Origin of the sequence: Pseudomonas sp. IT-P44 (assembly GCF_949768225.1) — a bacterium.
Taxonomy (GTDB): domain Bacteria; phylum Pseudomonadota; class Gammaproteobacteria; order Pseudomonadales; family Pseudomonadaceae; genus Aquipseudomonas; species Aquipseudomonas migulae.
The window spans coordinates 1-54,613 of sequence record NZ_CATKQM010000004.1 but is presented as its reverse complement, the minus strand read 5'-3'; the positions used below and the strand labels follow the sequence as shown (position 1 = coordinate 54,613).

The window sequence follows — 54,613 nt, the reverse complement described above, 5'->3', positions numbered from 1 at the left end:
CACCGCCCGGTGAAGACATCATCGGCCAGGTGCAAGTGATCAAGGCCAAGTACGAAGACACCTTCGCCGACCTTGGCACCACCTACGATCTGGGCTACTCGGAAATGGTCGCGGCCAACCCTGGCGTCGATCCATGGTTGCCGGGTGCCGGCACCGAGATCGTGCTGCCGACGCGCTTCATCCTGCCGCCAGGCCCACGTGAAGGCATCGTCATCAACCTGGCTGAATACCGCCTCTACTACTTCCCGAAAGGCCGGAACGTGGTCTACACCTTCCCGCTGGGTATCGGTCGTGAGGGCTGGGGTTCGCCGATTGCCCACACCAGCATCGTTGCGAAGACGCCGAACCCGACCTGGACCCCTCCAGCGTCGATCAAGGCCGAACACGCCGCTGACGGTGATCCGCTGCCGAACGTCGTGCCGGCCGGCCCGGACAACCCGCTGGGCCCGTTCAAGTTCACCCTGGGCACGCCGGGCTACCTGATCCACGGTTCGAACAAGAAGTTCGGCATCGGCATGCGCACCAGCCACGGCTGCTTCCGCATGTTCAACAACAACGTGCTGCAAATGGCAGGCATGGTGCCGGTCGGCACGTCAGTGCGCATTCTCAACGACCCCTACAAGTTCGGTGTAAGTGGCGGCAAGGTTTATCTGGAAGCGCACACGCCGCTGGACGACAAGGGCAACCCGTCGGTCGTCGACAAGCACACGGCTGTGATCAACGCGATGCTCAAGCGCGAAGACATCACCAACAACCTGCGCATGAACTGGGATGTGGTGCGTGATGTGGTTGCCGCTGAAGATGGCCTGCCGGTGGAGATCGCCGTGCCGAATACTTCTGCGCCGATGGTGACGAGTGCACCGATCGATCCGTTGCAGTAAGGCTTGAACAGAACCCGCCGGCGCTGAGAGCGTCGGCGGGTTTTTTATTGCCTGGACAAACGCCGGGCAATAAAAAAGCCGACCCAAAAAATGGGTCGGCTTGATAACAACCCCGAAGGATTATTACTTGCGGCTAGCTTTTTCCAGCATGCGCAGAGCACGCTCGTTAGCTTCGTCAGCAGTCTGTTGTGCTTTTTGAGCAGCAGCCAGAGCTTCATCAGCTTTACGGTAAGCTTCGTCTGCACGAGCCTGGGAGCGAGCAGCTGCGTCTTCAGTAGCGGTCAGACGTGCTTCGGTTTCTTTCGATACGCTGCTGCAACCGGTAGCCAGAACTGCGGCCAGAGCCAGAGCAGAGAATTTCAGAACGTTGTTCATCGTGTTCCCCTTCAAGGACTTTCAATTAAATTAGCTGTCTCCTCAGAGTGAGGAAATAGCCGGCGTACATACTACCCATTACTTGTCGTAAGTAAACTGACGTAAAGCAAGAAGCAAAAAAAATTGTAGGCGTTGATTCTTTTTCGAGCAACTTTTACTTGCGATTGATTAAAAAATATCCAGCTGCAAGGCCCGAGCTGAGCGAGTTGGCACGAAAAAGTTCCCGGAGGCAGGACTGTTTTTCCCATCTTGGCTAAAGTCTGTCTAGATGGATTCGTCTACACTTTTGTTCGGAATTTGCGCGGCACCTCTCAAACTCTTTCGCCTAGTTGAGGTGACTTAATAGAGGGACGCTCGTCTTAAGTCTCAACATCCGGCAATGTTCAGGCTATCGACCCGCAGAGCGCTTCGGTCGAGCCGTCCCTGCGTAACCCGGAGCAGCACCCGCCCAACCCCGCGTGATGACGAGCGCACCTTGAGCATTTCTGCCAATGGTGCCTACTATTTGATACGTGCTCGGTTGCGCGAGATCGGTGCAGCTCTTCTCGGTGTCCATTCAGGCACGGGGGTGGCGTAGATGTTCCTTCGCCGGAAAAACATCGGTAAGGTAGGGGTCAGAATTCAAGACCCGCAGAGGAGTTGTGATGAGCGAGGCGTTGTCCATCAACCATGACCAGGCAGGTCATCAGTTCGAGACCAATGTGGACGGTCATCGTGCCTACCTGACCTATATGGATCTGGGGAAACAGACTCTGGATATCTATCGCACCTTCGTGCCCAATGCATTGCGTGGTCGCGGCATTGCGGCAGCCTTGACCGAGAAGGCGCTGGAGTACGCCGAGGAAATGGGCTACACCGTGATTCCATCGTGTTCCTACGTGGAGCGCTACATGGAGCGCCACCAGCGGCATGCGGCCAAGCTGAGCCAGTAAAACGAACGCATAAAAAAACGCCGGGTTAAGCCCGGCGTTTTTGTGTGCGCTGAACAGTGATCAGGTGCGATCACGTTTAGGCAGCACATCCTTGAGCTTGGCGTGCATGCTGCGCAAGGTGTTTTCGGTGGCGGACCAGTCGATGCAGGCATCGGTGATCGACACGCCGTATTGCAGGTCGGCGAGGTCTTTCGGGATCGCCTGGCAGCCCCAGTTCAGATGACTTTCGACCATCAGGCCGATGATCGACCGGTTGCCTTCGAGGATCTGGTTGGCGACGTTCTCCATCACCAGCGGTTGCAGGGCCGGGTCCTTGTTGGAGTTGGCGTGGCTGCAGTCGACCATGATGTTCGGCTTGATCTTCGCTTTGTTCAGCGCTTGTTCGCACAGTGCGACGCTGACCGAATCGTAGTTCGGCTTGCCGTTGCCGCCGCGCAGCACCACGTGACCGTAGGCATTGCCCTTGGTGGTAACGATCGACACGCCACCTTCCTGGTTGATCCCCAGGAAACGATGCGGGCTGGAAACCGATTGCAGGGCGTTGATCGCCACGGTCAGGCCGCCGTCGGTGCCGTTCTTGAAGCCGACCGCCGAGGACAGGCCGGAAGCCATCTCACGGTGAGTCTGGGATTCGGTGGTGCGCGCGCCGATGGCCGACCAGCTGATCAGGTCCTGCAAATATTGCGGAGAGATCGGGTCAAGGGCTTCGGTCGCGGTCGGCAGGCCCATTTCGGCCAGGTCCAGCAGCAACTGACGACCAATGTGCAGACCGTCCTGAATCTTGAAGGAGTCGTCCAGGTACGGGTCGTTGATCAAGCCTTTCCAGCCGACAGTGGTGCGTGGCTTCTCGAAATACACGCGCATGACCAGATACAGCGTATCGGACACTTCCGCGGCCAGCACTTTCAGGCGCTCGGCGTATTCGTGGGCAGCCTTGATGTCGTGGATCGAGCACGGCCCGATGACGACAAACAGGCGGTGGTCGGTGCCATCAAGAATGTTGCGAATGACTTCGCGACCCTTGGTGACGGTGCGCAGGGCAGCGTCGCTCAGAGGGATATCACGCTTGAGCTGGTCAGGAGTGATCAGCGTCTCGTTGGAGGCGACGTTTAGGTCGTTGATCGGTAAATCAGCCATCGTTTACTCGTCAGGTCACGGGTGCCGGCCGCCAGCGAACCCGCGCGGCGGAGCACAGCAAATTAAGCGCGTCGGGGAGCGGAACCTTAGCGCGTTACACCGTGGCTCGACAATGGGCAGACAGCGGTTTAAGGGCCATTCGCAACGAATTGATGACGTCCCTTAATCCAGCACCGCCTGCGCAAATGCCTTGCGAACCGTGTCGTGGGAGAACTCGTCGGCGTGCTGCTGGACCCATTCGAGGGCCAGCGCCTGGGTTTCCTGCAGGTCGTCGTGGGCGTCATGCAGGCGACAGTAACGCTCGATCTGACACACCTGTTCGCCCATTCGGGCGCTGAACATCATCTGCTCGTCAACAAAGGCAATGCCTACCAGGTAGCCGCGCTTGCGTCGCAAGCACCAGGCCACGTAGCCCAGAAAACGCATATCGGGGTTCAAGGTCGGCATGCGTACTTCCAGCGCGGTACCGTGACGCCAGGCGCGGTGGTAATTGCAAGCCATGCCCCCGAGGCTGATAGTGTGCAGCTGTTGCCGTGAAATACACTCAGGTTTTAGCAACGTTAATTCGACGGGTACATCGTCAGGATGAGGAATAAAACGTCCCATGAGCACGGACTCCATGTGTCGGCCATCTGACATTGTTTCCCCCAGTATAGTGGTCGAATTGGCACTGACCGATTTCGACGCCGACCAACGGTTGCTGGCGATGAGCGGCGTTTCGCTGGTTGTTTTTACCAGCGTCGGCTGCGCCAGTTGCCGTTTTGCCCGAGAGCAATTGCCCAGGCTCGATCTGGATGTCGATCGCTTGTGCTGGATTGATGCCGGGGACAACGGCGGGGTGGTCGAGCGTTATCAGGTCTTTCATTTGCCGGCGCTGTTTGTGGTGCGCGACGGTGAGTTCTTCGGGGCACTAAGATCACGCCTGACCGCTACCGAGCTGAATGAAGCCGTAGGTCAGGCGTTGACGAGAACAGCAGAGGAGTTGCCATGACGGCTGCAGTTGTCAAACCGACCATCGGTATTATCGGAACCGGTGCAATCGGCGGGTTTTACGGGGTCATGCTGGCGCGTGCCGGTTTCGATGTGCATTTTCTGCTGCGCAGCGAGTTTTCGGCGGTGGCCGAGCACGGACTTCACATCGACAGTGCACCGCACGGCGCGCTGACGTTGAATCCGGTTCAGGCCTATTCGTCGGCCGAAGACATGCCGCCCTGCGACTGGTTGCTGGTGGGCGCGAAGACCACCAGCAATGCCGGTCTGGCGCCGGCGATCATTCAAGCCGCAGCGCCGAATGCCAAGGTACTGCTGCTGCAAAACGGCCTGGACGTCGAAGACAGTCTGCGGGCATTGCTTCCCGATACGCTGCACCTGCTCGGCGGGCTTTGTCTGATCTGCGTGCATCGCACCGGCCCGGGCGCGATCACCCATCAGGCCCTCGGCGCTGTGAACGTCGGCTACCACAGTGGCCCCGCTGGCGATGAGCAGGCGCGCATGGCGATTGTCGAGGAGGGCGCCGGATTGTTCCGCAGCGCCGGCATCGATTCCCAGGCCATGGCGAACCTGCAACAGGCGCGCTGGCAAAAACTGGTCTGGAATATTCCTTACAACGGCCTCTCGGTTCTGCTTGGGGCGGGCACCACAGCGTTGATGGCCGACGCCGACAGCCGCGAGCTGATCAAGGCCTTGATGGCCGAAGTGGTCCGGGGCGCGAAGGCCTGTGGTCACGACATGCCGGCCGGTTATGCCGATTATCTGTTCATGATGACCGAGAAAATGCCGGACTACTGGCCGAGCATGCACCACGACTTTTTGCACAAGCGACCGCTGGAACTGGCGGCCATTTACGCCCGGCCACTGGCGGTGGCCAAGGCTGCCGGGTGCGAATTGCCGCGAATCGACGCGTTGTATCGCAGTTTGAGTTTTATCGATCGACGCAACACCTGAGTCGATCAACCCGAGGGGGAAGGGCATGGCAAAGACGATTGACGACAAACTGGTACTGGCGATTTCTTCGCGTGCGCTGTTCGACCTGAGCGAAAGCCACAAGGTTTATCTGTCGAGCGGCGTCGAGGCCTATCGGCAATATCAGATCGAACACGAAGACGAAATCCTCGAGCCCGGCGACGCATTCCCTCTCGTTGAAAAACTCCTGAACCTGAACGCCAGCCTCGGCCGCGCCAGGGTCGAGGTGATCCTGGTGTCGCGCAACAGTGCCGACACCGGGCTGCGGGTGTTCAACTCTATCCACCATTACGGGCTGGCGATTTCGCGCGCGGCATTTGTCGGCGGGCGCAGCCCGTATCCGTACCTCAAGGCGTTTGGCTGCGACCTGTTCCTGTCGACCCATGCCGAAGACGTGCGCAGTGCGCTGGATGCCGGGTTCGCGGCGGCGACCATTCTGTCGGGCGGCGCCAGCCGTGCGGCCAGCGATGAATTGCGGATTGCCTTCGACGGTGACGCCGTGCTGTTTTCCGACGAATCGGAGCGGGTTTATCAGGCGGGCGGCCTTGAAGCGTTCCAGGCCAGCGAACGCGAAAGTGCCCGCGAGCCCTTGCGCGGTGGGCCGTTCAAGGGCTTTCTCGCGGCGCTCAATCTGTTGCAGCGCGAGTTCCCGGAGGACGCCTGTCCGATCCGTACCGCGCTGGTCACCGCGCGTTCCGCACCGGCTCATGAACGGGTGATTCGGACCCTGCGCGAGTGGGATATTCGCCTGGACGAATCGCTGTTTCTGGGTGGCCTGACCAAGTCCGCTTTCCTTGAAGCCTTTGCCGCTGACGTGTTTTTCGACGATCAGGCCGGTCATTGCGAGTTGGCTCGCGAGGTGGTCGCTACCGGCCATGTGCCGCATGGCATAAGCAATGAGCAAAAGGTTTAAGCCCGCCGTTCAACGCGTTACGCGGGACGTCGCACTCGCCAAGGCACTGCTAAGCTGAATCAATCTCCGCCATGTTGGCACTCGAGGAGGTCATATGATTCGTTCGATGCTCTATGCCACTGACCTCGGCCTGTACGCCCCTTTGGTGATGCAGCATGCCCTGGAGCTGGCTCGAACATTCAATGCCGACCTGTATGTGGTGCACGCGGTTGAACCCATGGGGCTGTTTGCCGAATCGGTGCTTCAGAGTTACCTCGATGAGCAGGCGCTGAACGAGTTTCACAGTCAGGGCCTGAACACCGTGATCGCCAATATCGAGCAGCGCGTGCTCGACAGTTTTCGTGAAGAACTGGGGGATGAAGGGGAGCAGGATCTGGAGCGGATACAAGCGGTGCGGGTGCTTCAGGGTGATCCGTCGCAGGTGATTCTCGAACAGGCGCAGAAACTCTCCGTGGATTTGTTGATCGTAGGTAGTCATAGCCATGGTGCTGGCGCGGAAACGCCTTTGGGGCGGACCGCAGCGCGGGTGTTGCAGTTGGCTCGGGTCCCGGTCTATCTGGTGCCGCTGGTGGAACGCCGTCGCCAAGGGGACCGCTAGTCCACGAATAGTGGCAGTTTGATAAAAAAGTTCTAGATTTATTCTTCAAACCATTAATATAGTTATATACCGTCGCTGATGCCCGTGGCGTCTACCTGCTTTGAGGGATTCATATGAAGCTTCAACAATTGCGCTACATCTGGGAAGTGGCGCACCACGACCTCAACGTTTCCGCTACAGCCCAAAGCCTTTACACCTCGCAACCGGGCATCAGCAAGCAGATCCGTCTGCTGGAAGACGAATTGGGCGTCGAGGTTTTTGCTCGCAGCGGCAAGCACCTGACCCGCGTCACCCCGGCCGGCGAGCGCATCATCACCACCGCCGGCGAGATCCTGCGCAAGGTTGAAAGCATCAAGCAGATCGCCCAGGAATTCTCCAACGAGAAGAAAGGCACCCTGTCGATCGCCACCACGCACACCCAGGCGCGTTATGCGTTGCCGCCGGTGATCAGCAATTTCATCAAACAATACCCGGACGTTGCGCTGCACATGCACCAGGGTTCGCCGATGCAGATCGCCGAAATGGCCGCTGACGGCACCGTCGATTTCGCCATCGCGACTGAAGCGCTGGAGCTGTTCGGTGATCTGGTGATGATGCCGTGCTACCGCTGGAACCGCTGCGTGGTCGTGCCTCAGGGCCACCCGTTGACCAAGCTGTCGAAGCTGACTCTCGAAGCGCTGGCCGAATACCCGATCGTGACTTACGTGTTCGGTTTCACCGGCCGTTCGAAACTCGACGAAGCCTTCAGCCATCGCGGCCTGACGCCGAAAGTGGTGTTCACCGCCGCCGACGCCGACGTGATCAAGACTTACGTTCGCCTGGGGTTGGGCGTGGGCATCGTGGCAAAAATGGCGGTCGATACCAAGCTCGATAATGACCTGGTGGTGCTCGATGCCAGCGAATTGTTCGAATCCAGCATCACCAAAATCGGTTTCCGTCGCGGCACCTTCCTTCGTGGCTTCATGTGCGACTTCATCGAGAAGTTCGCCCCGCACCTGACCCGCGAAGTCATGGCCAAAGCCATTCAGTGCCACAACAAGCAGGAACTGGAAGAGCTGTTCGACGGCGTCGAACTGCCGGTTCATTGATCTCCCGCTAAACCACCTCGGTAACAGAAAACTGTTGCCGAGCACCCGCCACCAGAATCTCCACCTCGTCCCCTTCGAACTTGCCCAGCAGGCTTTTGCCCAGCGGCGAGCGAGGGGTGATGACGGTAATCCATTGCCCCACCAAGTCGACCTTCAAACCTGCCGCGTCGGGCGCCAGGAACAGCCATTGCTCACGTCCCTTTTCGTCTTCGAGACCGAGCAGGGCGCCGACTTCGATGCCGCGCTGGTCGTCATAAGGCCGCAGCGTCAGGTTCTGGCACAGCGTCAGTGATTGCCTGATTTCCTCCACGCGCTTTGCCTGCCCGGCCGCCAGATATGACGCCTCCAGACCCAGGGTGTCGTACTTGTTTTCGGCGATGTTTTCTTCGTGGGTCGCCGTTTCGTAAGCGGTTTGCGCGGCACGCTCGGCAATGTCGAGATCGATCCGCAGCTTGTCGATAATCAGTTGGTGGACGGTTTGCTTATTCATGATCAATCGCAGAATTGCAGGACATTGGCGCGGCTTTTTTCGCTTGGTGCGGTGCGGTCCTGTTGCAGCCAGAACTGGCAATTGGGGTTCGACAGATTGCGGTTGCTGCTGCGCGCCTGATCCAGCCGTTGTGCCTGTTCGTTATTGCGCAGGTTCTCTTCGTACTGCTGGAACATCGGGCTCTGCGGCGGAATGTCCGGCACCGGTTGCACCACTACCGGCGGCTTGGCCAATTGCTCCACCGCTTGTGCGACGGGCGCCAGTTGCTCGCTGAACAACAGGCGCGAGGCGAGCCAGCAGGTCAGTGCGATCGCGAGGAAACCCAGCCACAATCCGAGGGCGATACTGCCCGTCAGTTGCAGGGCATTAAGCTGGATCGGCAAGCGGCGGCGCGGATTGGGACGGTAGGGCATGACTGCCTCCTGGCGGTTGGTCGCGGGCGAGTGGCGATTGTCGCATGAAGATTAATCGCCGTCGGCTCTTCTGCACGGGGTAATTTATGCGGACAATCGGCGCCTTTGCCAACGGGAGCCTGGAATGCCTGAAATGCCTCAAATGAAAAACCGCAGGCGCTGGGATATTTTTTGCACCGTGGTCGATAACTTTGGCGACATCGGTGTGACCTGGCGCCTGGCCCGCCAATTGGTGGCCGAACATGCGATGGACGTGCGTTTGTGGGTCGATGATTTGCGGGCCTTCGAGCGTTTGTGCCCAGCCATTGATCTCAATCTTCCACAGCAGTGGCAGGAGGGGGTCGAGGTGCGTCAGTGGACGGCCGACTGGCAGCCGACTGACGCGGCTGATGTGGTGATCGCCGCGTTCGCCTGCCAGTTGCCGAGTGCTTACATGGAGGCCATGGCGGCGCGGGAGAAGCCGCCGCTGTGGTTGAACCTCGACTACCTGAGCGCAGAAGACTGGGTCGTTGGCTGCCACGGCTTGCCGTCGGTGAAGTACAAAAACGTGCAGAAATTCTTTTTCTTTCCGGGGTTCCAAAAGGGCACCGGTGGCTTGCTGCGTGAAAGCGGATTGCTGGAACGGCGTCGGCAATTTCAGCAAGACCCCGAGGCTCAGCGCGCATTCCTGCAAGGTTTAGGGATTGATCGGGCGCAAGGCGCGCAGCTGATTTCGCTGTTCGCCTACGAAAATGCCGGCCTGGCCAGTTGGCTGGATGTCCTGGCCGCCGATCCAGTGCCCACGCATCTGCTGGTGCCCGAAGGGCGGATTCTCGGTGATGTTGAACGTTGGCTCGGTGTCGAGGGTTTGGCGGCGGGCGCGGTGCATGTGCGCGAGTCATTGACCGTGCAAGTGCTGCCGTTCGTCCGACAGGATCAATACGATCACCTGCTTTGGTGCTGCGATTTCAACGCCGTGCGCGGCGAAGATTCGTTTGTCCGCGCGCAATGGGCAGGGCGGCCGCTGCTCTGGCACATCTATCGGCAGGACGAAGACATTCACCTGGACAAGCTCGAAGCCTTCCTCACGCTCTACACAAAAGGCCTGTCTGCACCTGCCCGCGAGGCGATCAGCGGTCTTTGGCAAGAGTGGAATGCCGGGCATGATATGTCCGACCATTGGGCTACGACCCGTAAACACTGGCCAGAACTGCAAAAACACGCCGAGGCGTGGTGTCTGGAACAGGCTTTGCAGGCTGATCTTGCCGCAGCGCTGGTACAGTTTTATGTAAATTGGATATGATACGCGGCCTAGATTTTTGTAAATCCCATCCAAATTCGGATATTCGCAATGAAAACTGGTAAAGAACTGAAACCCGGTACCGTGATCCGTCTCGAAAACGATCCATGGTTGGTTCAGAAAGCTGAATTCACCAAATCCGGTCGTAACAGCGCGATCATGAAGACCAAGCTGAAAAACCTGCTGACCGGTTACAAGACCGAGATCGTTTACAGCGCTGACGACAAACTGGACGACGTAATCCTCGACCGCAAAGAAGCGACCCTGTCCTTCATCAGCGGCGACACCTACACGTTCATGGACACCACCGACTACACCATGTACGAACTGAACGCTGAAGACATCGAAGCCGTTCTGCCTTTCGTTGAAGAAGGCATGACCGATGTTTGCGAAGCGATCTTCTTCGAAGAGCGTCTGGTTTCCGTAGAACTGCCGACCACTATCGTGCGTCAGGTTGACTACACCGAAGGTTCCGCTCGCGGCGACACTTCCGGCAAGGTAATGAAGCCTGCCAAACTGAAGAACGGTACCGAGCTGTCGGTTGCTGACTTCATCGAAATCGGCGACATGATCGAGATCGATACCCGCGAAGGCGGTTCCTACAAAGGCCGTGCTAAATAAGCACTGCTTCAGGAATGAAAAAGCCCGACCATTGAGTCGGGCTTTTTTGTGCCTGCAAACTACACACCAGCCCCTGTAGGAGCGAGGCTTGCCCGCGAAGGCGTCTTTTCTGACACACCGCTTTCGCGGGCAAGCCTCGCTCCTACAGGGTGAGTGGTGTTACTTCTTCAGGTGTTGCTTCAGTTCTTCGGACGCTTGCAGCATCGCCGAACGCACCGCCGGCACCTGGCTCACTACGTTCAGCAAACCATAATCGTGAATCATGCCGTTGTAACGCACCGCCGTGACCGGCACACCGGCCTCATCCAGTTTGCGCGCATAGGCTTCACCCTCATCGCGCAGCACATCAGCCCCGGCCGTCTGCACCAGCGCAGGTGGCAAGCCCTTGAGTTGTGCGGTGGTCGCCCGCAGCGGTGAAGCGTAGATCTCGTTACGTTGCTTGGCGTCGGTGGTGTAGTTGTCCCAGAACCACTTCATCATGTTTTTGGTGAGGAAGTGCCCTTCGGCAAACTGGTTGTAAGACGCCGTTTCAAAGCTGGCGTCGGTCACCGGCCACAACAGCACCTGGAACTTGATCGCCGGGGTGCCTTTGTCTTTGGCCATCAGCGCAACCACGGCCGCCATGTTGCCGCCGACACTGTTACCGGCCACGGCCAGTCGCTTGCCATCGACGTTGATCTCTTTGCCGTGCTCGGCCACCCATTTAGTGGCCGCGTAAGCCTGGTTGATCGCCACCGGGTAATGCGCTTCCGGTGATGGGGTGTAGTTGACGAACACCGCCGCCGCCCCCGAGCCCGTGACCAGATCCCGAACCAGCCGCCCGTGGGTCGGGAAGTCCCCCAGCACCCAGCCGCCGCCGTGGAAGAACATGAACACCGGCAGCTCGCCTTTGACCCCGGCCGGCCGGACGATGGTCAGGCTGAGCGGTTGGCCGTCGACTTGAATGGTCTTCTGGCTGACGTCTGCTTTTGGCAGCGTCAGTTTCACCCCGGCTTGCGCGCCGACCAAAATGGCCCGGGCATCTTTCGGTGAAAGCTGTTCCATCGGTTTGCCGGTGCCGGCATTCAGGACATCGAGGAACGCCTGGGTGTTGTGTTCAACCCCCTCGCCCGCGAATGCGCTGTGGATGGACAGGGCGAGAAGGGTACCGGTCAAGACTTTGCTGAAAGTGTTCATGTTGGTTTCCTGTTCGGTCTTGGAGTCGACGGTTAGACGGTTACGTGCAGGCGCACTTCGACGTTGCCGCGGGTGGCGTTGGAGTACGGGCAGACCTGGTGGGCCGCGTCGACCAGGGTTTGCGCATCGGCTTGTTCAAGACCCGGCAGGCTGATGTGCAGGTCGATGTCCAGACCGAAGCCGCCAGGAATCTGGCCGATGCCGACGTGGGCAGTGATCGAGGCGTCGGCCGGGATGCTGCGTTTGGTCTGGCTGGCAACGAATTTCAGCGCGCCGATGAAGCAGGCCGAGTAACCGGCAGCGAACAGTTGTTCCGGGTTGGTGGCCGCGCCGCCAGCACCGCCGAGTTCTTTCGGAGTGGCGAGTTTGACGTCGAGGATGTTGTCGCTGGAAACCGCACGACCGTCACGGCCGCCAGTGGAGGTTGCGATTGCGGTGTAGAGAGTTTGCATGATGTAGGCCTCGTTTCAGGTTTTGGTGATTTGCGCTAAATGTTTGCGCGCTAAGTAAGTGCGAGATGAATGTATCGCGCTAATATTTAGCGAGCAAGATAAATTTTTAAAAAAGTTTTCCTGAAAGCATGCGCAGGGTATGCATTCGGCGGGGAGAGGCTTGATGTAGAGGCTTTGGTGTGGGAGTGACAGGCAGAAATTTTTTTATGGCGTCGAGGATGCTTTCGCGGGCAAGCCTCGCTCCTACAGGTCATGTGCGGTCTGTAGGAGCGAGGCTTGCCCGCGAAGAACGATAACGCGATCTATCAGGTGATCGCCTAAAGGCTGTCCTGCAGATTGCTGCGCAGCACTTGCAGCTCCGCTTGCAGTTTTTGCAACCGCTCAAGCGTCATGCCGCTGGCGCCGAGGATGCACTGGGGCACGCCGCGCGCCTTGTCCCGCAACGCGCGGCCCTGTTCAGTCAGCTCGACAATCACCACTCGCTCGTCCTCGCGGCTGCGAGTGCGGCTGAGCAAGCCTTCGACTTCCAGGCGCTTGAGCAACGGGGTCAGCGAGCCGGGATCGGTCAGCAAGCGCGTGCTGATTTCGCCTACGGTCAAACCGTCCCGTTCCCACAACACCATCATCGCCAGGTACTGCGGATAGGTCAGGCCCAGCGCTTGCAGCAGCGGCTTGTAGACCTTGGTCATCAGCAGTGAAGTGGAATGCAGGGCGAAGCAGGCCTGGTTGTCCAGCAGCAGGTCGTCGCAGTTATCCGTGGTGTCGCGTTCGGTGTTCATCTCAAAGCCTTGATCAGTGATCTTCATGAATCTAGCGGGCGAATCTTTAATGCGCCAGATAATTTTGACCTAGTGCCGGTCCAGATTGGTTCGCAGCGCCAGATCCCATGGCGGGACAGGGCTGAAGCGGACTTTCAGGTACTCCAGCAATAAACGACTCCTCGGGTTGGGTTGCTGCTCCAGGCGCAACGCATAGATGCCGGTGGTTTCCGGCGGTGGCAGGCCGTGTTCACAGAACAGCGGCAGCAGTTCGCCGCGCAACAGGTATTCGCTGGTCAGCCAGGTCGGCAAGTGCGCGATACCGAGCCCGGCCAGCGCACCGCAGACCAGCGCCTCGGCATTGTTGGCGCTCATGCGGATGCGCCCGGGACGATGCAAATGCATTTCTGCGTTTTGCTCGAAACGCCAGGCAAATGGCGGCGCCAGGCCATCCCAGTCGAGGCCGTCGTGATCACTCAACTGCGCCGGATCGGTCGGCACGCCACGGCGTTGCAGGTACGCAGGGCTGGCGCAGGCGATGCGCACCATGCTCGCCAGTGGTGTGGCCACCAGTCGGGTATCGGCCATTTGCCCGGCACGCAGCACCAGATCGACCTTGCCCAGGTTCAAACCCTGCATGTCGACAAAACTGTCGATCAAGTGCAGTTGCACGTCGAGGCCGGGGTAGAGCATCAGAAAATCAGCGATCACCGGTGCCAGATGCCGTCGGCCGAACGCGGCGGGCGCGTCGATCCGGATCAAGCCTTCCGGCGCACTGCTCAGGGACACCGCCTCGGCGCGGGCCAGTTGCAATTCCGCCACGATCCGCCGCGCACGCTCGGCAAACGCCACGCCGGCCGGGGTCGCGCGGACGGCATGGGTGCTGCGAATGAACAACTGGCTGCCGACCGCGCTTTCCAGGCTATCGATGCGCCGCGCCACAGCCGAAGGGGTCAGTGGATGACGGCGAGAGGCAGCGGAAAAGCTGCCGGTTTCCAGCACGTCGAGGAACAGGCCGAGTTGTTCGGTCAATTGATTAGGGTTCATGGCGTATCAATGCCTATGCGAAGTTGGCACAGCCATTGTGCGTTGCTGTGCGTTTCCCCGCCAGCGCCGACTGCGTAGGATGAATGGCCTGAGATAAAAGGAAATCGGCCGTGATCGAGTTTTTGATGTACCTGGTATTTGGCGCAGCCCTGGGAACCCTCGGCGGCTTGTTTGGCATCGGCGGCGGTCTGATCGCGATTCCGTTGCTCGGCGTGTTGTTCGGTCTCGATCAGCAAATTGCCCAGGGCACCGCGCTGGTGATGGTCGTCCCTAACGTGATGCTGGCGCTATGGCGTTATCACCAGCGCAACAAAATCGAAATGCGTCACGCGCTGCCGCTGGCCTCGATGGGGTTTTGCTTTGCCTGGGCCGGCTCCATCTGGGCGGTGGGCATTGATGCGCAAACCATGCGCATCGGATTTGTCGCCTTCCTGATCGCGCTGTCGGCCTACAACCTGTTGCGAATGTTCTACGCCAATGCGCCGGCTTCTTCGCAGATGAATTACGCCTGGCCATGGCTGGGTGTGCTCGGCGCGGCGTCCGGAACCATGGGCGGATTGTTTGGCGTGGGCGGGGCGGTGGTGGCAACACCGGTGCTGACCAGCCTGTTCGGCACCAGCCAGGTGGTGGCCCAAGGGTTGTCGCTGGCACTGGCATTGCCCAGCACGGGCGTCACGCTGGTCACCTATGCCGTGCATCATCAAGTGGACTGGATGATCGGCGTGCCGTTGGCCGTGGGTGGACTGCTGAGCATCAGCTGGGGCGTGAAGATCGCCCACGCCATGCCGGAGCGCCTCCTGCGCGGGTTGTTCTGCGGCTTCCTGGTGCTGTGCGCGGTGATGCTCGCGTTTAAAGTTTGAAGCCGTCGACGATGTGCTCGGCCAGGCATTCGGTAATCGGTGACGGATTGTGCAGGTTGCGCACCAGCATGATGCTGGCTTCAGGCAGCAAGGGCAGATCTTCGGCGTCACCGAGAATGCGCATGTCCGGGGTGATCAGGCTTTCCAGTTGTGCGGTGACGGCCAGGCCGGCGCTGACCACCGCCATGATCGCCGACAGGCTTGAGCTGTTGTAGGCAACGCGATAATCGCGGCCCATCGCGTCCAGCGCATTGCAGGCCCACAGCCTGCAGAAACAATCACTGTTGAACATCGCCAGCGGCAACGGTGTCTGCTCGTGGGCGCTGTAGCATTGTGCCTCGGCCCAGACGAAACGTTCCTTGCGCAGCAACTGACCGATCTCGTTGCCCGGCTCGCGGGTGACGATGGATAAATCCAGATCCTGGCGTAGCAGCAATTGTTTTGATGATTCGCAGTGCACCTCGATCTGGATCAGCGGATATGACTGGGCGAATCGCCGCAGAATCCCCGGCAGAAAACGCATCACGTAATCGTCCGGCGTGCCGATCCGCACCGTGCCGACCATGTGCGGTTCGCGCAGGGTGTTGAACACTTCGCTGTGCAACTTGAGGATGCGCCGGGCGTAACCCAGCAGCACCTGGCCTTCAGCGGTCAGCCGCACCTGGCGGCCGTCGCGCTGGAACAGTTGGCGTTGCAACACGTCCTCTTCCAGCCGCTTCATTTGCATGCTGACGGCGGATTGCGTGCGGTTGACCAGCTCCCCTGCGCGGGTGAAACCGCCCTGATCGGCGATGGCCACAAAGGTGCGCAGCACTTCGGTGTCGATACTTGGGAAGGCGGACATACATCAATCTCCGAGATGTATTGCATAAGAAACATTCGTTGGATTGATCTTAGCTCCGGCGTGACACTTGAGCCATCCCAAACGGAGGGCAACAAGATGAAAGGTCAAAAAGGTTATGTCGAGGTAGAGAAACATTCCATCCACGTCGTCTCGGATTTACTGCACAAGATCAGTCGCTGGTACGAATTGCACCGTGAACGCGAGTTGTTGGCGGGCATGAGCGACGAAGCGTTGAAGGACATCGGGCTCAGTCGTGCAGATGTCGAGCACGAAACCGTCCGCCCATTCTGGGATGACCCGATGCACAAATGAGTAAGCCACAACTACACAAACCGTCTCCCGGTGAGGTAGGTTGCGAGCAGACAAGGAGATGCTCATGCCCGCAACGCTGTCCTTTTCCATCAAACAGGCTCGACGCCTGGCGCTGGCCGCCCAAGGATTCAACGGGCGCCAGCCGCCAGCGGCGATCAAAGCGGTGCAGCTCAATCGCCTGATCGAGCGGCTGGGCATCTTGCAGATCGATTCGGTCAATGCGTTGGTGCGTTCGCACTACCTTCCCTTGTTTTCCCGCCTCGGCAATTACTCATCCGACTTGCTCGACCAGGCTGCCTGGAGTTCGGGCCGGCGACGTACGCTGTTCGAATACTGGGGTCATGAGGCCTCGTTGCTGCCGCTGTCGATGTACCCGTTGATGCGCTGGCGCATGCAGCGCGCGAGTCGTGGCGAAGATATCTATCAGCAACTGGCACGTTTCGGGCGTGAGCAACAGGACACTGTCCGGCGGGTGCTGGCCTCGGTTGAAGAGCTCGGCGCACTGGGCGCCGGCAGCCTTTCGACCCGTCAGGAGCGGGCAGGGCCGTGGTGGGACTGGAGCGCGGAAAAGCATGCGCTGGAATGGTTGTTCGCCGCCGGGGAAGTGACCGTGGCCGGGCGGCGTGGATTCGAGCGGCTCTACGATTTGCCGGAGCGGGTGATTCCTTCGGCGATTCTGCAGCAGCCGTTGCTCGCGGAGGACGAGGCCCAGCGCGGGCTGTTGTTGCACGCCGCGAATGCCTTGGGTGTGGCGACGGAAAAGGACCTGCGCGATTACTTCCGGCTCAGCCCGGGTGATGCGCGTCCGCGCCTTGCGGAACTGGTGGAAGCCGGGGAGCTGCTGACCTGTGAAGTCCAGGGTTGGCGGCAACCGGGCTTTTGTTTGCCAGAGCCGAAAGTGCCGCGCAAGGTTGAGGCCAGTGCCTTGCTGTCACCGTTTGATTCGCTGATCTGGGAGCGCAGTCGTACCGAGCGTTTGTTCGATTTTCGCTATCGGCTGGAGATTTATACGCCGCCGGACAAGCGGGTCTACGGCTATTACGTGTTGCCGTTTTTATACAACGAGCGGATTGCTGCGCGGGTGGATTTGCGTGCGGAGCGGGCGTTGGGGCGGTTGGCGGTGCATGCCGTGCATGAGGAAGAGCCGGGGCTGGATGAGGAAGGGATGCTGGCGTTGGCGGTGAATTTGCGGCGGATGGCGGATTGGTTGGGGTTGGAGCGGGTGCAGTTGAATTGCTCGCGGGCGAGTGCGGGGCGGTTGCGGGTGGCATTGGCTCAGATTGAGGGTGACTGAGCTGACGCCTTCGCGAGCAAGTCGGATCGCCGCACCGCTCGCTCCTACAGGGGTTCGCGATCCCTTGTAGGAGCGAAGCTTGCCCGCGAAGGCAGCGACACGGTTTACCGACGGACTTGTTTCAGGGTTTCGGCAATAAGGAACGCCAACTCCAGCGACTGATCCGCATTCATCCGCGGGTCGCAATGGGTGTGATACCGATCCGACAACCCGTCCTCGGTGATCGGTCGCGCACCACCAATGCACTCGGTGACATTCTGCCCGGTCATCTCGATGTGAATGCCGCCGGCATAGGTGCCTTCCGCTTCGTGCACCTGGAAGAACTGCTTCACCTCGCCAAGAATCTGCGCAAAGTCGCGGGTCTTGTAGCCGCTGCTGGCCTTGATGGTGTTGCCGTGCATCGGATCGGAACTCCAAAGCACCTGCTTGCCTTCACGCTGCACAGCGCGGATCAGTTGCGGCAAATGATCGCCAACCTTGTTCGCGCCCATCCGTGCGATCAGGTTCAAGCGACCTGGATCGTTGTCCGGGTTGAGCACGTCGATCAGGCGAATCAAGTCTTCCGGGTTCATGCTCGGACCAACCTTGACCCCGATCGGGTTGTTCACCCCGCGCAGGAATTCGACGTGAGCGCCGTCGAGCTGACGGGTGCGGTCGCCGATCCACAACATGTGCGCCGAGCAATCGTAGTAGTCGTTTGTCAGGCTGTCGCGACGCACGAAGGCTTCTTCGTAGTTCAGCAGCAGCGCTTCGTGGGCGGTGAAGAAACTGGTTTCGCGCAGTTGTGGCGAGCTGTCCATGCCGCAGGCGCGCATGAACGCCAGGGTTTCATCGATGCGGTCGGCGAGGTGGCTGTATTTTTCCGCCAGCGCCGAGTTGGCGATGAAGTCCAGGTTCCACTTGTGCACCTGATGCAGGTCGGCAAAGCCGCCTTGGGCGAAGGCGCGCAGCAGGTTCAGGGTCGCGGTGGACTGGTGATAGGACTGGAGCAGACGCTCCGGGTCCGGCACACGGCTTTTTTCGTCGAAGCCGATGCCGTTGACGATGTCGCCACGGTAGGCGGGCAGGGTCACGCCGTCGATGGTTTCGTCGTTGGCCGAACGCGGTTTGGCGAACTGACCGGCCATGCGCCCGACCTTGACCACCGGGCAGCCCGCGGCGAAGGTCATGACGATCGCCATTTGCAGCAGCACTTTAAAGGTGTCGCGGATTTTCGCGGCAGAGAACTCGGCGAAGCTTTCGGCGCAATCGCCGCCCTGCAACAGAAATGCGCGGCCCTGGGTCACTTCGGCAAACTGACGTCGCAACTCCCGGGCTTCACCGGCAAACACCAGCGGCGGATAACTCGCCAGGGTTTGCTCGACGTGCAGCAAATGCGCCGCGTCGGGGTAGTGGGGTTGTTGCTGGATCGGCAGGGCGCGCCAGCTGTCAGGGCTCCAGGGTTGGCTCATCACGGTCTCGGTTGTTTTACGCTCGGACGTTCATGTTATCAGCAAATTAGTGCGTGACCTGTTCCCGTCGCTTCGCGGACAATCGCGCTTTTGCCGCCTGATGTTGCGGTGCATTGCGTTGCCGGGCCCGGTGACGATCTGGAGACGAAATGACTGAGGAGCGCGTCGAGCATCTGCTCGCCGAGGTACAGGACGAGTTCGGCGTGATTCGCGTGCTGGAAGTGGCCGATTACCGTTTTCTCGAGTTCGGTGATGCCATCGAACAGAGCTGCGTGTTCACCGCCGACCCGAGCTGGCTCGAATACGATTACACCCGTGCCATGCTGATCGGCGCGTTGTGCCACGAGCAGCCGGAAAGCGCGCTGTTCCTCGGCCTCGGTGCCGGCACGCTGACCCAGGCATGCCTGAAGTTCTTGCCGCTGGAAGATGTCGAAGCCATCGAGCTGCGGCCCGACGTGCCGCGCCTGGCCATCGAATACCTGGGGCTGGATGACGACCCGCGGCTGTACATCCGCGTCGGCGATGCGCTGGAACTGCTCGATACCGCCGAGCCGGCCGACCTGATTTTCGTCGACCTTTATACCGATGTCGGGCCGGGCGTCGGGCATCTGGCCTGGAGCTTTCTGGAAAACTGTCAGAAACGCCTGAATCCGGGCGGCTGGCTGGTGATCAACCAGTGGGCCACCGATGATGGCAAGCCGTTGGGCGCGGCGCTGTTGCGTGGGCTCTATCACCGGCATTACTGGGAGCTGCCGGTGAAGGAGGGCAATGTGATTCTGATTGTGCCGTCGGAGCTGGATCAGGAACTGGACATGGATGGGTTGGTTGCGCGGGCCGAAGGGCTGGCGCCACGGTTGGGGTATTCGTTGCAGTCGTTGATCAAGGCGATTCGCCCGGCGACATGATTTGTTGTTCTTTAGGGCCTCTTCGCGGGCAAGCCTCGCTCCTACAAGGGTGCGCATTTCCTTGTAGGAGCGAGGCTTGCCCGCGAAGGCAATATCCGCCTCGCCACAAACCTCAAACCCCTTTGAAAATGCCGGGCCGCTTCTCAACCATCGACCGCACGCCTTCCTTCGCATCCTCACTCGCCAACAACTTCTTCACCAGCGGCGGCAACCCCAGCGCCGCGGCTGTTTCGCCCTCATAACGCGCCTGTCGCGCCGACATCAACGTCGCCTGTACCCCCAGCGGCGCCTGCCGGGCAATCCGCTCCGCCAGCCCGATCGCCCGGGGCAGCAAATCCTCGCTGGCCATGACTTCCTGCACCAACCCCAGATGCAACGCGTCATGCGCATCGAATTCATCCCCGGTCAGCAACCAGCGCATCGCATTGCCCCAACCGGCGACTTGATGCAGGCGCAATGTGGCCCCGCCGAACGGGAAAATCCCGCGCTGCACTTCTTTCTGGGCAAACCGGGTGTTACTGGCGCAGAGGTTGATGTCGGCGGCGAGCATCAACTCAATGCCGATGGTCAGGCAATAACCTTGCGCGGCGACGATCACTGGTTTGCTGACTCGCGGACCCGCGAACACGCCCCACGGATCGCAACCGCCGGGCGGTGCCTGCCAGCCCTCGGCCAGGGCCGAACTGGCGCTGACCAGGTCAAGCCCGGCGGTGAAATGCTCGCCATGGCCGAACACCACCGCCACCCGCGCTTCGCTGTCAGCCTCGAACTCACCGTAGGCCAGGCTGAGTGCGTTGAGCAGGTCGAGGTCGAAGGCATTGCGCTTGGCCACCCGATCCAGGCCGATCAACAGGACATGGCCGCGCCTTTCGCAGGTCACACGGCTGGTAACAGGTTGATTCATCGAACAATTCCTCGGATGGGAAGGGGTTTGAAGGGGGAGGCGAGGCCGCAGGTCCGAGTCACAACGGTGAACCGTTTTAGCGCCATCCCCAGCAGGGCCGGGCCTTTGAAAAATAGACCGTCGCACGATTATCCGCAAAGCCTGTGACACAACGGTGTATCCGTCAGTTTTCCGACAAATAATGCTCCCTTTTTGGGCGAATTCCGGTATAGTGCGCGCCGGCCTTTAACCGGGCCGCGTTTAGGTAGCGCAATTCCCCGAAGTCAGCTTCGGCTGCACGTCCGCACAGCGGACTCTCCCTTGACGAATCTTTTTCATTCATTCGTTTTCGCAAATCCCCGCCGACAAAGCAGCCAGGGCGACTCTTGAGTCTTACACGGCATGCGCAGCTTTGGAGCATGGGTCTTTGCGGATGCACTTAGAGGCAGACCCATGACCCAGGAAACCGGCGGCTTCGCCGCTTTTAATCTTAATCCGAATATCCTTGCAGCCGTCATTGCGACTGGCTACGAAGAGCCTTCGGCTATTCAGCAGCAATCGATCCCGATCATCATGGCGGGCCAGGACATGATTGGTCAGGCGCAAACCGGTACGGGTAAAACCGCTGCGTTCGCCCTGCCTATCCTGCACTGCATCGATCCTGCCAAGCGCGAGCCGCAAGCCCTGATCCTGGCGCCAACCCGTGAGTTGGCGCTGCAAGTAGCAACCGCTTTCGAAACCTACGCCAAGCAAATGCCAGGCGTTACCGTTGTGGCCGTTTACGGCGGCGCCCCTATGGGTCCACAACTGAAAGCAATCCGTAATGGCGCACAGATCGTTGTCGCCACTCCGGGCCGTCTGTGCGACCACCTGCGTCGCGACGAAAAAGTCCTGTCGACCGTGAACCACCTGGTTCTCGACGAAGCCGACGAAATGCTCAAACTGGGTTTCATGGACGACCTCGAAGTCATCTTCAAGGCGCTGCCTCCAACCCGTCAGACCGTATTGTTCTCGGCTACCCTGCCGCAGTCGATCCGTGCCATTGCCGAACGCCACCTGCGCGATCCGCAACACGTGAAGATCCAGACCAAGACTCAGACCGTTACCGCGATCGAACAGGCTCACCTGTTGGTTCACGCTGACCAGAAGACCTCGGCTGTATTGAGCCTGCTGGAAGTCGAAGACTTCGACGCCCTGATCATGTTCGTGCGCACCAAGCAAGCGACCCTGGACCTGGCCAGCGCCCTGGAAGCCAAAGGCTACAAAGCCGCTGCGCTGAACGGTGACATTGCCCAGAACCAGCGTGAGCGCGTGATCGACTCCCTCAAGGATGGCCGTCTGGACATCGTTGTGGCGACCGACGTTGCCGCTCGTGGCCTGGACGTTCCGCGCATCACTCACGTGTTCAACGTTGACATGCCGTACGATCCGGAATCCTACGTTCACCGTATCGGCCGTACTGGCCGTGCCGGTCGCGAAGGTCGTGCACTGCTGCTGGTGACTCCGCGTGAGCGCCGCATGCTGCAAGTGATCGAGCGTGTAACCGGTCAGAAAGTTGCTGAAGTTCGCCTGCCGGACGCTCAGGCTGTTCTCGATGCCCGCATCAAGAAACTGACCAACAGCCTGTCGCCGCTGGTTGGCGATGCCGAATCGACTCACGGTGATCTGCTGGATCGCCTGACTGCCGATATCGGTTGCACGCCGCGTGCACTGGCTGCTGCCCTGCTGCGCAAGGCGACCAACGCTCAGGCGCTGACCCTGGCTGCAATCGAGAAAGAACGTCCACTGGTGCCGAACAACGCACCGCGTGGCGATCGTCCAGAGCGCACCGGTGATCGTCCGGACCGTGGTGATCGTGAGCGTCGTGCTCCGGTTCCATTGGCCGAAGGCCGTGCCCGTTGCCGTACCGCGCTGGGTGCGCGTGACGGTATCGCGGCGAAAAACCTGCTGGGCGCCATCCTCAACGAAGGTGGTCTGGCGCGTGAAGCGATCGGTCGCATCCAGGTGCGTGACAGCTTCAGCCTCGTCGAGCTGCCGGAAGATGGTCTGGAGCGTCTGCTGACCAAGCTGAAGGACACTCGCGTTGCCGGTAAGCAGTTGAAGCTGCGTCGCTATCGCGAAGATTGATCCGCCCCCGGGCTGATTGATCGAACATAAAAAATCCCCGACTGGTTCGGGGATTTTTTTTGCCTGCGATTTGTTAAATATCGCCGATTTCACGTTTAGCTGCGATTCCTGTAGGAGCCGGCTTGCTGGCGATAAACGCACAGGCACTGCGTACATTCAGACCGCACACGTAATCGTTCACGCCCATCGCCAGCAAGCCGGCTCCTACAGGGGGCTGGGTTTAATCTGTTGCTGGCCCGCCACCCGCCGTGACCACTTGCACACTCATGCGCGGAGTCGCCAGATCGAGCCCGGCTTCATCCAGGTGTCGTTTCAAGGACAGGTTGAACGCCCGGGAAACTTCCCACTGCTTGATCGGCGCGGTCTTGAAGCGGGCCCGCAGAATCGCGTTGCCTGACTCGAAACTCTCGACCCCTTGAATCTCCAGCGGCGACCAGATGTTGCGTCGTTGCAATGGATCGGCGCGCATCTTCTGGCCGACGTCGCGCATCAGTTTGATCGCGTTATCGATGTCCATGTTCGAGGGGATCGCCACGCGAAAGATCGCGTAGCCGAACTCTCGCGAGTAGTTCTTGATGCTTTTGATTTCACTGAACGGGATGGTGTGGACGATGCCGTCGATGTCCCGCAGGCGCACGGTACGAATGGTCAGGCCCTCGACAGTGCCGAGGTGGCCGCCAACATCCACGTAGTCGTCGATGGCCAGGGAGTCCTCGATGATGATGAACAGCCCGGTGATCAGGTCCGCGACCAACGATTGTGCGCCGAAACCGATGGCCAGGCCGATCACGCCGGCACCGGCCAGCAGTGGCGTGACGTTCATGCCCATGTTCGCCAGGGCGACGATCAGTGCAACGATGAATATCGCCACGAACAGCACGTTGCGGATCAGCGGCATCATCGTCTGCGCACGCGCGTTGGCCTGGCCTTTGCGCGAGCGGGTGAGGGCGTGGTGCACCGCCGTGTCGCTGAGGATCCAGATCAGCCAGGCAAAAATCAGTGTGCCGCCGAGGCTGAACAGTTTGACGCTGACTTCATGGCCTTCGCCTTCGGTGAACGCAATCAGCGACATGCCCCAGACCCGCAGGCCAAGTTCGATGAACGCTAGCCACACCAGCAAGTGGGCGAGGGTATAGAAGAAGCTTTTCAGGCGTTCGGAATACAGTGCATGACGCTTCACGCCCCGTTGCGGTTTCAGTGCATGCCGGCGTACCAGCCCGTTGATGACCATGCACAACACCAGCAGCACGGTGCAGATCAGCGACTGACGCAACGCGGTGCTGGTGTCGCCGGCGGAAACGAACGTGGCGAACAGCGAAATCGCCACCAGCACCAGCGCTGGCATGTACCAGAAAGTGCCGAGAATTTCGATGGTGTCGCTGAGCGCGCGGCGGGTCAGGCGCCGGGACAACGGTTGGTTGCGGATCAAGTGGGCGATGGGGCGTCGGAAGCGCAGGATGAACAGCCCGGTAGACAGCGCGGCCAGCACGTTGGCGATGGTGGCGGCGGTGTGCGCCAAATGGCTGCCGAGGCTGGCGACCAGTCGCGGGTCGTTCAAGGCTTCGCCGAACGCGGCAAAACTGCCGATCAGCCACAGCGGCCGAAAGGCCTGATGCCGCAGGATGTACAAGGCGCGGTGGCGGTGTGGCCCGTCGAGCAAGGAAAAGGCGATCACGCAGATCGCCGAAAAACACGTGCCGACCACCAGCGCATAGGCCAGCACCATCGCCAGGCTTTTGCCCAATGACGAGGGCAGGGCGTAGGTCATGTAGACGGTCATCACCAGGGCGATCAGCCAAGGCCCGAGTTTGCGCAGGGCAAAGCGCAACATGTCGAGGGCCTTGGGGTGCTGTGGTAATTCTTCGGTCAGGCCGAAGCGCATCCGTACCCGGTGACCGAGCCAGATAAGCGCGGCGGCCAGCAGGCTCCAGACCATCAGAATCATGGCGAAGCCAAAGATGATCGGCAGCCATTCATTGGCCGGCAACACCAACCCCGCCAGTTCTTCCTTGGCCAGATCAAACTCGTCGGACCAGCGTGTGAGCGGGCTGTCAGCGCCGGAGAATTGTTTTTCAAAATTGGCCAGCGTGCCGCCAATCAGGCCCAACACGCCTTCTTCAGCAGCCGGTTGGGCTTTTTTGGTGGCGTCGCGCAGCTTCTTCAAGTCGGCCAGCAATTTGCTGCGTTGCTGATCGTTCTCCAGTGACTTGATGACTTCGTCGAGGGATTGCCCGAGGGGTTCTTGCGCCTCGGGCTGGGTTTTCGCCGAGCTGTTGAGCAGGCTCGGTAAACCGACGGCCTGGGCCGGCATGATCGGCAGCAGCGCCATCAGGCAGACGAGGAAAAGGCTGGGCAGGGCAAAAAGACGAGCGAACACTAGGCGGTCAACCTTGAAAAGAGCAGGTCGACCGAGTGTACGAGCCCGCCAAAATCAATGCGAGCCGAGGGCGAGGATTTATTCGTTGAGTTTGGCGAGGATTTTGAAGACCACGGTAGCGAGGATGGTCAGCATGCCTATCCACATCGCGAACACGCCGGCATTCTTGTCGCGGAAGTTGAAGCCGATGGCCAGCAGGATCATCCCGGCAAGAATCGGGATCAGCATGGCGTGAAATGAAGACATCGAGATCATGAGCGACTGCCTTGTCGAAGGGGATATTTAAAGTCTAGCGGTTTTAACACATGTAGGAGCCGGCTTGCTGGCGATAGGATCAGCGCGGTGCGTCAGTTGCACCGCGTCGCCTGGATCGCCAGCAAGCCGGCTCCTACAAGGTTTTACGGGAGCTCTTGGCTGGCGTAGAACGCGCTCAGCACTTTCACCAGGTGCGCCAGATCATGACTGCCGCACAGCTCCCGGATCGAGTGCATGGCGAATGTCGGCAGGCCGATGTCCACGGTACGCACGCCCAGGTGGCTGGCGGTGATCGGGCCGATGGTCGAGCCGCAGCCCATGTCGCTGCGCACCACGAAGCTTTGCACCGGCACTTCTTCGGCCATGCACAGATGGCGGAAGAACCCGGCGGTTTCGCTGTTGGTGGCGTAACGCTGGTTGCTGTTGACCTTGATCACCGGGCCGGCGTTGAGTTTCGGGCCGTGGTTGGCGTCGTGCTTGTCGGCGTAGTTGGGGTGTACGCCGTGGGCATTGTCGGCCGAGACCAGCAGGGATTTCTGAATGGTGCGTACGAATTCATCACCTTCGGGCAACAAACGACGCAGCGTCTGCTCCAGCATCGGGCCGTCAGCGCCACAGGCCGAGCAGGAGCCGACTTCCTCGTGGTCATTGGCGACCAGTACGCAGGTTTCGTCGGTTTCAGCCGTCAGCAACGCTTGCAGGCCGGCGTAGCAGGACAGCAGGTTGTCGAGGCGCGCACCGGCGATGAAGTCGCCATGCAGGCCGATGACCGCAGCGCTCTGGGTATCGTAGAAGCTCAACTCGTAGTCGAGCACCACGTCGGCGTTCAGGCCATGCTCAAGAGCAAGTTGATTGGTGAGCACGGCGCGGAAGTCCACGCGCTCGTCACCGGCGAACTGCGCGAGGATCGGCGGCAATTCGGTCTGGGCGTTGATCGCCCAACCCATGTTGGCTTCACGATTGAGGTGAATGGCCAGGTTGGGAATGATCGCGATCGGTGTCTTGAAGTCGATCAACTGGCTCTCGACCTTGCCGTCGCGGCGGAAGGTCACGCGGCCCGCCAGGGACAGATCGCGGTCGAACCACGGAGCCAGCAGTGCACCGCCATACACTTCGACGCCCAACTGCCAGAAACCCTGGCGTTGCAGTTCCGGCTGGGGTTTGACTCGCAGGCACGGGCTGTCGGTATGGGCGCCGACCAGGCGGATACCGCCATGCAGGGGGGAGTGACGGCCCATTTTGACGGCGACAATCGAAGAGTCGTTACGGGTGACGTAGTAGCGGCCGTTGGCTTCGGTGGTCCAGGGCTCGCGTTCGTCGAGACGCTGATAACCCGCCGCTTCCAGGCGCTGAACAAGGCTGGCGGTGGCATGAAACGGGGTAGGGGAGGCCTTGAGGAAATCGATCAGGCCTTGGTTCAACTCTTCGCGCATAAGTAGCTCCAGACAGCAATGGCGCAAGTTTACCGTATTGGTTGGAGAATTGGCGGCGGGCTGCTGATGGAGTGGCCCCCCAATTGACTCGGAGTAGATCCTCTGTAGGAGCGAGCGGTGCGGCGATCCGACTTGCCCGCGAAAGCGGACTGTCAATCAAAGTTGATGTCGATTGACACTCCGCTTTCGCGGGCAAGTCGGATCGCCGCACCGCTCGCTCCTACAGATTCGGTTTTTTCTGATTAGAACGGTGCCGGGCACTCGAAACGCAGGCGTTCACCGGTCTGCGGATGAGTGAAGCTGAGCATGCTCGCGTGCAGGCACAGCCGTGGCCAGGCGGCCAGCGCCTGCTCGTGGGCATAGAGCCCGTCACCCAGCAGCGGGTGGCCGATGGAGAGCATGTGCACGCGCAACTGATGGGAACGGCCGGTGATCGGTGTCAGTTCAACCCGGCACCAGTCGCCGCATCGTTCCAGCACGCGCCAGAATGTCAGGGCGTTTTTGCCGAACTCGAAATCCACCACATGGCGCGGCTTGGTCGGCGGGTCGTAGCGCAGGGGCAGGTCGATGCTGCCGCTGTCCAGTTCCGGCTGACCCCAGCACAGTGCGGTGTAGGCCTTTTCGGTTTCACGGTCGTGAAATTGCCGAGACAATTCGCGATGGGTGTCCGGGTCACGGGCCAGCAGAATGATGCCGGAGGTTTCCCAGTCCAGGCGATGGACGATGCGGGCTTCGGGGTAGCCGTTTTCTTGCAGGCGGGTGATCAGGCAATCCTTGTTGTCATCGGCCCGGCCAGGGACGGAAAGCAACAGGGTCGGTTTATTCACCACCAGTACGGCGGCGTCCTGATGGATGATGTGGACGTTGGACAGCGGCATTAAACAGCCTCGTAACAAACGCCAACGGCGACTCAGGCTTTCAGGGCTCTTGTAGGAGCGAAGCTTGCTCGCGAAGGTGTGTCAGCAACGTTAATGTCGACTGACACACCTTCGCGAGCAAGCTTCGCTCCTACAAGGAGCTGCAAAAGCCTGAGCCGCCGTGGCTCCCGACGGGTCGACTCAGCGATCCGGCAGGGTGATATTGAGTTCCAGAATCGAGCAGCTACCCTGGTTTTCCAGGGCGACATGCACGTCATCGGACCCGATATTGACGTACTTGCGGATGACTTCGACCAGCTCTTTCTGCAAGGCTGGCAAGTAATCCGGCGTACTGCGTTGGCCGCGTTCATGCGCCACGATGATCTGTAGACGCTCTTTCGCTACCGAGGCGGTACTTGGCTTCTTGTTAGCACGAAAGAAGTCAAAAATGTTCATTACCGGCCTCCAAACAGACGCTCAAAGAATCCTTTCTTCGTCACATCGAGAAACCGATGCTCCACGGTTTTGCCCAGCAGGCGTTCGACCGCATCGCTGTACGCCTGACCGGCGTCGCTTTGATCGTCGAGAATCACCGGCACGCCGGAGTTGGACGCCTTGAGTACCGCTTGGGACTCAGGGATCACACCCAGCAGGGTCACAGCGAGAATTTCCTTGACGTCTTCAACGCCGAGCATCTCGCCATCGCTGACGCGTTGCGGGTTGTAACGGGTCAACAGCAAGTGTTCCTTGATCGGGTCTTCGCCGTTTTCGGCGCGACGCGATTTGCTGGCCAGCAGGCCCAGCATGCGGTCCGAGTCACGAACCGAGGAGACTTCCGGGTTGGTCACGACGATCGCTTCATCGGCGAAGTACATGGCCAGGTGAGCACCTTTCTCGATGCCGGCCGGGGAGTCGCAGACCACGAATTCGAAGTCTTCCTTCAACGCCATCAGGACTTTTTCCACGCCTTCGACAGTCAGCGCGTCTTTGTCGCGGGTCTGACTGGCGGCCAGTACGTAGAGGTTTTCCAGGCGTTTGTCTTTGATCAGGGCCTGTTGCAGGTTGGCTTCGCCGTTAACCACGTTGACGAAGTCATACACGACGCGACGCTCGCAACCCATGATCAGGTCGAGGTTACGCAAGCCGACGTCGAAGTCGACGATAACTGTTTTGTGACCGCGCAGTGCGAGGCCGGTACCGATAGCAGCACTGGTGGTGGTCTTACCCACACCACCCTTGCCGGATGTAACCACGAGAATCTTGGCCAAGGTGTTTCACCCCTAAGGAAAAAGGACATTTAGCCCCTGAAAAACATCTCTGGAAAAACGACTGCAGTCGGACAGCTTGGCTGGAATCCGGTCCTGAACCGCGCTTACCCCCGGTAAACACTGCTTTAGGCCTTTTTCCTACTTCGTTTGAGCCGTTTTCGCTACGTTTTAGAGATGCTTGGAAAATGCGGCAGTATCCGTTAAAGCCGAATGATGTTCAACACATCGCCCGACAGGCTGACCTGTACACCCGCGCCCCACAAAGGGTCGCGACGCAGATCTTCCGAAACCTTGTAGTGGCCGGCGATGGAGACCAGTTCAGCGCTCATTTGCTGACAGAAAATCCTGGCTTTCGTGTCGCCTTTGACCCCGGCCAATACACGACCGCGCATCGGCCCGTATACATGGATGTTGCCGTCGGCGAGAAGTTCCGCCCCCGGGCTGACCGAGGAGATCACGACGAGGTCGCAACCCTGGGCATAAATCTGCTGGCCGCCGCGTACCGGTGAGGTGATGATTTTCGTCGGTTTTATCGTCGGTTCAGCGGGTTTTTCCGGTTTCTTCGCCACGGTGCCTTCAAGCGGGTCCAGCGGACGCTCGCGGGCGCCGGACGGCGGCAGCACCGGCAGGTCGACCGCGATGGCGGCGGCGATGTCTTCGATGCGACTGGCACGGATCGCCAGGGTGCGCAGGCCGTGCTGGCGGCAGACGCGCATCAAGCCTGGCAGATCGACCGCACCTTCGCTGGCCGGAAGCTTGTCCAGCGCCAGTACCAGCGGCGCGTTGCTGAAGAAGCCGGGCGCCTGGGCGACCTTGGCGGCCAATTGCCGATCAAGGCTTTCGAGGTCGTTGCGGGCCAGCTCCAGCACGGTAATGGCGAGCATGCTGCCCTTCAACTGGAACACGGGATCCTGGTCTTGCGGTTCGATTTGGCTCATGGTCGGCATACAACGGCTTGTCACTAAAAGTGCCGAGACTTATAACGAGAACGCTCGCGAGCCGCAAGCCGGGTCGAACGATGTAGAATGCGCGGCCATTGTCTTTCCGGAACCTTTAATGGATCGCCCGCGTTTTCAAAAAACATTTCTGATGCCGCGTTTCTGGCCGCTGTGGTGCGGCTTGGGGCTGTTGTGGCTGATCGTTCAGTTGCCTTACCCGGCGCTGCTGTTTATTGGTCGTGCCCTCGGTGCATTGATGTATCGCGCGGCGGGCGACCGACGGCGCATTGCCAAGCGCAACCTGGAGCTGTGCTTCCCGGAAAAATCCGCTGCCGAGCGCAAGCGCCTGCTCAAGGAAAACTTTGCCTCCACCGGCATCGCATTCTTTGAAATGGCCATGAGCTGGTGGTGGTCGCGGGAGCGCCTGGCCAGGTTGGCGCATGTCGAAGGGCTGGAGCACCTGAAAAAGGCCCAGCGCGAAGGCAAAGGCGTGATTCTGATGGCCGTGCATTTCACCACGCTGGAAATCGGCGCGGCGCTGCTCGGCCAGCAACACACCATCGACGGCATGTACCGCGAGCACAAGAACCCGCTGTTCGATTACATCCAGCGCAATGGTCGTGAGCGACACAACCTCGACTCGCTGGCCGTGGAGCGTGAAGACGTGCGGGGCATGCTCAAACTGCTGCGGGCCGGCCGGGCGATCTGGTACGCACCGGATCAGGACTACGGCGCCAAGCAAAGTATCTTCGTGCCGCTGTTCGGGATTCAGGCCGCGACCGTCACTGCCACCAGCAAGTTTGCGCGGCTGGGCAAGGCGCTGGTGGTGCCGTTCACGCAAGAGCGTCTGGCGGACGGCAGCGGTTATCGCTTGGTGATCCATGCGCCGCTCGAAGGTTTCCCCGGCGAGACCGAAGAGGCCGATTGCCTGCGGATCAACCAATGGATCGAAGGCGTCTTGCGCGACTGCCCGGAGCAATACCTCTGGGCCCATCGCCGCTTCAAGAGTCGTCCGCCGGGCGAACCCAAGTTGTACGCAAAACGCGGCTGAATCCCCAATCCCTGTAGGAGCGAGCCTGCTCGCGAAAAACCCGAGAGCGTCGCGGAGTGTCAGGCAGCCAACGTCATCGTTGACGACCATCGCCGACAAGCCGGTCTCGCTCCTGCAGGGAAATGGAAAATTCCAACTAGCACCATGGAGAGTTGTGCATGAGTCCAGGCGAACCGGTTACAGGGTTGATTCTTTCCGGCGGCGGGGCTCGGGCGGCCTATCAGGTCGGCGTGCTGGCAGCGATTGCCGAATTGCTGCCGGTGGGGGCAAACAATCCGTTCCCGGTGATCGTCGGCACCTCGGCCGGGGCGATCAATGCGGTCAGCCTCGCCAGTGGGGCGATGGATTTTCGCAATGCCATCGAACGCCTGACCGCTTTCTGGCAAGGGTTCCGTAGCCATCTGGTTTTGCGCAGCGACTGGCCGGGCGTGATCCGTCAGGCCAGCCGGTTTGTCAGCCACAGTCTGCTCGGCATCGGCGCTCAGGTGCCGGTGGCCCTGCTCAACAGCTCGCCGCTGCGCCGGTTGCTCAACGACAAATTGCACATGACGGGCATCGCCGAAGCCATCGCACAGAAGCAGTTGAAGGCCGTGGCGGTCACCGCGTTCGGTTACGAATCGGGTCAGGCAGTCACCTTCTATCAGGGCGGCGGCACCATCGACGCCTGGTTGCGCCATCGGCGCATCGGCGTTCCTGCGCAGTTGACCGTCGAGCACCTGCTCGCCAGCTCCGCCATCCCGCTGCTGTTCGCCCCGGTAAAAATCGGCGAGGAATATTTCGGTGACGGCGCGGTGCGCCAATCGGCACCGATCAGCCCGGCCTTGCACCTGGGCGCCAGCCGCGTGCTGGTGGTGGGCGTCAGCGGCAACCCGCGCGGGATCGACCCGGAGCGACCGCTGCAACGGGCCTACACCGGGCAGCAGCCGACGCTCGCGCAGATCGGTGGGCACATGCTCAACAGTACGTTCATTGACAGCCTGGAAAGTGACATCGAACTGCTGCAGCGCTTGAATCAGTTCAGCCATCTGATGCCCGCCGGCACGCCGACCCGCACGCTCGGCGTAGCGCCGGTGGAGGTGCTGGTGATTTCGCCGAGCCAGCCGATTGATGAGATCGCTGCGCGACATCGCCAGGAACTGCCGGCAGCGCTGCGTCTGTTTTTGCGCGGGCCGGGTGCGACCAAGACCAGTGGGGCGGGGGTGTTGAGTTATCTGCTGTTCGAGGCGGGGTATTGCAGCGAGTTGATAGATCTGGGGCGGCGGGATGCGTTGGCCAAGCGCGAAGAGCTGTGTCGGTTTCTCGGGCTTTCGGTGCCGGAACCCGCTTGAACTGTCATTTGTGACAGTAGACGTACACTTGCTACTTTGATCAGATTAAAACCCTCAGGCAGAGGGTTCGAACATGGCGGCCGCGCAATGGATTGATGCTCACACACCGAGTCTGGCGGTGGTGGATGCGCGCGGGTTGGTTGTGCGAAATGTCGCCTATTGCCGTCATCCGTTGAACCCGTCCGTTGATACCCGCATTACCCGTAACCACTTCGATCCTGCCGGACGGCTTTTTGCGTCCTGGGACCCACGCTTGTGGGGAACGGCGCCGAAACCCAATCTTGAAAACACCTTTGATCTGCAAGGCCGGGCTCTGCTGGTGGACAGTGTCGATGCCGGGTGGCAGCTCAGCTTAATGAATCGGGCGGATGCGGCCTGCTCGTTCTGGGACGGTCGCGGCGGTCAGCGTCACAGCGAATTTGATGAGCTCCAGCGCCCGACAGCCGTTACGGAGCAAATGGCGCACGAGTTGCCGCGTGTTTCCGAGCGCTTTACGTATGGCGATGCCCGTGACGAGCGGGCGGCCCATAACCAGTGTGGTCAACCGATCCGCCATGACCATCCGGCCGGCAGGCGCAGCTTCTGTGACTATGGCGTGGGTGGATCGCTGCTGGCGGAGCAAACGCGTTTCCTGCGCGATCTGGAGCTGCCGGACTGGTCATCTGAATTCGCCGAGGCGGAACTGGAAGACGAGGTGTTCGAGACGACGTGGCAGTACGGCCCTGTAGGAGAAATGCATTGTCAGACTGACGCCATGGATAACGTCAGATCGTTCGCTTACGACCGGGCCGGTCAGCTACGTGAAACCCGATTGAAGCTGGCCGCTTCTTTAGAAGATCCCCGTTTGCTGGTCAGTGAAATCCGCTACGACGCCTTCGGCCGGGGCGTCAGCGAACGGGCTGGCAATGGCGTTACCACCATTGCACGGTATGCAGGTGAAGACGGGCGCCTCCTGCAATTGCAGTCCTGCGATGTCGATGGCAAGCCGCTTCAGAATTTTAGCTACGGTTACGATCCCGTCGGCAATATCACCTTCATCGAAGACCTGGCTCAACTGACGCGTTATTTCAATAATCAGCGGATCGATCCGGTCTGTCGCTATGGCTACGACAGCCTTTACCAACTGACCGAAGCCATTGGCAGCGAAGTCAGTCAACCCAGTTACGGCCCGGCTTTGCCAACCTGGCAAACCACGCCGCTGGACCCCAACCAGTTGCGCAATTACACCCAGACTTTCAATTACGACGCCGCCGGTAATTTGCAAACCCGCCATCACAGCGGTGCAGAAACTTTTGAGATGTTTACGGCTACGGGCAGCAATCGCAGCGCAGCGGATAAAGGCAACTTGGTTGACGGCTTCGATGCCAACGGCAATCAGTTGGAGTTACTGCGTGGGCAAAAGATGAGTTGGGATGTACGGAACCAGCTCAGCAGCGTAACGATGGTCAAGCGCGACGACGGTCCTGACGATACTGAATGTTACTGCTACGACAGTCCCGGACATCGCTTGCGAAAAGTCCGACTGACTCTGGCTGCGCATCGCACATTGCGTTCTGAAACGCGCTACTTGCCGGGTTTGGAAATCCATCGTGACAAGGCCACTGGAGAAGAGCGGCATGTGGTCAGTGTTGAGGCCGGGCGCGGTCAGGTCCGCGCCTTGCACTGGGTCGATGGATTGCCTCGTGATGTTCGTAACGATCAACTGCGTTTTTGCCTGAGCAATCATCTGAATTCCAGCACTCTGGAGTTGGATGAGCAGGGCAGAGTTCTGAGTCGGGAGGTTTATTACGCGTTTGGTGGGACGGCGTTGTGGGCGGGTGTCAGCGAGATCGAAGCCAGGTACAAAACGATTCGTTATTCGGGTAAAGAACGGGATGCGGCGGGGCTTTATTATTATGGGTATCGGTATTACGCGCCTTGGTTGCAAAGGTGGGTGAGTCCGGATCCTTTGGGGCGGATAAATGGCCTGAATATTTATAATTTTGTTGGCGGGAGACCCGTTTTAAATGTTGATATTGACGGTAGATATGACTGGGAAGGCGACTCTATAGAACATGATGTATTGAAAGGTGGGGATCATATATTGGCGAGGGGATTGAAGGAGTTTTCAGGTGTGGAGCAATCTATTGTGTTGGAGGGCCTGAAAGAATCTATCGAAATAATCAATGATGCAATTGCGATGCTGAAGGAGTACCCGCAGGCAAGCGAGTCAATACAAAGTGCTTTTTTGGGGCCGGCGTATGAAGAGGTTGTTGGGAACGTTGTGAAGGGGTGGGGGCGAACCAGGAATATGTTGGCTAATTATCAGGCCGAGAGTGGGCAGAGTCGGTTCGTGAAAATAAAAGCCCCAGACGGGGTAAGTATTGTTGGGTATATAATGGAAGCCGATACCGTAGGTCGTATGTTTTTAAATGAAAATAATATAGAAGCTGGGGTGACGATAAATACAACTATTTTGCATGAGGCGTCACATCTACCTAAAAAAGTTGAAGGAATGCCGGGGAAAGGAGCCTCTACTGTTGATTATTGGTCATTTCCACTGCTGCTTGATAATGGTTTTTCTGCGAATACTTCGCTTGTAAGAAAAACGTTAGATGAGGTTATGGAGGCTTCTCGTCAGGTGATGAGGGGCGAGTCGCCAGATTTCTTTAGTGTAGGGTTTATAAAGGATCGAAAATTTTTTACTGAAACTATAAGTGAGGGTTCGGAAAATTCCGTGATGGATTTCCGCGCCGCGCTTGATGAGTTTAATGGTAGTGCAGATGTTCGAGGTGTAATGGGCAGTAATAATGCAGATACTTCGACATATTTGGCGTATGCCTTGCATGTGGAATACCAAAAGAGGCTAAATCACTAGCCTCTTTCCGGGTGTCCAGAATATGCTCTGGACACGGAGGGTGGTAATTAGAAGTGGAACTTCACCAAAAAGCTCGTAGTACTCTGATCAGTCTTGAAGTACTGGCTATCCTTAATCCCGTACTTGTCCGACCAATAGTCATACTCCACACCCACATACAACTGCTTCTCGCCAAAATTCAGCGCTTTACCCAAGTCATATTTAACCTGCGGGTTGAAGTGCAGGTTGGCGTGGTAGTCGCCTTTGGAGTTGGAGTCGTTGTCGACTACCCAGTCCATGAAACCATCGATCAGGATGCTCGAATCGCCGACCGGGATGGTGTAGGACCACACTGGCGTGATCTGCCAGACGTTGTCGCCCGCACGGCTGCCTTCGGTATGACGCTGGTAGAAGTTCAGCTGGAAGTAGTCGAAACCGGGAATCGCCAGGTCGAAACCCGGGCCGATCAGGTAGGACTCGGTATCGCCTTCACCAAACTCGTACGTCATCGCCAGCAACACGTCTTTGACCGGGCCGAATCCGATTTTCTGGTCGAGGACTTTGCCCAGGGAAATACGTGGGCTGAACTCACCATAATAGGTGTTCGGGCCGACGTTGAAATCCTTTTCGCCGTTGTAGAAGATCTTGTCGACGAAGAAGAAGTTATCCCCATATTTCCAGCCATCGGCGTGTTCGAAGGTCACGGTCTGCTGAATGCGCGGGTTGACCTGGAAGTCTTTGCCATAGAGGTAGGTCAGGCTGTTGTTCTGCCATTGCAGCAAGTCGCTGGCCATGGCCTGGCCCCCGGCCAGCAAGGATCCCGCCAGCATCAGGCTAGTGCACGTACGTTTCATTCGGTTGCTCCCAAAAAGTAGGTGTTTCACGTTGTTTTTTTAAGGTCGGCGCTCTGGTGTGGCGCCTTTTTCCGTAGCGGTAAAAAATCATCCAATCGGTCAGCTTCAGTGCTGTTAGCAAGAGCTGCGCCAAGGCTTTCGAAAAGCAAAAAAACTCCCGTTCGGCGGCTCAAGAGCCGTCGATTGAGAGGGGGGGTGGAATGCCTTGATACCGTCCAGGGCCGGGATAAGTTGGCTTTCTGGTCAGGAATTAAATCCGGGCTTTTTTTTAAAGCGGATTCAGGCGGCCGCGGAGAATACTGACTCCAGGGCCTGGTCTCAAGTGCCCCGCAACAGCGCACCGACGACAGGTTTTGGGCACCGTTGCGGGTCATCTTAAAAGTGCACCTTCACCAGCAGGCTGGTGGTGTTTTCATTGGTGTCGAGGCGGGCGTTGTTTTCCACGCCGTACTTGTCTTTCCAGTAGCTGTACTCGACGCCGACATACACCTGTTTCTCCCGCCAGCCCAGGGCCTTGCCCAGGTCGTATTTGATCTGCGGGTTGAAATGCAGGTTGGCGTGATAGGTGCCGCGCGCGTTCTGGTCGTTGTCCACGACCCAGTCGAGGTAGCCGTCAATCAACAGGTTCGAATTGCCCAGCGGGACGGTGTAGGACCAGGCCGGTGTGATCTGCCAGACATCATCGCCGGGGCGCGAGCCTTCGGTCTGGCGATAGTAGAAATTCAAGGTGAAAAAGTTGAAGCCCGGTACTGCAAGGTCGAAGCCGGGGCCGATCAGGTAGGCTTCGGTGTCGTCTTCGCCATTCTCGTAGGTCATGGCCAGCAACACGTCCTTGATCGGGCCGAATTCGAAGCGGCGGTCGAGGATTTTGCCGAAGGAGAGGCGTGGGCTGAATTCGCCGTAATAGGCGTGAACGCCTTTGTTCCGGTCTTTCTCGCCGTTGTAGTAAGTGCTGTCGACGAACAGGAAGTTGTCGCCGTACTTCCAGCGGTCGGCGTGTTCGAAGGTGATCGTCTGCTGAATCGACGGGTTGATCGCGAAATCCTTGCCGTACAGATAGCTCAGGCTGTTGGTCTGCCACAGCAGTAAATCGCCGGCCATGGCTTGGCTGGCAGCCAGAAGACCGCTGCCTAACAGCAGGTTTGTCTGTGTCCGAATCATCTGTTGCTCCCTCTTGTTTTTATTTTCAAGGCGCAGGTGTCCCACCCCTGTAGGAGCCGGCTTGCTGGCGATGAGGTCAGAACATCCAACATTGATGTCGTCTGACCCACCGCTTCGCCAGCAAGCCGGCTCCTACAGGGTTTGCGTTCTGTCTTAGTGCGAGTGGGCGTGGCAGTCGTTGATCGCGGCGCGTTCCTTGCCGCCGAGGATGTTGAACAGCAGGTTCAGCGCCAAAGCACTCAACGTCGCCATGGCGATGCCGCTGTGGGTGATCGGGCTCATCCACAATGGCAGGTGGGCGAAGAACTCCGGACGTACTACTGGAATCAGGCCCATGCCGATGCTCACCGCCACCAGCAATTGGTTGCGACGGTCACCGATGTCGGCTTCCTGGAGAATCTTGATCCCGGTGGCGGCGACCATGCCGAACATCGCAATCGCTGCGCCGCCAAGCACGGCGGGCGGAATCGAGGCGACCAGGAACGCGGCTTTCGGCAGCAGGCTCAATACGATCAGCAACCCGCCGGCAACGATGGTCACCGAGCGGCAGCGCACGCCGGTCATCTGCACCAGACCGATGTTCTGCGCGAAAGAGGAGTGGGTGAAGGTGTTGAAGAAACCGGCGAAGAACGACGCGCCGGCATCGCACAGCAAGCCGCGACGCAGCATGCGCGGGCAGACTTCCTGGCCGGTGATTTTGCCCAGCGCGAGGAACATCCCGGTGGACTCGACGAAGATGATCACCACCACCAGGCACATCGACAGAATCGGCGCGAGTTCAAACTTCGGCATGCCGAAGTGCAGCGGGGTGACGAATTGCAGCCAAGGCGCCTGGGCCATTCCGCTGAGGTCGACCATGCCGATCAACCCGCAGATCACGTAACCGAGGCACATGCCGATCAGCACGGAAATGTTGACCCAGAAACCGCGCATGAAACGATGGACCAACAGAATGGTTGCCAGCACCAGTGCGGCGATGGCCAGGTAAATCGGTGAACCGAATTGAGCGGCGCCGGCACCACCGCCCGCCCAATTGACGGCGACGGGGAACAGCGACAAACCGATCGAGGTGATGACTGTGCCGGTCACCAGCGGCGGGAAGAACCGAACGACTTTGGACATGAACGGTGCGATGAGCATGCCGAAGAACCCGGCGGCGATGGTCGCGCCGAAGATTCCTTGCAGGCCGATACCGGGCATGCCGGCCATGGCGACCATGCTGCCGACGGCGGCGAAGCTGGCGCCCATCATCACTGGCATGCGAATGCCCATCGGGCCGATGCCCAGCGACTGGACGATGGTGGCGATGCCGGCCACCAGCAGGTCGGCGTTGATCAGGAAGGCGATTTCTTCACGACTCAGGCCAGCGGCCTGTCCGATGATCAGCGGCACCGCGATGGCTCCGCCGTACATCAGCAAAACATGTTGCAGACCGACCAGGATCAGTTGCAAAAGGGGCAAACGCTGAATGGCGGGTGCGTCGGGGATGCGCGCTTGGGATAGCTCGGACATGCAACACCTCGGATCTTTTTTATTCTTGTGATTTTGTGCATCAGGGGAGACCGCGGCGCGGCCATTCGCGGGCAAGCCTCGCTCCTACAGGTTTTGTGCCGTTTGCATCATTTGTGAACGACACAAAACCTGTAGGAGCGAAGCTTGCTCGCGAAGCTTTTAGCGATTAATTGGTCGGAGCTCCCTGAACAATCCACGCGCCGATCAGGTCACGTTCCTGCTGGGTCATCTGGGTGATGTTGCCCAGTGGCATGATCTGGCTGGTGACGGCTTGAGCCTGGATGCGCGCCGCGTTCTGGCGGATCTGCTCGGGGGTATCGAACATCACGCCGGCCGGCGCTGCGCTGAACAACGGGCTGGTCGGCTTGGCCGAGTGGCACACCGCGCAACGTTCCTGGATCACGCTGTGCACTTTGTCGAACCCCGGGCCGGCGTTTGCCGCCTGGACCGGTGCTTCAGCCGGTTTCGGTGCGGCAGGTTTGGCACCACCACCGAGGGCGGTTTCCGGCAGCGGCTGGTACTCGATGGTGCCAGGTGCCTTGGCCACTTCAGGTGCGCTTGGCATCTGCGCCGGGCCAGTCACGTAAGCCAGGCAGATCATGCCCACGGCTGCGACGGGCAGGGTCCAGGCAAACTTGTGGCTGTCATGACGGGTGTTGAAGTAGTGACGCACCAACACCGCCAACACTGCGATCCCGGCCAGGATCAGCCAGTTGTACTGGCTGCCATAAGTGCTCGGGAAGTGGTTGCTGATCATGATGAACAGCACCGGCAAGGTGAAGTAGTTGTTGTGACGCGAACGCAGCAGGCCTTTGGCCGGCAGTGCCGGATCGGGTGTGCGGTTCTCGGCAATCGCCGCTACCAGTGCGCGCTGTGCCGGCATGATGATGCGGAACACGTTGCCGACCATGATGGTGCCGATGATCGCGCCGACGTGCAGGTACGCACCACGACCGCTGAACACTTTGCTGAAGCCGTAAGCGGCGCCAATGATCAGCACGAACAGGATGAAGCCGAGCAGGGCAGGGCGTTTGCCCAGGGCCGAGTCGCAGAGGAAGGAGTAGACGAACCAGCCAACGAACAAAGAAGCGATGCCCAGGGCAACACCTTCAGGGCCGGTCAGGCTGCTGCCCGGTGCCAGCAAGTACAGCGTCGGGTTGGAGTAGAACACCACGCACAGCAGCGCGATCCCCGACATCCAGGTGAAGTAGGCTTCCCATTTGAACCAGTGCAGGTTGTCCGGCATGGTCGGTGGAGCCAGTTTGTATTTTTCCAGGTGATAGATACCGCCGCCGTGGATCGCCCACAAATCGCCGGCCAGACCACTTTTCGGGTTGACCCGATTGAGGTTGTTTTCCAGCCAGACGAAATAGAACGACGCACCGATCCAGGCCACGCCAGTAATCATGTGAACCCAGCGCACGCTCAGGTTCAGCCATTCCAACAGATGTGCTTCCACAGTCTTTACCTCTCGCCTGTCACTCTGTTGTCGAGTGATCAGACCTTCTCTTATTGGTGGGGGGCGAGGATCAAACGCTCATCCTCTTTGAAAAAATGCTCATCGCAGTTATTGCCTGTGCCACTGCGATCAACCACCAGGAAGTCATCCCGCTTTTCGATCGTCAGCACCGGGTGGTGCCAGACGCCGCGATGGTAATTAATGCCCTGCCTGCCGTTGGTGACGAAGGCGCGGACCAAGCCTGATACAGGTTCATCGCCAAGTGGCGCGACCACGATCAGAAAGGGGTTGCCGAGCAGCGGAATGAAAGCCTGGCTGCCCAGCGGGTGACGCTCCAGCATGCTGACGGTCAGCGGCATGTCCTGCGCGTCGGCGCGGAAAATGCTGATGATCGCGTTGTCTTCTGGCGTGGCGGTTTCCACCGTCGCCAGTTTATGAAAGCGCATGGTCGAACCGTTGTTGATCATGAAGTGATCGCTGCCGTCGGTTTCGATCACGTCACCGAAAGGGGCGAAGGCTTCTTTGGTCAGCGGTTCAATCGTCAGTGTGCGCATGCTGGTCTTCTTATCCAAAATTTGTGTTGTTTGATCTGGCGTCTTCGCGGGCAAGCCTCGCTCCTACGGTCGGTGATACCCGTAGGAGCGAGGCTTGCCCGCGAATGGCGCGCCGCTTATTTAGCGACCTTGCCCAGGACACGCAGGCGGCTCACACCGCCATCCGGGAACACGTTCAGGCGGATGTGGGTGATCGGGCCCAGCGCCTTGATCTGCTCGGCGAAGGTGTGTTCGGCGTGCATTTCCAGTTTCTGCGCCGGCAACAGTTCGCGCCAGAACAGCGATTGGGTTTCGATCTGGCTGTCGGTGCCGCCCTTCACAAAGGCGCCCTGGATCGAGCAAGTGTCCGGGTAGTTGCCCTTGAAGTGCAAAGTGTCGACGACGACTTTTTCGATCTCGCCGGCATGACCCAGCGCGACGATGACCCAGTCATTGCCCGGCGTGCGACGACGTGCAGTTTCCCAGCCGTCGCCCATGTTGATGCCACGGCCTGGGTTGAGGATGTTGCTCATGCGGCCGAAGTGTTCGTCGGAGCAGGCGAGGGCGCGGCCACCGTTCAGGGCGGCGGCCAGGTCCACTTGTTCGTTGTCGCCGACAGCGGACCAGTCGCGGAACGGAATGCCGTAGACACGCAGACGGGCCACGCCACCATCCGGGTAGATGTTGAAGCGCAGGTGGCTGAAGGCCTGGTCGTTACTGATTTCGTGGTAGTGGTGGCTGTTGCCTTGCAGCTCGACGGCCGACAGCACTTCAGTCCACTGGGTGTTGTCGTCCGGTTCGCCAGACGCGAGGAAGCAGGCTTCCAGCGAAGCCGACGGCGGGAAGTTGCCGGTGAAGAATGAAGTGTCGATGTCTACGCCTTTGATCGAACCTGGCACGCCCAGGCGGATGACCGCGCTGTCGTAGCCTTCGAAGCGTTTGCGACGCGATTCCCAGCCGTCCATCCACTTGCCGTTGTCATCGAACACGCCCTCCTTCCACACGGCCGGGGTCGGTTGGAACAGACGGTTGGCGTCTGCGAACCAGTCATCGGTGACCGAAATGATTTTGGTGCCCAGGCGGGCGTCGGCCAGGTTGACGAACTTCTCGAAAGGTACGGCGTAAGCTTTCATTCTTCTTGTCTGCCTTTAATAAGTTGGCTTGGGATGCTTGCAGTGCCCTGGGCGATGTTTGCGTCCAATGTCGCTCGGGCAAGGCTCGCTATAGGGTCAGTAATCGGAACAGGGCAATCTTGTTGATCTCCGCCAGCGCGCACTTGAACTCGGTATCTGCCGGGTTGTGAATGCGCGTTTCGAACGCCGCGAGGATCTGATGCCGGTTGCTGCCTTTTACCGCCATGATGAAGGGAAACTTGAACTTGGCTTTATAGGCGTCGTTCAGCTCGGTGAAGCGAGAAAACTCTTCGGCCGTGCATTGGTGAATACCGGCGCCAGCCTGTTCATTGGTGCTGGCTTCGGTCAACTGGCCCTGGACGGCGGCTTTGCCGGCCAGGTCCGGGTGAGCGTTGATCAGGGACAACTGGCTTTCGTGATCAGCGCTCAACAGGATGTCGCTCATGCGCTGGTGCAGGGTTTCGATCTCGTCGATCGAAGCGTCCTGGCCCAGGTCGAAGGCCTTCTCGGCCACCCATGGCGAATGTTCGTAGATGTCGGCGAAAGCGGTGACGAACGCGTCGCGGCTCAGGGTCGAGGGTTTCAGGGTTTGAAAGGTGCTCATTTGGCAGCCCCTTGGTACGGGTGGGTTTCGTGCCAGTGGCGAGCGATGTCGACGCGGCGGCTGAACCACACCTGTTCATGACTTTTAGCGTATTCGATAAAGCGCTTGAGCGAGGCGAGACGCGCCGGACGGCCGATCAGCCGGCAGTGCAGACCGATCGAGAGCATTTTTGGCGCTTCGGCACCTTCGGCGTACAGCACATCGAAAGCGTCTTTCAGGTATTCAAAAAAGTCGTCGCCCTTGTTGAAGCCCTGGACCTGGGTGAAGCGCATGTCGTTGGTGTCCAGGGTGTACGGGATCACCAGGTGCGGCTTGCCGGTCGGGTTGTTCGGTTCCCAGTAGGGCAGGTCGTCGTCGTAGGTGTCGCAGTCGTAGAGAAAGCCGCCTTCTTCCATCACCAGCCGACGGGTGTTCGGGCCGGTGCGGCCGGTGTACCAGCCCAGTGGGCGTTCGCCGGTGATTTCGGTGAGGACGCGGATCGCTTCGAGCATGTGCTCACGTTCCTGTGCTTCGTCCATGTACTGGTAGTCGATCCAGCGATAGCCGTGGCTGCAGATCTCGTGACCGGCATCGACCATCGCGCGGATCACGTCCGGGTGGCGCTGGGCGGCCATGGCCACGGCGAAGATGGTCAGCGGAATGTCGAATTCCTTGAACAGTTTCAGAATCCGCCAGACACCGGCGCGGCTGCCATACTCGTAAAGGGATTCCATGCTCATGTTGCGCGCGCCTTGCAGCGGCTGCGCCGAGACCATTTCCGAAAGGAAGGCTTCGGACTCTTTATCGCCGTGCAGGATGTTGCGCTCGCCGCCTTCTTCATAATTGAGCACGAAAGACAGGGCGATGCGCGCATTGCCCGGCCAGTGTGGGTGAGGAGGGTTACTGCCGTAACCGATCAGGTCGCGTGGGTAGTCAGCGCTCACTGCAGTCTTCCTTCTTATTCGTTGACAGGTTGTGTGGCGGCCTGGCGATGGGATGACAGGCTGGCGTCACAGCGATGGGCTGATTGTATACAACTTTATATCCACTTTGTAAGCCTGAATTTTCGCATTTTTCATCTGCTGTCATCTTGGAGTGCTACTGCAAGAAACCTGCCCAGTTGGTCAGCTAATGGATAGAAGGTCCGCTGCTCGCATGGTTTGGCGTCAGATTGACTGCGAATCCTTGAATGGCGGTACTGGCTGCAAAAATGTCGTTTTTATTGTGTACAATTTTTATGAAAAGTGTCTTAATCAGTCGCTCGCCGCAGCTTTTCGTGCTCCGAATCGGTGCGGTCTCCTTTTCAACTGACTTCGGGAGGCGCGAGGTCTGACTGCTCCACGCAGGCAGGCGCGCAGAATCAATGGGACGTTTGACTACACACGTTTTGGACGCTGCACACGGTTGCCCGGGCAGCTCGATCAAGGTCGAGTTGTACCGCGTTGAAGGCTCGCAGCTGGAATTGGTCGCCAGCGCAATCACCAACAGCGACGGCCGCGTCGATGCACCGCTGCTGCAGGGCGATGACTACCGCACCGGGGTCTATCAGGTTCAGTTTCATGCGGGCGATTACTACCGCGCCCGTGGCGTTCAGCTGCCGGAGCCTGCGTTCCTGGATGTGGTGGTGCTGCGGTTTGGCATCTCTGCGGAACAGGATCACTACCATGTGCCGCTGCTGATTTCGCCTTATAGCTATTCCACGTACCGCGGCAGCTGATCCCCCAAGCAGCTGTCGCCTCCGAGAAGCGACTGCGCATATAGCTTCTTTGGTCTTTCGCCCGCTCACACTGCGGGCTTTTTTTCGTCCCGAGGAATGTGGTGAATGTGCCGACGCCTTCGCGGGCAAGCCTCGCTCCTACAGGTTGTTTTCCATTCCATGAACGACACAAAAACCTGTAGGAGCGAGCGGGCGGCGATCCGACTTGCCCGCGAAGCTCTTAACGGCTCAACAGCGACGCTGCGCCGGCGCCGCTAAACAGTCCGGCACTCACCCGGTTAAACCAGCTCTGCCCCTTGCCACTGCGCAGATACCGCGCCGCACCATGGGCACCTAACCCGTAAGCCAATTTGCACAGCAGATCCAACACCGTCCACGTAGCAATCATCACCAGCAACTGCGGCAGGAACGGTTGCCCGGCGCTCAAGAACTGCGGCAGGAATGCGGCAAAGAACAGGATGTCTTTCGGATTGCTCGCACCCAGCACAAATGCGCGCCCGAACAGGGCACGGAAACGTGGCACCGGCGCAGCCTGGGGCACTTCAGCGCCGACCGATGGCTGGCGCGATTGCTGCCAGCTCTGCCAGGCGAGGTAGAACAGGTACAGCGCTCCGACGATTTTCAATGCGCTGAACAGCTGTTCCGAAGCCAGCAACAACGCCCCCAATCCCAACGCGGAAGCGCTGAGCAAGCAGATCGACGCAATCACGCCACCCAAAAACGCTGGGTAAGAACGACGCAAACCGTAATTCAGACTGTTGCTGATCATCAGCAAAGACAGTGGCCCCGGGATCAGGATCACCACCAGCGCAGCGCCGCTGAACAGCAGCCAGGTTTCCAGACTCATCACTTTCCTCCATTTGCACAAAAGCCTCACCCGACGGGGTGAGGCTGTTTTCAAGCGAGTACCTGTGTTTACAAGAAGATGAACTTGGCGATGAAGATCGCGCAGAGCACCCACAGGCTCACGGAAATTTCCTTGTATTTACCGGTGCCGGCTTTCAACGCCACATAGGTGATGAAGCCCAGCGCAATACCGTCGGCGACCGAGAAGGTCAGCGGCATCATGATCGCGGTGACGATCGCCGGAATGCTGTCGGTCGCTTCGTCCCATTCGATGTGCGCCATGCCGCCCATCATCAGCATCGCCACGTAAATCAGCGCGCCGGCTGTTGCATAAGCGGGGATCATGCCAGCCAGCGGTGCGAAAAACATGGCTGCAATAAATAACACACCTACGGTAACAGCGGTAAGACCAGTCCGACCACCAGCGGCTACACCCGCGGCACTTTCCACGTAGCTTGTTACCGGAGGAACACCCACCACGGCACCGAATACGCTGGAGGCGCTGTCGGCTTTCATGGCGCGAGAGAGGTTTTCGATGCGGCCGTCCGCGTTCACCAGGTTGGCGCGTTGGGCGACGCCCATCAAAGTGCCGGCGGTGTCGAACATGTGCACGAAGAGGAAGGCCAGCACCACGCTGATCATGCTGACGTTGAATACGCCGGCAACGTTCATGGCCATCCAGGTCGGTGCCAGGCTCGGCGGTGCCGACATGATCCCTTCGTAATGCACCAGGCCCAGACCCCAGCCGGCCAGCGTTACGGTGATGATGCTGATGAGAATCGCACCGAACACCTTGTGGTAGCTGAGCACGGCGATCATCAGGAAGCAGATCGCGGCGAGCAGCGGGCCGGGTTCACGCAGCGAGCCGAGCTTGATCAGCGTCGCCGGGCTATCGACGACGATGCCGGCGGTTTTCAAGCCGATCAGGCCGAGGAACAGACCTACGCCGGCGCCCATCGCAAAGCGCAGGCTCACCGGAATGCTGTTGAGCAGCCATTCGCGGATCTTGGAGAAGGTCAGGATCATGAACAACACACCGGAAACGAACACTGCACCGAGTGCGGTTTCCCAGTTGTAGCCCATGGTGCCGACCACGGTGTAGGTGAAGAAGGCGTTGAGGCCCATGCCCGGCGCGAGGCCGACTGGCCAGTTGGCGTACAGGCCCATCAACAGGCAACCCAGTGCAGCCGCGATGCACGTTGCAACGAATGCCGCGCCGTGATCGATCCCGGCGTCGGCCATGATGTTGGGGTTGACGAAGATGATGTAAGCCATGGTGATGAAGGTTGTCAGACCGGCAATCAACTCGGTCTTCACCGTGGTGCCATGCAAGCTGAGTTTGAAGATGCGTTCCAGCCAGCCATTGCGTAATGGCGGCGAGAGTTCCAGCGACGGGGCTTCGGATTTGCGGCTTTCCACAGCGAGTACTCCTCAAGAGTTTTATTGTTATTTCCAGGGCCGGACCCATGAGGGTGGCAGCGGCCCTTTGAGGCATTCGCGAATTTGTTGACCGCTTGGTCAGGAACTCGCACGCAGTGGATTATGCTTTTGTATACAAATAATGCAAATAATGTTTTTGATTTTGTAGACGAAAAGTTTGGCAATAGGGATATATCGCCAGAAAGGACGCCTTCGCGGGCAAGCCTCGCTCCTACAAAAGCGGCGCATATCCTGTAGGAGCGAGCGGTGCGGCGATCCGACTTGCCCGCGAAGACTGACTCGAGGTCACATCTTCTGCTGGTTCTCCCCCAACGCCAGATTCACCGCCAACCACCCATTCACCGCCGTCTCCCCAGCCTCGGCAAACACCCGCTCCAGCAGTTTCACCTGCTCACGCCGCAACGACTGCTCAAACCGCGCCCCTTCCACGGTCAGTTCCAGCAGCCGTTTACGCTTGTCGGTCTCGGACGCAACGCTGTCTACCAGGTGCATTTCCACTAACTGGCGCAGCGGAATGTTCAGTGCCTGCTTGCTCACGCCGAGCAATGCCAGCAACTCCTTGACGCTGAGATTCGGGTACCGGGCGATGAAAAACACGATGCGTTGATGCACCCGGCTCAAGCCGCGACGCTCGAGCATTTCGTCGGCCTTGGCAGTGAACGCCTGGTAGCCGAAGAAAAACGCTTCCATGGCCTGTTGCTGGGAGGCGGGGTTTTTAAGGTCAAGCATGTTGACGTATCCGTCCGGGTTGTCGTAATTTCGGTCAACCAGTTTGACTCATTTTCCTCAGGCCTCGCTACCGGTGACCCCCATGGCTTTTTCCGAACGTGTCTCGCGCCTTAAAAGTTCTTTGATTCGTGAAATCCTCGCCGCCGCCCAGCGCCCGCAAGTGATGTCGTTCGCCGGTGGTTTGCCGGCCGAAGTCATGCTGCCGACCGTCGAATGGGCCGACATGCCGCTGTCCATCGGCCAATACGGCATGAGCGAAGGGGAGCCGGCGTTGCGCGAAGCCTTGGCGGCCGAGGCGCGAGCGTTGGGCGTGCCCTGTGAGTCGAGTCAGGTATTGGTGGTCAGCGGCTCGCAGCAAACCCTCGATCTGGCGGCCAAGCTCTGCATCGACAAAGGCACCGAGATCCTGCTCGAAGCGCCGACGTACCTGGCGGCGTTGCAGATCTTTCAACTGTTTGGCGCCGACTGCATCACCGTGCCGCTGGAGGCTGACGGTCCGAACCTGCTTGAGCTGCGCACGCGTCTGGAAAAGCACAAACCTGCGTTCATCTATCTGATCCCGACGTTCCAGAACCCTTCGGCGGTGCGCTACAGCGAGGCCAAGCGCGATGCGGTCGCCGCGTTGCTGGATGAGTTTGGTGTCACCCTGATCGAAGACGAGCCGTATCGCGAGCTGACGTTTGATGGCGGCAGTGCCAGGCCAATCGTCAGTCGCTTGAAAAAGACCAGCTGGATCTACACCGGCACCGTGTCGAAAACCTTGTTGCCGGGGCTGCGGGTCGGCTACCTGATCGCCAGTCCGGACCTGTTTCCGCATTTGCTGAAACTCAAGCAATCCGCCGATCTGCACACCAACCGCGTCGGCCAGTGGCAAGCGCTGCAATGGATCGGCACCGAGAAATTCCAGCAGCACCTGAGTGAGCTGCGGGACTTTTACCGGGTGCGTCGGGATGCGTTTCAGTCGGCACTGGAAACGCATTTTTCTGATTTGGCAGAGTGGAACGTGCCGCAGGGCGGGCTGTTTTTCTGGTTGACGCTGAAACAACCGCTGGACACGCGCACGTTACTCAAGCCTGCACTGGCGGCGGATGTGGCGTTCATGCCGGGTGAGCCGTTTTTTCCGGAGCCGGACAATCACCCGGGGCATTTGCGGCTGAACTTCAGCCACATCGATCCGGCGCGGCTGGATGAAGGGTTGAAGCGATTGGCGGCGGTGGTGCGACAGGCGCAGGCGGCGGAAGCGGCCTGATCGCAGCGATAAAAAAACCGGCTCATGGGCCGGTTTTTTTTGTCTGAGATTTGTGGTGGTTGATCCGACGCCTTCGCGGGCAAGTCGGATCGCCGCACCGCTCGCTCCTACAGAAGATGCATAACCTGTAGGAGCGAGGCTTGCCCGCGAAGAGGCCGTCAGCCACACCACAAACCTCACGCCGCAGCGAAGCGCTTGTCCAGATAATCAATGATCACCTTGGACTCATACATCCAGGTGGTCTGGCCATTCTCTTCAATGCGCAGGCACGGGACCTTGATCTTGCCGCCTTGCTCCAGCAGAACCTGACGATCCTGCTCGTTGTTCTTCGCATCACGCAACGCCACCGGCACGTTCAGGCGGCGCAGGGTGCGGCGGGTTTTCACGCAGAACGGGCAGGCATGGAACTGATACAGCGTCAGGTCCTTGGCAGCCGCTTCAACCTGAGCCTGGGCGGCGGCAGGGCGCTGCTTTTTGCCGGGACGGGTGATGAAGTCGATGAAAATGATCAGTTGGCCGAGGCCGACACGAAGCGCTTTAACGAACACGGTACAAGCCTCACGGGGCGAAAGAAGGCGCGCAGCTTACCTGATTTTTCGCAGACGAAAAAAAACCGGCGATGAATGCCGGTTTTCTTCGTTGCTGCGAATTACTTGATCAGGCTGAGAAACTCGCTGCGGGTCGCCGCGTTTTCGCGGAACTCACCGAGCATCACCGAGGTGATCATCGTCGAATTCTGCTTCTCCACACCGCGCATCATCATGCACATGTGCTTGGCCTCGATCACCACCGCAACGCCCAGGGCGCCGGTGACCTGCTGGACCGCATCGGCGATCTGGCGGCTGAGGTTTTCCTGGATCTGCAGGCGGCGGGCGTACATATCGACGATCCGCGCGACTTTCGACAGGCCCAGCACTTTGCCGCTCGGAATATAGGCGACGTGGGCTTTGCCGATGAACGGCAGCAGGTGGTGTTCGCACAACGAGTAGAGCTCGATGTCTTTCACCAGCACCATTTCGCTGTTGTCGGAGCTGAACAAGGCACCGTTGGTGACTTCTTCCAGTGTCTGTTCATAACCGCGGCAGAGGTACTGCATGGCTTTGGCGGCACGTTTTGGCGTGTCGAGCAGGCCCTCGCGGGAGACGTCCTCGCCCAATTGGCCGAGAATCGCGGTGTAATTCTGTTCCAGTGTCACAGGGGCTGATTCCATAAGGGTTTCAGAGGGGTACTGTTTCTGTCTGTACCAATGTTGTACCAATCGAGCTCGTTTCAAACGGCCCGTTCACTCTGGTCGATGCCGGAGTTGATTCGTCGGGCGTGGTCGATAGCAACATCTGAACGCTACGACCGAGCTGATTGGCAATAAAACGCAGGGTTCATCCCCGACATGAGGCACATGGTAGCGTATGTGTGACGGCAGTTGTATTGCCAGCGGGCGCGAAGCCCAAAATCGGTCGTTGCCGCCTGTAAGTGTTTGTCGGTCGCGCAGGCCTGCCGGATTTTATCCGCATCCCGCTACAGCCTGTCGCCAGGCTGCAGCAGTGATGTTCCCCTGAAACCTGTTTTGCTCATCAGGCCGAGCAGGTCTATCAGGCGTGAGTGATCGACAGATCGCTGATGATGCAGACAGAACCGTCTAGCGGGTCGGTGGTGTCGGAGTAATCGATCTGGTTGTACACGCCGCCGTGAAAGGCAAGCGTTTTCGTGTCCCAAGTGTTGTCGAGGCGCATGATCGCGGAAGTGGATTTGACGCCGTTACAGCTGGCCGATACAGAAACGGCGCCGCTCGAGTTGGCGTGAATGTTGATTTTGAAAAGTGCACCGAGCGGTACGTTTTCCAGCACCGTCGAGTTGACCGGATCGTCTTGGAGGTAGCTTGACCGGAACCCCATGGTGATTTTTCCTTTGTTCCAGAACACCTTCACCGGAGGTCGTTCTGAACCCTTCACATGAATTTGGCCAATCACGACTTTCTGCAGCGAGTTGACTTTGGTCAGTCGCATTTCCTGGCGGTTCCAGTGGTCCGCTGCGCTGGAGAACAGCCAGTAACCTGGCTCCTTCCACTCACAGCGAGTTCGTAGCGTGCTCTTGCTGGACGCTCCAAGCGTCGGCGCCGTCATCTGCAGCGAACCATCTTCAAGCATTGAGATGACGTCGGGGCATTCGAGCAGTGCGCGCCAGCCGATGAGCTCAAGCGCAATCGGGTTGGTGTCGGAGATTGGAAGCGGGGTAGCGATGGTGAAGTTGCTGATGTCTACAGTCATGGTTTTTACCTCAGTCCATTGATGTCGCTTTTTGCTCTGGTGAGCCTTGCGTTTGATGCAGGCCTACATCCCACTGCCCACTCAATGAATGGGCAGAAGTGATAGTTGGCAGCTTCCGATCGATTTCCCGTTGGCTTGAATACGAATATAGGCTTTCCCATATTTTCTGTAAACGGGTATTCCCATATTTTATTCCGCACCTGTATTTCAGGTGCAAAAAAAGCCCGCGCTTGGCGGGCTCCTCTGGATGTGCGTCGATTTGTTGTATTGCGCGTCATGGCACTGGACGCTCACGAATCACCGCGACTCGGTTCACCGCGAATACATTGCCCACCAAAAGACATGACCCAGGATCGCAATCTGCTGCTCCTGGATCTCGGCGAAGGTGTAGTCCTCGTCCGGATGCTCGTCACGGTTGAAGCTGCGTAGACGGATCCCGCTGGGCAGTCGGTAGACTTGTTTCACACGGAGCTGGCCGTTGTGGTTGATCGCGTACATGTCGCCGTCGACGATGTCGCCCAGCGAATTCTTTCCAATGTTCATGCCGACGGTGGCGCCGTCGCGCAGTACCGGGAACATGCTGTTCCCGCTCACCGACACGCACCTGGCGTTGTTGAACTGCACGTTATTGTGACGCAGGTCTTTCTTGAAGAAACGCAGCCTGGCGCTGTCGTTTTCTGCGATCACGAATCGGCCTGAACCCGCCGCCAGCTCAACTTCACGCAGGAAGGGGACATAAACCTCATCGTCATCCAGAGGGGTGCTGTCGTCCCAAGGCTGGATGTCTGACATTGAAATGCCTGGAGGGGGGGAGACCCCTTTAAGCATGTCACCGACACCCTCAGCCAGCCACATCGGTGAAACGCCACACACTGAAGCGATCTGGGCAACAAAGGCTGTCGCTTTCGATTTCCCGCGCTCGAGGTCGGAGATTGAGGTTTGAGTCAGCCCCGCGCGCTCGGCAAGCTCGGTCTGATTGAGCTTGGCGTGTTGGCGGGCTGTTTTGAGTCTTTCTTTAAATTCCATCTGCGAAGTATTACGGGAGCTCCCATATCATTGCAAGTCGGTGTACCTGTACTGAGTGGTCAGCCAGTAGTCAGATCGGTGTGGCGGCTACGACGCTGCAAGCGTGGCGTAACGACTTTACTCGTCGCGACCTTCCATCATGGTGCGTTTGAGCATCACATAAACCGCTCCGGCACCACCATGTTTCGCCTGGCACGAGGTGAAGCCAAGTACCTGTGAATGCTGGCGCAGCCAGGTGTTGACGTGGCTTTTGATCATCGGCCGCTTGCCGTCCAGGCGCACGGCTTTGCCGTGGGTGACGCGCACGCAGCGGATTTCGAATTTGGTCGCTTCCGCCAGGAACGCCCAGAGCGTTTCCCGCGCCTTTTCCACACTCATGCCGTGCAGGTCGAGGCTGCCTTCGAAGGGGATTTGCCCGATCTTGAGCTTGCGCATCTGGCTTTCCTGCACGCCGTCGCGCGCCCACATCAGCTCGTCTTCCGGGCCGACGTCGATCACGAACTGATCGGACAGACCGTCAACGGTGGTGGCATCGGTGCGCACGGTGGCGGCTTGACGTAGCTTGGCGATCTGCGCGCGGTCAGCCTTGGGTTTGCCGGTTTCGGCGCGATCGTGCTTGATCGGCTTGACGCCTTGGATCGCGCTTTTGAACAGGGAAAAATCGTTGTCTTGCATATCAGCCTCCGCGAAGGGCGGCCAGTTTACCCAAGTCGAGACACGACCGATAACAATTGGGGCCCGGTAAACGTCAGGCCGTCAATTCAGTCGTGTTTTTTCATCAGATGCGGGGACATGTTCAGCTCTTGCGACTGGCGCGCGCGGCGACGGCAACGCCGCCACAGCCAAACGCCGAGGTAGAGCAGGAACAGACCGACCGCCAGAATGATTGCCGAGCCCAGCGGGCTGGCATTCAACTCGCCGAGTGCCGGCGGGTGGCCCAGCAGGCTGGCGGCGCCGGCCATCGCCAGCAACACACCGCACGTTGCCAGCAAGGCAGCAAAGGCTGCGCCGAATCGAAAACGCCAGTTGCTTTGGCCTTTGGGCCGCAAGCGGCGTGCGTCAAAACCATCGGATAACTTCATTCCGACCTTCCTCAATGGGTATCGGCCCTTCGACCGGGAGTTGACCGGGATGTTCCTGAGGCTATGACATTTACAGCGAACGAGAGGCTTTTGCGGATGAGCGGCGGCATGAACCGCTCATCAAGCGTCGATCAGATCAGATCGTGGGTCAGGGCGAGAGTGGCGAAGTTGTCCGCCATGATCGCCATTTCGGTCTGTTGAACGTGGTCAGCGCTCAACACGCCACCCTTGTAGGGCAAATCGCGCGTTGCACAGGCGTCTTCAACGAGGGTGCAGCGAAAGCCCAGGTTTTTCGCGGCGCGCACGGTGGTGCTGACGCTGGAGTGACTCATGAAACCGCACACGATCAGGTCCAGGGAGCCGAGATTTTGCAGGCGGTCCAGCAGTTCGGTGCCGTGAAACGCACTCGGCAGCAACTTGCCGATGATGGTTTCGTCGCTCTGTGGTTCGAGGCCCGGGATGAATTCACCGCGCTCGCCTTGCGGATCGAACAGCCCGCCGACGGTGCCGAGGTGGCGCACATGCACGATAGGACGGCCGGCTGCGCGGGCAGCGCTCACCAGCTGCTTGATGTTCGCGACAGCAGCATCCATGCCGACCAGAGCCAGGGGGCCGCTGAGGTATTCTTTCTGGGCATCGATGATGACAAGGGTCGCATGGCTCAGATTGGCGGCGGCATAACCGCGACCGCTGAGTTGAAACATCGTTTTTGGAACGGACATTCTGGGGCTCCTTGGAGTGGGGCTTTTGCGACATTGTCCTCTGGCTGAGCGCTTCTGTGAATCGCTACCATCGTAGGCGCCGTCGTTACTGGCCTGCAGCCTTGTCAATATCCTCGTTTTGTTCAATAGCCAGCGATAAAAATGGATATGTCCTACATCTGAGCCGGTGTTTTTCCTGCGTCGTCGTCACGCGTTTTGGCTGTTAGAATCACCAGTCGTTTTTTCTGGAGTTTACCCCGTGATCACTTCCCGACTTCGTACCCTGCGTGACCATATCCGTTGGGCCGTCAGCCGCTTCCATGGGGAGGATCTGTTTTTCGGCCATGGGACCGACAACGCCTGGGACGAAGCCCGTCAACTGGTGTTGGGTGCCTTGCACTTGCCGTGGGAAATTGCTGACAGCTACCTCGACTGCAATCTGGAAGACGATGAGCTGGTCAAGCTGCAGCGTTTGCTCAAGCGGCGCATCGAAGAACGCATTCCGACCGCTTATCTGTTGGGTGAGGCGTGGTTCTGCGGCATGTCGTTCATCGTCGATGAGCGTGTATTGATTCCGCGTTCGCCGATCGGTGAGCTGATTGAAAAGGGTTTCGCACCGTGGCTGGGCGCCGCGCCTGCGCGGATTCTTGACCTGTGCACCGGCTCCGGTTGCATCGGTATCGCTTGCGCCTATGAATTCCAGAACGCCGAAGTCGTGCTGGCGGATCTGTCGTTCGAAGCGCTGGAAGTGGCTAACCAGAACATCGAGCGCCATGGTGTCGATGAGCGGGTCTACACCGTGCAGGGCGATGGTTTCGATGGCTTGCCGGGTCAGCGTTTCGACCTGATCGTGTCGAACCCGCCTTACGTCGATGCGGAAGATTTCGCCGACATGCCGCAGGAATATCAGCATGAACCCGAGCTGGGCCTGGCCTGTGGCGACGATGGCTTGAACCTGGTACGACGGATGCTCGCCGAAGCGGCGGATCATCTGACCGAGAAGGGTTTGCTGATTGTCGAAGTGGGCAACAGCCAGGTTCACGTTGACGCGTTGTACCCGGAAGTCGACTTTGCCTGGCTCGATTTCGAGCGCGGCGGGCATGGCGTGTTCATGTTGACGGCGCAGCAGTGCCGGGAGCATCAGGCGTTGTTCGCTTCCCGCGTCTGACCTGAGGACGCCTTC

General features: G+C 59.2%; 57 protein-coding genes and 1 pseudogene (1 of these 58 cut by a window edge). 20 read left to right on the top strand and 38 right to left on the bottom strand.

What is annotated here, in order from left to right:
• Positions 1–881: the 3' portion of a L,D-transpeptidase family protein gene (locus ACM6IO_RS01150; protein WP_008031383.1), read on the top strand. It extends 91 nt beyond the left edge of the window; 881 of the gene's 972 nt are visible here — the last part of the coding sequence; its start codon lies off the left edge, out of view; it ends in the stop codon at positions 879–881.
• A gap of 123 nt (positions 882–1,004) precedes the next feature.
• On the opposite strand, the gene oprI is transcribed toward ACM6IO_RS01150, so the two are convergent.
• The gene (oprI, locus tag ACM6IO_RS01145; RefSeq protein WP_003172710.1) at positions 1,005–1,256 is read right to left on the bottom strand and encodes an outer membrane lipoprotei OprI; all 252 of its coding nucleotides are present in this window, start codon (positions 1,254–1,256) and stop codon (positions 1,005–1,007) included.
• A 644-nt stretch (positions 1,257–1,900) separates the two neighbouring features.
• On the opposite strand from oprI, the gene ACM6IO_RS01140 reads away from it, so the two are divergent.
• Complete coding sequence (locus tag ACM6IO_RS01140) at positions 1,901–2,188, top strand: GNAT family N-acetyltransferase (RefSeq protein ID WP_008031384.1); 288 nt, start codon at positions 1,901–1,903, stop codon at positions 2,186–2,188.
• Between the two features lie 60 nt (positions 2,189–2,248).
• Here ACM6IO_RS01140 and ACM6IO_RS01135 read toward each other — a convergent pair whose 3' ends face one another.
• Positions 2,249–3,325 (bottom strand): 3-deoxy-7-phosphoheptulonate synthase, encoded by a 1,077-nt coding sequence (locus tag ACM6IO_RS01135; RefSeq protein WP_008031386.1) that lies wholly within the window; start codon positions 3,323–3,325, stop codon positions 2,249–2,251.
• A 162-nt stretch (positions 3,326–3,487) separates the two neighbouring features.
• Positions 3,488–3,931 (bottom strand): PilZ domain-containing protein, encoded by a 444-nt coding sequence (locus tag ACM6IO_RS01130; protein WP_008031388.1) that lies wholly within the window; start codon positions 3,929–3,931, stop codon positions 3,488–3,490.
• Between ACM6IO_RS01130 and ACM6IO_RS01125 the strand changes: the two genes are divergently transcribed.
• The 5 genes from ACM6IO_RS01125 to cysB all read left to right on the top strand — a co-directional run bounded on the left by ACM6IO_RS01125 (position 3,930) and on the right by cysB (position 7,886).
• Positions 3,930–4,316 (top strand): thioredoxin family protein, encoded by a 387-nt coding sequence (locus tag ACM6IO_RS01125; RefSeq protein ID WP_207286360.1) that lies wholly within the window; start codon positions 3,930–3,932, stop codon positions 4,314–4,316. The two genes, ACM6IO_RS01130 and ACM6IO_RS01125, sit on opposite strands and share 2 nt — an antisense overlap.
• Positions 4,313–5,269 (top strand): putative 2-dehydropantoate 2-reductase, encoded by a 957-nt coding sequence (locus ACM6IO_RS01120; RefSeq protein ID WP_414910749.1) that lies wholly within the window; start codon positions 4,313–4,315, stop codon positions 5,267–5,269. The genes ACM6IO_RS01125 and ACM6IO_RS01120 overlap by 4 nt, the downstream gene beginning before the upstream one ends.
• Before the next feature lie 25 nt (positions 5,270–5,294).
• Positions 5,295–6,200, top strand: a complete 906-nt coding sequence (locus tag ACM6IO_RS01115) for a 5'-nucleotidase (protein ID WP_414910748.1) — start codon at positions 5,295–5,297, stop codon at positions 6,198–6,200.
• A gap of 94 nt (positions 6,201–6,294) precedes the next feature.
• The gene (locus ACM6IO_RS01110) at positions 6,295–6,798 is read left to right on the top strand and encodes a universal stress protein (protein WP_008031396.1); all 504 of its coding nucleotides are present in this window, start codon (positions 6,295–6,297) and stop codon (positions 6,796–6,798) included.
• A gap of 113 nt (positions 6,799–6,911) precedes the next feature.
• On the top strand, positions 6,912–7,886 hold the full coding sequence (cysB, locus tag ACM6IO_RS01105) for an HTH-type transcriptional regulator CysB (RefSeq protein WP_008031398.1): 975 nt from the start codon (positions 6,912–6,914) through the stop codon (positions 7,884–7,886).
• Between the two features lie 7 nt (positions 7,887–7,893).
• On the opposite strand, the gene ACM6IO_RS01100 is transcribed toward cysB, so the two are convergent.
• Entirely contained in the window at positions 7,894–8,376 is a 483-nt protein-coding gene (locus tag ACM6IO_RS01100) for a GreA/GreB family elongation factor (protein WP_008031400.1), read from the bottom strand.
• A 2-nt stretch (positions 8,377–8,378) separates the two neighbouring features.
• Complete coding sequence (locus ACM6IO_RS01095) at positions 8,379–8,789, bottom strand: hypothetical protein (RefSeq protein WP_414910747.1); 411 nt, start codon at positions 8,787–8,789, stop codon at positions 8,379–8,381.
• Positions 8,790–8,913: 124 nt separating this feature from the next.
• Between ACM6IO_RS01095 and earP the strand changes: the two genes are divergently transcribed.
• Positions 8,914–10,071: an elongation factor P maturation arginine rhamnosyltransferase EarP gene (earP, locus tag ACM6IO_RS01090; RefSeq protein ID WP_414910746.1), complete on the top strand. Its 1,158-nt coding sequence runs from the start codon at positions 8,914–8,916 to the stop codon at positions 10,069–10,071.
• Between the two features lie 48 nt (positions 10,072–10,119).
• Complete coding sequence (locus ACM6IO_RS01085) at positions 10,120–10,689, top strand: elongation factor P (protein ID WP_007943632.1); 570 nt, start codon at positions 10,120–10,122, stop codon at positions 10,687–10,689.
• 159 nt (positions 10,690–10,848) lie between these two features.
• On the opposite strand, the gene ACM6IO_RS01080 is transcribed toward ACM6IO_RS01085, so the two are convergent.
• From ACM6IO_RS01080 to ACM6IO_RS01065, 4 genes are all read right to left on the bottom strand, one after another.
• Positions 10,849–11,865: an alpha/beta hydrolase fold domain-containing protein gene (locus ACM6IO_RS01080; RefSeq protein ID WP_414910745.1), complete on the bottom strand. Its 1,017-nt coding sequence runs from the start codon at positions 11,863–11,865 to the stop codon at positions 10,849–10,851.
• A 32-nt stretch (positions 11,866–11,897) separates the two neighbouring features.
• Complete coding sequence (locus ACM6IO_RS01075) at positions 11,898–12,317, bottom strand: organic hydroperoxide resistance protein (protein ID WP_008031409.1); 420 nt, start codon at positions 12,315–12,317, stop codon at positions 11,898–11,900.
• Positions 12,318–12,634: 317 nt separating this feature from the next.
• Entirely contained in the window at positions 12,635–13,096 is a 462-nt protein-coding gene (locus tag ACM6IO_RS01070; protein WP_008031411.1) for a MarR family winged helix-turn-helix transcriptional regulator, read from the bottom strand.
• Positions 13,097–13,165: 69 nt separating this feature from the next.
• Positions 13,166–14,122, bottom strand: a complete 957-nt coding sequence (locus tag ACM6IO_RS01065; RefSeq protein WP_008031414.1) for a LysR family transcriptional regulator — start codon at positions 14,120–14,122, stop codon at positions 13,166–13,168.
• 110 nt (positions 14,123–14,232) lie between these two features.
• Here ACM6IO_RS01065 and ACM6IO_RS01060 point away from each other — a divergent pair, with 110 nt between their 5' ends.
• Positions 14,233–14,982 carry a sulfite exporter TauE/SafE family protein gene (locus ACM6IO_RS01060; RefSeq protein ID WP_032832543.1) on the top strand — a complete coding sequence of 250 codons (750 nt, stop codon included), beginning with the start codon at positions 14,233–14,235 and terminating at the stop codon, positions 14,980–14,982.
• Here the strand turns inward: ACM6IO_RS01060 and ACM6IO_RS01055 are convergent.
• Entirely contained in the window at positions 14,972–15,826 is an 855-nt protein-coding gene (locus tag ACM6IO_RS01055) for a LysR substrate-binding domain-containing protein (protein ID WP_008031417.1), read from the bottom strand. The two genes, ACM6IO_RS01060 and ACM6IO_RS01055, sit on opposite strands and share 11 nt — an antisense overlap.
• A 96-nt stretch (positions 15,827–15,922) precedes the next feature.
• On the opposite strand from ACM6IO_RS01055, the gene ACM6IO_RS01050 reads away from it, so the two are divergent.
• Together ACM6IO_RS01050 and ACM6IO_RS01045 are read left to right on the top strand one after the other, a co-directional pair.
• Positions 15,923–16,138: a DUF1127 domain-containing protein gene (locus ACM6IO_RS01050; protein ID WP_008031420.1), complete on the top strand. Its 216-nt coding sequence runs from the start codon at positions 15,923–15,925 to the stop codon at positions 16,136–16,138.
• Positions 16,139–16,202: 64 nt separating this feature from the next.
• Positions 16,203–17,432, top strand: a complete 1,230-nt coding sequence (locus ACM6IO_RS01045; RefSeq protein WP_414910744.1) for a winged helix-turn-helix domain-containing protein — start codon at positions 16,203–16,205, stop codon at positions 17,430–17,432.
• Between the two features lie 104 nt (positions 17,433–17,536).
• On the opposite strand, the gene ACM6IO_RS01040 is transcribed toward ACM6IO_RS01045, so the two are convergent.
• Entirely contained in the window at positions 17,537–18,883 is a 1,347-nt protein-coding gene (locus ACM6IO_RS01040; protein WP_008031425.1) for a class II 3-deoxy-7-phosphoheptulonate synthase, read from the bottom strand.
• Between the two features lie 149 nt (positions 18,884–19,032).
• Here ACM6IO_RS01040 and ACM6IO_RS01035 point away from each other — a divergent pair, with 149 nt between their 5' ends.
• Positions 19,033–19,788, top strand: a complete 756-nt coding sequence (locus tag ACM6IO_RS01035; protein WP_123432631.1) for a spermidine synthase — start codon at positions 19,033–19,035, stop codon at positions 19,786–19,788.
• A 112-nt stretch (positions 19,789–19,900) separates the two neighbouring features.
• Here the strand turns inward: ACM6IO_RS01035 and ACM6IO_RS01030 are convergent, their stop codons facing one another.
• The gene (locus ACM6IO_RS01030) at positions 19,901–20,692 is read right to left on the bottom strand and encodes a crotonase/enoyl-CoA hydratase family protein (RefSeq protein WP_414910743.1); all 792 of its coding nucleotides are present in this window, start codon (positions 20,690–20,692) and stop codon (positions 19,901–19,903) included.
• A gap of 432 nt (positions 20,693–21,124) precedes the next feature.
• Between ACM6IO_RS01030 and ACM6IO_RS01025 the strand changes: the two genes are divergently transcribed.
• Positions 21,125–22,798, top strand: coding sequence for a DEAD/DEAH box helicase (locus ACM6IO_RS01025; RefSeq protein ID WP_008031432.1), 1,674 nt, complete (start codon positions 21,125–21,127; stop codon positions 22,796–22,798).
• Between the two features lie 220 nt (positions 22,799–23,018).
• Here the strand turns inward: ACM6IO_RS01025 and ACM6IO_RS01020 are convergent, their stop codons facing one another.
• The 7 genes from ACM6IO_RS01020 to minC all read right to left on the bottom strand — a co-directional run bounded on the left by ACM6IO_RS01020 (position 23,019) and on the right by minC (position 29,926).
• Positions 23,019–25,175 carry a mechanosensitive ion channel family protein gene (locus ACM6IO_RS01020; protein WP_192227305.1) on the bottom strand — a complete coding sequence of 719 codons (2,157 nt, stop codon included), beginning with the start codon at positions 25,173–25,175 and terminating at the stop codon, positions 23,019–23,021.
• A 78-nt stretch (positions 25,176–25,253) separates the two neighbouring features.
• Positions 25,254–25,421, bottom strand: a complete 168-nt coding sequence (locus ACM6IO_RS01015) for a hypothetical protein (protein WP_162130712.1) — start codon at positions 25,419–25,421, stop codon at positions 25,254–25,256.
• 152 nt (positions 25,422–25,573) lie between these two features.
• On the bottom strand, positions 25,574–26,863 hold the full coding sequence (locus tag ACM6IO_RS01010; RefSeq protein ID WP_008040545.1) for a M18 family aminopeptidase: 1,290 nt from the start codon (positions 26,861–26,863) through the stop codon (positions 25,574–25,576).
• A 242-nt stretch (positions 26,864–27,105) separates the two neighbouring features.
• Positions 27,106–27,741: an RluA family pseudouridine synthase gene (locus tag ACM6IO_RS01005; RefSeq protein ID WP_008031443.1), complete on the bottom strand. Its 636-nt coding sequence runs from the start codon at positions 27,739–27,741 to the stop codon at positions 27,106–27,108.
• 180 nt (positions 27,742–27,921) lie between these two features.
• Positions 27,922–28,176 (bottom strand): cell division topological specificity factor MinE, encoded by a 255-nt coding sequence (gene minE, locus ACM6IO_RS01000; RefSeq protein WP_007944431.1) that lies wholly within the window; start codon positions 28,174–28,176, stop codon positions 27,922–27,924.
• Complete coding sequence (gene minD, locus ACM6IO_RS00995) at positions 28,176–28,988, bottom strand: septum site-determining protein MinD (RefSeq protein ID WP_008040547.1); 813 nt, start codon at positions 28,986–28,988, stop codon at positions 28,176–28,178. The genes minE and minD overlap by 1 nt, the downstream gene beginning before the upstream one ends.
• Before the next feature lie 200 nt (positions 28,989–29,188).
• Positions 29,189–29,926 carry a septum site-determining protein MinC gene (minC, locus tag ACM6IO_RS00990; protein ID WP_032828916.1) on the bottom strand — a complete coding sequence of 246 codons (738 nt, stop codon included), beginning with the start codon at positions 29,924–29,926 and terminating at the stop codon, positions 29,189–29,191.
• Positions 29,927–30,044: 118 nt separating this feature from the next.
• On the opposite strand from minC, the gene ACM6IO_RS00985 reads away from it, so the two are divergent.
• The 3 genes from ACM6IO_RS00985 (at position 30,045) to ACM6IO_RS00975 (ending at position 35,162) form a co-directional block, all read left to right on the top strand.
• A complete protein-coding gene (locus ACM6IO_RS00985; RefSeq protein WP_008031451.1) occupies positions 30,045–30,977 on the top strand; it encodes a lipid A biosynthesis lauroyl acyltransferase in 933 nt (310 codons plus the stop codon).
• A gap of 158 nt (positions 30,978–31,135) precedes the next feature.
• Complete coding sequence (locus tag ACM6IO_RS00980) at positions 31,136–32,305, top strand: patatin-like phospholipase family protein (protein WP_414910742.1); 1,170 nt, start codon at positions 31,136–31,138, stop codon at positions 32,303–32,305.
• Positions 32,306–32,378: 73 nt separating this feature from the next.
• Positions 32,379–35,162: an RHS repeat domain-containing protein gene (locus ACM6IO_RS00975; RefSeq protein WP_414910741.1), complete on the top strand. Its 2,784-nt coding sequence runs from the start codon at positions 32,379–32,381 to the stop codon at positions 35,160–35,162.
• 47 nt (positions 35,163–35,209) lie between these two features.
• On the opposite strand, the gene ACM6IO_RS00970 is transcribed toward ACM6IO_RS00975, so the two are convergent.
• The 8 genes from ACM6IO_RS00970 to puuE form a co-directional block, all read right to left on the bottom strand.
• Positions 35,210–35,995: an outer membrane protein OmpK gene (locus ACM6IO_RS00970; RefSeq protein ID WP_192227308.1), complete on the bottom strand. Its 786-nt coding sequence runs from the start codon at positions 35,993–35,995 to the stop codon at positions 35,210–35,212.
• Positions 35,996–36,370: 375 nt separating this feature from the next.
• Positions 36,371–37,156: an outer membrane protein OmpK gene (locus ACM6IO_RS00965; RefSeq protein ID WP_008040551.1), complete on the bottom strand. Its 786-nt coding sequence runs from the start codon at positions 37,154–37,156 to the stop codon at positions 36,371–36,373.
• A 153-nt stretch (positions 37,157–37,309) separates the two neighbouring features.
• Positions 37,310–38,668 (bottom strand): nucleobase:cation symporter-2 family protein, encoded by a 1,359-nt coding sequence (locus ACM6IO_RS00960; protein ID WP_192227309.1) that lies wholly within the window; start codon positions 38,666–38,668, stop codon positions 37,310–37,312.
• A gap of 166 nt (positions 38,669–38,834) precedes the next feature.
• Positions 38,835–40,127 (bottom strand): urate hydroxylase PuuD, encoded by a 1,293-nt coding sequence (locus ACM6IO_RS00955; protein WP_192227310.1) that lies wholly within the window; start codon positions 40,125–40,127, stop codon positions 38,835–38,837.
• A 50-nt stretch (positions 40,128–40,177) separates the two neighbouring features.
• Complete coding sequence (locus ACM6IO_RS00950; RefSeq protein ID WP_007960046.1) at positions 40,178–40,681, bottom strand: ureidoglycolate lyase; 504 nt, start codon at positions 40,679–40,681, stop codon at positions 40,178–40,180.
• 116 nt (positions 40,682–40,797) lie between these two features.
• Entirely contained in the window at positions 40,798–41,793 is a 996-nt protein-coding gene (gene alc, locus ACM6IO_RS00945) for an allantoicase (protein WP_008031459.1), read from the bottom strand.
• Between the two features lie 88 nt (positions 41,794–41,881).
• Positions 41,882–42,397 (bottom strand): 2-oxo-4-hydroxy-4-carboxy-5-ureidoimidazoline decarboxylase, encoded by a 516-nt coding sequence (gene uraD / locus ACM6IO_RS00940; protein WP_192227311.1) that lies wholly within the window; start codon positions 42,395–42,397, stop codon positions 41,882–41,884.
• Positions 42,394–43,320, bottom strand: a complete 927-nt coding sequence (puuE, locus tag ACM6IO_RS00935; protein WP_059404690.1) for an allantoinase PuuE — start codon at positions 43,318–43,320, stop codon at positions 42,394–42,396. The genes uraD and puuE overlap by 4 nt, the downstream gene beginning before the upstream one ends.
• Positions 43,321–43,739: 419 nt before the next feature.
• On the opposite strand from puuE, the gene uraH reads away from it, so the two are divergent.
• The gene (uraH, locus tag ACM6IO_RS00930; protein WP_008031462.1) at positions 43,740–44,093 is read left to right on the top strand and encodes a hydroxyisourate hydrolase; all 354 of its coding nucleotides are present in this window, start codon (positions 43,740–43,742) and stop codon (positions 44,091–44,093) included.
• A 220-nt stretch (positions 44,094–44,313) separates the two neighbouring features.
• Here uraH and ACM6IO_RS00925 read toward each other — a convergent pair whose 3' ends face one another.
• The 3 genes from ACM6IO_RS00925 to ACM6IO_RS00915 form a co-directional block, all read right to left on the bottom strand.
• Positions 44,314–44,940, bottom strand: coding sequence for a LysE family translocator (locus ACM6IO_RS00925; RefSeq protein WP_008031463.1), 627 nt, complete (start codon positions 44,938–44,940; stop codon positions 44,314–44,316).
• Positions 44,941–45,008: 68 nt separating this feature from the next.
• A complete protein-coding gene (locus ACM6IO_RS00920) occupies positions 45,009–46,358 on the bottom strand; it encodes an NCS2 family permease (RefSeq protein WP_008031464.1) in 1,350 nt (449 codons plus the stop codon).
• 306 nt (positions 46,359–46,664) lie between these two features.
• On the bottom strand, positions 46,665–47,108 hold the full coding sequence (locus ACM6IO_RS00915) for a MarR family winged helix-turn-helix transcriptional regulator (protein ID WP_192227312.1): 444 nt from the start codon (positions 47,106–47,108) through the stop codon (positions 46,665–46,667).
• An 82-nt stretch (positions 47,109–47,190) separates the two neighbouring features.
• Between ACM6IO_RS00915 and ACM6IO_RS00910 the strand changes: the two genes are divergently transcribed.
• On the top strand, positions 47,191–48,357 hold the full coding sequence (locus ACM6IO_RS00910; RefSeq protein WP_414910740.1) for a PLP-dependent aminotransferase family protein: 1,167 nt from the start codon (positions 47,191–47,193) through the stop codon (positions 48,355–48,357).
• Between the two features lie 176 nt (positions 48,358–48,533).
• Here the strand turns inward: ACM6IO_RS00910 and ACM6IO_RS00905 are convergent, their stop codons facing one another.
• From ACM6IO_RS00905 to ACM6IO_RS00870, 8 genes and pseudogenes are all read right to left on the bottom strand, one after another.
• Positions 48,534–48,905 carry a glutathione S-transferase N-terminal domain-containing protein gene (locus tag ACM6IO_RS00905; protein ID WP_008042800.1) on the bottom strand — a complete coding sequence of 124 codons (372 nt, stop codon included), beginning with the start codon at positions 48,903–48,905 and terminating at the stop codon, positions 48,534–48,536.
• Between the two features lie 101 nt (positions 48,906–49,006).
• Positions 49,007–49,552, bottom strand: coding sequence for a GTP cyclohydrolase I FolE (gene folE / locus ACM6IO_RS00900; protein ID WP_032832746.1), 546 nt, complete (start codon positions 49,550–49,552; stop codon positions 49,007–49,009).
• Between the two features lie 22 nt (positions 49,553–49,574).
• Positions 49,575–49,806, bottom strand: a pseudogene (locus ACM6IO_RS00895) (site-specific integrase); the annotation flags it as partial.
• A gap of 140 nt (positions 49,807–49,946) precedes the next feature.
• Positions 49,947–50,621: a polysaccharide lyase family 7 protein gene (locus ACM6IO_RS00890; protein ID WP_008042798.1), complete on the bottom strand. Its 675-nt coding sequence runs from the start codon at positions 50,619–50,621 to the stop codon at positions 49,947–49,949.
• Positions 50,622–50,933: 312 nt separating this feature from the next.
• Positions 50,934–51,647 (bottom strand): XRE family transcriptional regulator, encoded by a 714-nt coding sequence (locus ACM6IO_RS00885; RefSeq protein WP_414910739.1) that lies wholly within the window; start codon positions 51,645–51,647, stop codon positions 50,934–50,936.
• Between the two features lie 117 nt (positions 51,648–51,764).
• The gene (locus ACM6IO_RS00880) at positions 51,765–52,322 is read right to left on the bottom strand and encodes a Smr/MutS family protein (protein WP_008031481.1); all 558 of its coding nucleotides are present in this window, start codon (positions 52,320–52,322) and stop codon (positions 51,765–51,767) included.
• 86 nt (positions 52,323–52,408) lie between these two features.
• Positions 52,409–52,729, bottom strand: coding sequence for a hypothetical protein (locus tag ACM6IO_RS00875; RefSeq protein ID WP_008031483.1), 321 nt, complete (start codon positions 52,727–52,729; stop codon positions 52,409–52,411).
• Between the two features lie 131 nt (positions 52,730–52,860).
• Positions 52,861–53,451: a cysteine hydrolase family protein gene (locus tag ACM6IO_RS00870; protein ID WP_008031485.1), complete on the bottom strand. Its 591-nt coding sequence runs from the start codon at positions 53,449–53,451 to the stop codon at positions 52,861–52,863.
• A gap of 238 nt (positions 53,452–53,689) precedes the next feature.
• On the opposite strand from ACM6IO_RS00870, the gene prmB reads away from it, so the two are divergent.
• Entirely contained in the window at positions 53,690–54,598 is a 909-nt protein-coding gene (gene prmB, locus ACM6IO_RS00865; protein ID WP_192227315.1) for a 50S ribosomal protein L3 N(5)-glutamine methyltransferase, read from the top strand.
• Positions 54,599–54,613 lie beyond the last annotated feature (15 nt).

Excerpts from the sequence above, each read along its gene's own strand:
- ACM6IO_RS01035 (WP_123432631.1), top strand. The coding sequence starts at position 19,033 with ATGACTGAGGAGCGCGTCGAGCATCTGCTCGCCGAGGTACAGGACGAG.
- ACM6IO_RS01125 (WP_207286360.1), top strand. The coding sequence starts at position 3,930 with ATGAGCACGGACTCCATGTGTCGGCCATCTGACATTGTTTCCCCCAGT.
- ACM6IO_RS00965 (WP_008040551.1), bottom strand. The coding sequence starts at position 37,156 with ATGATTCGGACACAGACAAACCTGCTGTTAGGCAGCGGTCTTCTGGCT.
- ACM6IO_RS01010 (WP_008040545.1), bottom strand. The coding sequence starts at position 26,863 with ATGCGCGAAGAGTTGAACCAAGGCCTGATCGATTTCCTCAAGGCCTCC.
- oprI (WP_003172710.1), bottom strand. The coding sequence starts at position 1,256 with ATGAACAACGTTCTGAAATTCTCTGCTCTGGCTCTGGCCGCAGTTCTG.
- ACM6IO_RS01025 (WP_008031432.1), top strand. The coding sequence starts at position 21,125 with ATGACCCAGGAAACCGGCGGCTTCGCCGCTTTTAATCTTAATCCGAAT.
- ACM6IO_RS01005 (WP_008031443.1), bottom strand. The coding sequence starts at position 27,741 with ATGCCGCTGTCCAACGTCCACATCATCCATCAGGACGCCGCCGTACTG.
- uraD (WP_192227311.1), bottom strand. The coding sequence starts at position 42,397 with ATGAGCACCTTTCAAACCCTGAAACCCTCGACCCTGAGCCGCGACGCG.
- ACM6IO_RS00915 (WP_192227312.1), bottom strand. The coding sequence starts at position 47,108 with ATGCTTGACCTTAAAAACCCCGCCTCCCAGCAACAGGCCATGGAAGCG.
- ACM6IO_RS00950 (WP_007960046.1), bottom strand. The coding sequence starts at position 40,681 with ATGCGCACACTGACGATTGAACCGCTGACCAAAGAAGCCTTCGCCCCT.
- ACM6IO_RS01120 (WP_414910749.1), top strand. The coding sequence starts at position 4,313 with ATGACGGCTGCAGTTGTCAAACCGACCATCGGTATTATCGGAACCGGT.
- ACM6IO_RS00880 (WP_008031481.1), bottom strand. The coding sequence starts at position 52,322 with ATGCAAGACAACGATTTTTCCCTGTTCAAAAGCGCGATCCAAGGCGTC.
- ACM6IO_RS00925 (WP_008031463.1), bottom strand. The coding sequence starts at position 44,940 with ATGAGTCTGGAAACCTGGCTGCTGTTCAGCGGCGCTGCGCTGGTGGTG.
- ACM6IO_RS01135 (WP_008031386.1), bottom strand. The coding sequence starts at position 3,325 with ATGGCTGATTTACCGATCAACGACCTAAACGTCGCCTCCAACGAGACG.
- ACM6IO_RS00870 (WP_008031485.1), bottom strand. The coding sequence starts at position 53,451 with ATGTCCGTTCCAAAAACGATGTTTCAACTCAGCGGTCGCGGTTATGCC.
- ACM6IO_RS01050 (WP_008031420.1), top strand. The coding sequence starts at position 15,923 with ATGAAAGGTCAAAAAGGTTATGTCGAGGTAGAGAAACATTCCATCCAC.
- ACM6IO_RS01015 (WP_162130712.1), bottom strand. The coding sequence starts at position 25,421 with ATGTCTTCATTTCACGCCATGCTGATCCCGATTCTTGCCGGGATGATC.
- ACM6IO_RS00890 (WP_008042798.1), bottom strand. The coding sequence starts at position 50,621 with ATGACTGTAGACATCAGCAACTTCACCATCGCTACCCCGCTTCCAATC.
- ACM6IO_RS01040 (WP_008031425.1), bottom strand. The coding sequence starts at position 18,883 with ATGAGCCAACCCTGGAGCCCTGACAGCTGGCGCGCCCTGCCGATCCAG.
- cysB (WP_008031398.1), top strand. The coding sequence starts at position 6,912 with ATGAAGCTTCAACAATTGCGCTACATCTGGGAAGTGGCGCACCACGAC.
- ACM6IO_RS01030 (WP_414910743.1), bottom strand. The coding sequence starts at position 20,692 with ATGAATCAACCTGTTACCAGCCGTGTGACCTGCGAAAGGCGCGGCCAT.
- ACM6IO_RS01130 (WP_008031388.1), bottom strand. The coding sequence starts at position 3,931 with ATGGGACGTTTTATTCCTCATCCTGACGATGTACCCGTCGAATTAACG.
- minE (WP_007944431.1), bottom strand. The coding sequence starts at position 28,176 with ATGAACATTTTTGACTTCTTTCGTGCTAACAAGAAGCCAAGTACCGCC.
- ACM6IO_RS00975 (WP_414910741.1), top strand. The coding sequence starts at position 32,379 with ATGGCGGCCGCGCAATGGATTGATGCTCACACACCGAGTCTGGCGGTG.
- ACM6IO_RS01065 (WP_008031414.1), bottom strand. The coding sequence starts at position 14,122 with ATGAACCCTAATCAATTGACCGAACAACTCGGCCTGTTCCTCGACGTG.
- ACM6IO_RS00960 (WP_192227309.1), bottom strand. The coding sequence starts at position 38,668 with ATGTCCGAGCTATCCCAAGCGCGCATCCCCGACGCACCCGCCATTCAG.
- minC (WP_032828916.1), bottom strand. The coding sequence starts at position 29,926 with ATGAGCCAAATCGAACCGCAAGACCAGGATCCCGTGTTCCAGTTGAAG.
- ACM6IO_RS01100 (WP_008031400.1), bottom strand. The coding sequence starts at position 8,376 with ATGAATAAGCAAACCGTCCACCAACTGATTATCGACAAGCTGCGGATC.
- ACM6IO_RS01110 (WP_008031396.1), top strand. The coding sequence starts at position 6,295 with ATGATTCGTTCGATGCTCTATGCCACTGACCTCGGCCTGTACGCCCCT.
- ACM6IO_RS00985 (WP_008031451.1), top strand. The coding sequence starts at position 30,045 with ATGGATCGCCCGCGTTTTCAAAAAACATTTCTGATGCCGCGTTTCTGG.
- ACM6IO_RS01095 (WP_414910747.1), bottom strand. The coding sequence starts at position 8,789 with ATGCCCTACCGTCCCAATCCGCGCCGCCGCTTGCCGATCCAGCTTAAT.
- ACM6IO_RS00910 (WP_414910740.1), top strand. The coding sequence starts at position 47,191 with ATGGCTTTTTCCGAACGTGTCTCGCGCCTTAAAAGTTCTTTGATTCGT.
- ACM6IO_RS00875 (WP_008031483.1), bottom strand. The coding sequence starts at position 52,729 with ATGAAGTTATCCGATGGTTTTGACGCACGCCGCTTGCGGCCCAAAGGC.
- uraH (WP_008031462.1), top strand. The coding sequence starts at position 43,740 with ATGGGACGTTTGACTACACACGTTTTGGACGCTGCACACGGTTGCCCG.
- ACM6IO_RS00970 (WP_192227308.1), bottom strand. The coding sequence starts at position 35,995 with ATGAAACGTACGTGCACTAGCCTGATGCTGGCGGGATCCTTGCTGGCC.
- ACM6IO_RS01075 (WP_008031409.1), bottom strand. The coding sequence starts at position 12,317 with ATGCAAACTCTCTACACCGCAATCGCAACCTCCACTGGCGGCCGTGAC.
- alc (WP_008031459.1), bottom strand. The coding sequence starts at position 41,793 with ATGAAAGCTTACGCCGTACCTTTCGAGAAGTTCGTCAACCTGGCCGAC.
- ACM6IO_RS01115 (WP_414910748.1), top strand. The coding sequence starts at position 5,295 with ATGGCAAAGACGATTGACGACAAACTGGTACTGGCGATTTCTTCGCGT.
- ACM6IO_RS01055 (WP_008031417.1), bottom strand. The coding sequence starts at position 15,826 with ATGTCCGCCTTCCCAAGTATCGACACCGAAGTGCTGCGCACCTTTGTG.
- ACM6IO_RS00885 (WP_414910739.1), bottom strand. The coding sequence starts at position 51,647 with ATGGAATTTAAAGAAAGACTCAAAACAGCCCGCCAACACGCCAAGCTC.
- ACM6IO_RS01045 (WP_414910744.1), top strand. The coding sequence starts at position 16,203 with ATGCCCGCAACGCTGTCCTTTTCCATCAAACAGGCTCGACGCCTGGCG.
- ACM6IO_RS01080 (WP_414910745.1), bottom strand. The coding sequence starts at position 11,865 with ATGAACACTTTCAGCAAAGTCTTGACCGGTACCCTTCTCGCCCTGTCC.
- ACM6IO_RS01140 (WP_008031384.1), top strand. The coding sequence starts at position 1,901 with ATGAGCGAGGCGTTGTCCATCAACCATGACCAGGCAGGTCATCAGTTC.
- ACM6IO_RS00980 (WP_414910742.1), top strand. The coding sequence starts at position 31,136 with ATGAGTCCAGGCGAACCGGTTACAGGGTTGATTCTTTCCGGCGGCGGG.
- ACM6IO_RS01070 (WP_008031411.1), bottom strand. The coding sequence starts at position 13,096 with ATGAACACCGAACGCGACACCACGGATAACTGCGACGACCTGCTGCTG.
- ACM6IO_RS01085 (WP_007943632.1), top strand. The coding sequence starts at position 10,120 with ATGAAAACTGGTAAAGAACTGAAACCCGGTACCGTGATCCGTCTCGAA.
- earP (WP_414910746.1), top strand. The coding sequence starts at position 8,914 with ATGCCTGAAATGCCTCAAATGAAAAACCGCAGGCGCTGGGATATTTTT.